At 72.6% G+C, this 56330-nt stretch carries 52 protein-coding genes (2 of these 52 running past the window's edge); 25 read left to right on the top strand and 27 right to left on the bottom strand.

Going from position 1 to position 56330, the window contains the following annotated elements:
- The 3 genes from ACZ6TD_RS07675 to ACZ6TD_RS07665 form a co-directional block, all read left to right on the top strand.
- Nucleotides 1-23, top strand: partial view of a hydroxyacid dehydrogenase gene (locus tag ACZ6TD_RS07675; protein WP_471357541.1) — the end only. Its footprint begins 958 nt before the window's first position; only the last 23 of its 981 coding nucleotides appear in the window; its start codon lies beyond the left edge, outside the window; the stop codon is at nt 21-23.
- Between the two features lie 63 nt (nt 24-86).
- A complete protein-coding gene (locus ACZ6TD_RS07670) occupies nt 87-2030 on the top strand; it encodes a DUF2264 domain-containing protein (RefSeq protein WP_471351818.1) in 1944 nt (647 codons plus the stop codon).
- Nucleotides 2027-2803 (top strand): sugar phosphate isomerase/epimerase family protein, encoded by a 777-nt coding sequence (locus ACZ6TD_RS07665; protein ID WP_471351817.1) that lies wholly within the window; start codon nt 2027-2029, stop codon nt 2801-2803. Before ACZ6TD_RS07670 ends, ACZ6TD_RS07665 begins: the two co-directional genes overlap by 4 nt.
- 104 nt (nt 2804-2907) lie before the next feature.
- On the opposite strand, the gene ACZ6TD_RS07660 is transcribed toward ACZ6TD_RS07665, so the two are convergent.
- Nucleotides 2908-3435: a hypothetical protein gene (locus ACZ6TD_RS07660; protein ID WP_471351816.1), complete on the bottom strand. Its 528-nt coding sequence runs from the start codon at nt 3433-3435 to the stop codon at nt 2908-2910.
- A gap of 237 nt (nt 3436-3672) precedes the next feature.
- On the opposite strand from ACZ6TD_RS07660, the gene paaK reads away from it, so the two are divergent.
- Nucleotides 3673-4995, top strand: a complete 1323-nt coding sequence (gene paaK, locus ACZ6TD_RS07655; protein ID WP_471351814.1) for a phenylacetate--CoA ligase PaaK — start codon at nt 3673-3675, stop codon at nt 4993-4995.
- Between the two features lie 48 nt (nt 4996-5043).
- Here paaK and ACZ6TD_RS07650 read toward each other — a convergent pair whose 3' ends face one another.
- The 5 genes from ACZ6TD_RS07650 to ACZ6TD_RS07630 form a co-directional block, all read right to left on the bottom strand.
- Complete coding sequence (locus ACZ6TD_RS07650; protein ID WP_471351813.1) at nt 5044-5925, bottom strand: lysophospholipid acyltransferase family protein; 882 nt, start codon at nt 5923-5925, stop codon at nt 5044-5046.
- Nucleotides 5922-6677, bottom strand: coding sequence for a GNAT family N-acetyltransferase (locus ACZ6TD_RS07645; protein ID WP_471351812.1), 756 nt, complete (start codon nt 6675-6677; stop codon nt 5922-5924). The genes ACZ6TD_RS07650 and ACZ6TD_RS07645 overlap by 4 nt, the downstream gene beginning before the upstream one ends.
- Before the next feature lie 220 nt (nt 6678-6897).
- Nucleotides 6898-7581: a peptide deformylase gene (locus ACZ6TD_RS07640; protein ID WP_471351811.1), complete on the bottom strand. Its 684-nt coding sequence runs from the start codon at nt 7579-7581 to the stop codon at nt 6898-6900.
- A 1042-nt stretch (nt 7582-8623) separates the two neighbouring features.
- Nucleotides 8624-9070 carry a DUF2267 domain-containing protein gene (locus ACZ6TD_RS07635; protein ID WP_471351810.1) on the bottom strand — a complete coding sequence of 149 codons (447 nt, stop codon included), beginning with the start codon at nt 9068-9070 and terminating at the stop codon, nt 8624-8626.
- Nucleotides 9071-9130: 60 nt separating this feature from the next.
- A complete protein-coding gene (locus ACZ6TD_RS07630) occupies nt 9131-9706 on the bottom strand; it encodes a winged helix-turn-helix transcriptional regulator (protein WP_471351809.1) in 576 nt (191 codons plus the stop codon).
- A gap of 140 nt (nt 9707-9846) precedes the next feature.
- Between ACZ6TD_RS07630 and ACZ6TD_RS07625 the strand changes: the two genes are divergently transcribed.
- Nucleotides 9847-10617 carry a methyltransferase domain-containing protein gene (locus ACZ6TD_RS07625; RefSeq protein ID WP_471351807.1) on the top strand — a complete coding sequence of 257 codons (771 nt, stop codon included), beginning with the start codon at nt 9847-9849 and terminating at the stop codon, nt 10615-10617.
- Between the two features lie 172 nt (nt 10618-10789).
- The gene (locus ACZ6TD_RS07620) at nt 10790-11260 is read left to right on the top strand and encodes an NUDIX hydrolase (RefSeq protein WP_471351806.1); all 471 of its coding nucleotides are present in this window, start codon (nt 10790-10792) and stop codon (nt 11258-11260) included.
- 70 nt (nt 11261-11330) lie between these two features.
- Here the strand turns inward: ACZ6TD_RS07620 and ACZ6TD_RS07615 are convergent, their stop codons facing one another.
- Complete coding sequence (locus ACZ6TD_RS07615) at nt 11331-15938, bottom strand: glycoside hydrolase family 2 TIM barrel-domain containing protein (RefSeq protein ID WP_471351805.1); 4608 nt, start codon at nt 15936-15938, stop codon at nt 11331-11333.
- A 193-nt stretch (nt 15939-16131) separates the two neighbouring features.
- On the opposite strand from ACZ6TD_RS07615, the gene ACZ6TD_RS07610 reads away from it, so the two are divergent.
- Nucleotides 16132-17844 (top strand): GAF domain-containing sensor histidine kinase, encoded by a 1713-nt coding sequence (locus ACZ6TD_RS07610; RefSeq protein ID WP_471351804.1) that lies wholly within the window; start codon nt 16132-16134, stop codon nt 17842-17844.
- Between the two features lie 163 nt (nt 17845-18007).
- Here ACZ6TD_RS07610 and ACZ6TD_RS07605 read toward each other — a convergent pair whose 3' ends face one another.
- The gene (locus ACZ6TD_RS07605) at nt 18008-19009 is read right to left on the bottom strand and encodes an Acg family FMN-binding oxidoreductase (protein WP_471351802.1); all 1002 of its coding nucleotides are present in this window, start codon (nt 19007-19009) and stop codon (nt 18008-18010) included.
- 82 nt (nt 19010-19091) lie between these two features.
- Nucleotides 19092-19796, bottom strand: a complete 705-nt coding sequence (locus tag ACZ6TD_RS07600) for a response regulator (RefSeq protein WP_471351801.1) — start codon at nt 19794-19796, stop codon at nt 19092-19094.
- 147 nt (nt 19797-19943) lie between these two features.
- Between ACZ6TD_RS07600 and ACZ6TD_RS07595 the strand changes: the two genes are divergently transcribed.
- Complete coding sequence (locus ACZ6TD_RS07595) at nt 19944-20525, top strand: Rv1733c family protein (RefSeq protein WP_471351799.1); 582 nt, start codon at nt 19944-19946, stop codon at nt 20523-20525.
- 508 nt (nt 20526-21033) lie between these two features.
- On the opposite strand, the gene ACZ6TD_RS07590 is transcribed toward ACZ6TD_RS07595, so the two are convergent.
- From ACZ6TD_RS07590 to ACZ6TD_RS07560, 7 genes are all read right to left on the bottom strand, one after another.
- Nucleotides 21034-21699, bottom strand: coding sequence for a CBS domain-containing protein (locus ACZ6TD_RS07590; RefSeq protein WP_471351798.1), 666 nt, complete (start codon nt 21697-21699; stop codon nt 21034-21036).
- A gap of 14 nt (nt 21700-21713) precedes the next feature.
- On the bottom strand, nt 21714-23072 hold the full coding sequence (locus ACZ6TD_RS07585; protein ID WP_471351797.1) for a nicotinate phosphoribosyltransferase: 1359 nt from the start codon (nt 23070-23072) through the stop codon (nt 21714-21716).
- Between the two features lie 66 nt (nt 23073-23138).
- Nucleotides 23139-23972, bottom strand: a complete 834-nt coding sequence (locus ACZ6TD_RS07580) for a universal stress protein (RefSeq protein WP_471351796.1) — start codon at nt 23970-23972, stop codon at nt 23139-23141.
- Between the two features lie 17 nt (nt 23973-23989).
- Nucleotides 23990-25057, bottom strand: a complete 1068-nt coding sequence (locus ACZ6TD_RS07575) for an alcohol dehydrogenase catalytic domain-containing protein (protein ID WP_471351795.1) — start codon at nt 25055-25057, stop codon at nt 23990-23992.
- A 101-nt stretch (nt 25058-25158) separates the two neighbouring features.
- Nucleotides 25159-26013 carry a universal stress protein gene (locus ACZ6TD_RS07570; protein ID WP_471351794.1) on the bottom strand — a complete coding sequence of 285 codons (855 nt, stop codon included), beginning with the start codon at nt 26011-26013 and terminating at the stop codon, nt 25159-25161.
- 388 nt (nt 26014-26401) lie between these two features.
- The gene (locus ACZ6TD_RS07565) at nt 26402-27307 is read right to left on the bottom strand and encodes a universal stress protein (RefSeq protein ID WP_471351792.1); all 906 of its coding nucleotides are present in this window, start codon (nt 27305-27307) and stop codon (nt 26402-26404) included.
- Entirely contained in the window at nt 27304-27906 is a 603-nt protein-coding gene (locus tag ACZ6TD_RS07560; protein ID WP_470013248.1) for a CBS domain-containing protein, read from the bottom strand. Before ACZ6TD_RS07560 ends, ACZ6TD_RS07565 begins: the two co-directional genes overlap by 4 nt.
- A gap of 213 nt (nt 27907-28119) precedes the next feature.
- Between ACZ6TD_RS07560 and ACZ6TD_RS07555 the strand changes: the two genes are divergently transcribed.
- Both ACZ6TD_RS07555 and ACZ6TD_RS07550 read left to right on the top strand, forming a co-directional pair.
- Nucleotides 28120-29007 (top strand): universal stress protein, encoded by an 888-nt coding sequence (locus tag ACZ6TD_RS07555; RefSeq protein WP_471351791.1) that lies wholly within the window; start codon nt 28120-28122, stop codon nt 29005-29007.
- A 77-nt stretch (nt 29008-29084) separates the two neighbouring features.
- Entirely contained in the window at nt 29085-31478 is a 2394-nt protein-coding gene (locus ACZ6TD_RS07550) for a phosphoketolase family protein (RefSeq protein ID WP_471351789.1), read from the top strand.
- A 24-nt stretch (nt 31479-31502) separates the two neighbouring features.
- On the opposite strand, the gene ACZ6TD_RS07545 is transcribed toward ACZ6TD_RS07550, so the two are convergent.
- Nucleotides 31503-32774, bottom strand: coding sequence for an FAD-binding protein (locus ACZ6TD_RS07545; protein ID WP_471351788.1), 1272 nt, complete (start codon nt 32772-32774; stop codon nt 31503-31505).
- Nucleotides 32775-32932: 158 nt separating this feature from the next.
- On the opposite strand from ACZ6TD_RS07545, the gene ACZ6TD_RS07540 reads away from it, so the two are divergent.
- The 14 genes from ACZ6TD_RS07540 (at nt 32933) to ACZ6TD_RS07475 (ending at nt 43244) form a co-directional block, all read left to right on the top strand.
- Complete coding sequence (locus tag ACZ6TD_RS07540) at nt 32933-33775, top strand: MIP/aquaporin family protein (protein ID WP_471351787.1); 843 nt, start codon at nt 32933-32935, stop codon at nt 33773-33775.
- 38 nt (nt 33776-33813) lie between these two features.
- Nucleotides 33814-35331, top strand: coding sequence for a glycerol kinase GlpK (gene glpK, locus ACZ6TD_RS07535; RefSeq protein ID WP_471351786.1), 1518 nt, complete (start codon nt 33814-33816; stop codon nt 35329-35331).
- A 177-nt stretch (nt 35332-35508) separates the two neighbouring features.
- Nucleotides 35509-36654 (top strand): glutathione-independent formaldehyde dehydrogenase, encoded by a 1146-nt coding sequence (locus tag ACZ6TD_RS07530; protein WP_471357538.1) that lies wholly within the window; start codon nt 35509-35511, stop codon nt 36652-36654.
- A 144-nt stretch (nt 36655-36798) separates the two neighbouring features.
- Nucleotides 36799-37302, top strand: coding sequence for a TraB/TrbI/VirB10 family type IV secretion system protein (locus ACZ6TD_RS07525; protein WP_471351785.1), 504 nt, complete (start codon nt 36799-36801; stop codon nt 37300-37302).
- A gap of 5 nt (nt 37303-37307) precedes the next feature.
- Complete coding sequence (locus tag ACZ6TD_RS07520; RefSeq protein ID WP_471351783.1) at nt 37308-38363, top strand: SRPBCC family protein; 1056 nt, start codon at nt 37308-37310, stop codon at nt 38361-38363.
- 30 nt (nt 38364-38393) lie between these two features.
- The gene (gene gvpJ / locus ACZ6TD_RS07515) at nt 38394-38837 is read left to right on the top strand and encodes a gas vesicle protein GvpJ (protein WP_471351782.1); all 444 of its coding nucleotides are present in this window, start codon (nt 38394-38396) and stop codon (nt 38835-38837) included.
- Nucleotides 38837-39622 (top strand): GvpL/GvpF family gas vesicle protein, encoded by a 786-nt coding sequence (locus ACZ6TD_RS07510; protein WP_471351780.1) that lies wholly within the window; start codon nt 38837-38839, stop codon nt 39620-39622. The genes gvpJ and ACZ6TD_RS07510 overlap by 1 nt, the downstream gene beginning before the upstream one ends.
- Nucleotides 39623-39624: 2 nt before the next feature.
- Nucleotides 39625-39876, top strand: a complete 252-nt coding sequence (locus ACZ6TD_RS07505; RefSeq protein ID WP_471351779.1) for a gas vesicle protein GvpG — start codon at nt 39625-39627, stop codon at nt 39874-39876.
- A 3-nt stretch (nt 39877-39879) separates the two neighbouring features.
- On the top strand, nt 39880-40314 hold the full coding sequence (locus tag ACZ6TD_RS07500) for a gas vesicle protein GvpO (protein ID WP_471351778.1): 435 nt from the start codon (nt 39880-39882) through the stop codon (nt 40312-40314).
- Nucleotides 40311-40694, top strand: coding sequence for a gas vesicle protein (locus ACZ6TD_RS07495; protein ID WP_471351777.1), 384 nt, complete (start codon nt 40311-40313; stop codon nt 40692-40694). Before ACZ6TD_RS07500 ends, ACZ6TD_RS07495 begins: the two co-directional genes overlap by 4 nt.
- Nucleotides 40691-41500: a GvpL/GvpF family gas vesicle protein gene (locus tag ACZ6TD_RS07490; RefSeq protein ID WP_471351775.1), complete on the top strand. Its 810-nt coding sequence runs from the start codon at nt 40691-40693 to the stop codon at nt 41498-41500. The genes ACZ6TD_RS07495 and ACZ6TD_RS07490 overlap by 4 nt, the downstream gene beginning before the upstream one ends.
- Nucleotides 41497-41715, top strand: coding sequence for a gas vesicle protein (locus ACZ6TD_RS07485; protein WP_471351773.1), 219 nt, complete (start codon nt 41497-41499; stop codon nt 41713-41715). Before ACZ6TD_RS07490 ends, ACZ6TD_RS07485 begins: the two co-directional genes overlap by 4 nt.
- Entirely contained in the window at nt 41712-42017 is a 306-nt protein-coding gene (locus tag ACZ6TD_RS07480) for a gas vesicle protein K (RefSeq protein ID WP_470013269.1), read from the top strand. The genes ACZ6TD_RS07485 and ACZ6TD_RS07480 overlap by 4 nt, the downstream gene beginning before the upstream one ends.
- 135 nt (nt 42018-42152) lie before the next feature.
- Nucleotides 42153-43244 carry a DUF5937 family protein gene (locus tag ACZ6TD_RS07475; protein ID WP_471351772.1) on the top strand — a complete coding sequence of 364 codons (1092 nt, stop codon included), beginning with the start codon at nt 42153-42155 and terminating at the stop codon, nt 43242-43244.
- A 21-nt stretch (nt 43245-43265) separates the two neighbouring features.
- Here ACZ6TD_RS07475 and ACZ6TD_RS07470 read toward each other — a convergent pair whose 3' ends face one another.
- The 9 genes from ACZ6TD_RS07470 to ACZ6TD_RS07430 all read right to left on the bottom strand — a co-directional run bounded on the left by ACZ6TD_RS07470 (nt 43266) and on the right by ACZ6TD_RS07430 (nt 53041).
- Nucleotides 43266-45167: a CocE/NonD family hydrolase gene (locus tag ACZ6TD_RS07470; protein WP_471351770.1), complete on the bottom strand. Its 1902-nt coding sequence runs from the start codon at nt 45165-45167 to the stop codon at nt 43266-43268.
- Nucleotides 45168-45175: 8 nt separating this feature from the next.
- Nucleotides 45176-46120, bottom strand: coding sequence for a transporter substrate-binding domain-containing protein (locus ACZ6TD_RS07465; protein ID WP_471351769.1), 945 nt, complete (start codon nt 46118-46120; stop codon nt 45176-45178).
- Nucleotides 46121-46173: 53 nt separating this feature from the next.
- Nucleotides 46174-47427: a dipeptidase gene (locus ACZ6TD_RS07460; RefSeq protein ID WP_471351767.1), complete on the bottom strand. Its 1254-nt coding sequence runs from the start codon at nt 47425-47427 to the stop codon at nt 46174-46176.
- Nucleotides 47424-48212, bottom strand: a complete 789-nt coding sequence (locus tag ACZ6TD_RS07455; RefSeq protein ID WP_471351765.1) for an amino acid ABC transporter ATP-binding protein — start codon at nt 48210-48212, stop codon at nt 47424-47426. The genes ACZ6TD_RS07460 and ACZ6TD_RS07455 overlap by 4 nt, the downstream gene beginning before the upstream one ends.
- Entirely contained in the window at nt 48209-49117 is a 909-nt protein-coding gene (locus ACZ6TD_RS07450; RefSeq protein WP_471351764.1) for an amino acid ABC transporter permease, read from the bottom strand. Before ACZ6TD_RS07450 ends, ACZ6TD_RS07455 begins: the two co-directional genes overlap by 4 nt.
- Before the next feature lie 178 nt (nt 49118-49295).
- Nucleotides 49296-49784, bottom strand: a complete 489-nt coding sequence (locus tag ACZ6TD_RS07445; protein WP_471351763.1) for a GNAT family N-acetyltransferase — start codon at nt 49782-49784, stop codon at nt 49296-49298.
- Complete coding sequence (locus ACZ6TD_RS07440; protein WP_471351761.1) at nt 49784-50917, bottom strand: LLM class flavin-dependent oxidoreductase; 1134 nt, start codon at nt 50915-50917, stop codon at nt 49784-49786. The genes ACZ6TD_RS07445 and ACZ6TD_RS07440 overlap by 1 nt, the downstream gene beginning before the upstream one ends.
- A gap of 434 nt (nt 50918-51351) precedes the next feature.
- Complete coding sequence (locus ACZ6TD_RS07435) at nt 51352-52794, bottom strand: MFS transporter (protein WP_471357535.1); 1443 nt, start codon at nt 52792-52794, stop codon at nt 51352-51354.
- 118 nt (nt 52795-52912) lie between these two features.
- Nucleotides 52913-53041: a hypothetical protein gene (locus tag ACZ6TD_RS07430; protein WP_471351760.1), complete on the bottom strand. Its 129-nt coding sequence runs from the start codon at nt 53039-53041 to the stop codon at nt 52913-52915.
- Nucleotides 53042-53153: 112 nt separating this feature from the next.
- Between ACZ6TD_RS07430 and ACZ6TD_RS07425 the strand changes: the two genes are divergently transcribed.
- The gene (locus ACZ6TD_RS07425) at nt 53154-53819 is read left to right on the top strand and encodes a TetR/AcrR family transcriptional regulator (RefSeq protein WP_471351758.1); all 666 of its coding nucleotides are present in this window, start codon (nt 53154-53156) and stop codon (nt 53817-53819) included.
- Nucleotides 53820-53876: 57 nt separating this feature from the next.
- Here the strand turns inward: ACZ6TD_RS07425 and ACZ6TD_RS07420 are convergent, their stop codons facing one another.
- Nucleotides 53877-56330, bottom strand: the 3' portion of a protein-coding gene (locus ACZ6TD_RS07420) for a PA14 domain-containing protein (protein WP_471351757.1). The gene runs 210 nt beyond the window's last position; 2454 of the gene's 2664 nt are visible here — the last part of the coding sequence; its start codon lies off the right edge, out of view; the stop codon is at nt 53877-53879.

Raw genomic sequence — 56330 nt, 5'->3', positions numbered from 1 at the left:
AGATCCTCGACCGCTCGGCATAAGAGGGCGCGCGGCTCTCCGCGCGCCCTCTCACGTCCCGCGACCCCCAGGAGGCCCACCCCACCATGCCCGAGCTCCCCTTCCTCCTCCCCGCCGACGACCGCACCCTCAGCCCCCACACCGGCTACACCCGCGCCCACTGGGAGGCCGCCGCGGACGGCATGCTGCACGCCGCCCTCCGCTACGCCACCCCCGGCCAGGCCCTGATCGACCTGCCCGGCCCGCCGTCCAGGTCCGGGGTGCGCTCCGACGGGCTCGAAGGGTTCGCCCGCACCTTCCTCCTGGCCGCCTTCCGCGCCGCCGGAGCCTCGGGCAAGGACCAGCACGGCTTCCTGGAGCGCTACACCGCCGGGATCGCCCGCGGCACCCTCACCCCCGGGCGCCAGGACGCCGAGTCCTGGCCGGTGATCGGCCATCACGGGGCCCAGGGCCAGCCCATGGTGGAGTCCGCGTCCGTGGCCCTGGGCCTGCGGCTCACCGCGCCGTGGACCTGGGAGGCCCTGCCGTCCGACGCCCAGGACCGCACCGAGGAGTGGCTGCGCGGGGCGCTGCGCCACCAGCCCGCCCCCAACAACTGGTACCTCTTCCCCCTCACCGTCGCAGGTTTCCTCGAGGCCGTCGGACGCGGCGACGCCGAGACGGCCCGCGCCATCGAGCGGGGGCTCGGCCTGCTGGAGGGCTGGTACCAGGGCCAGGGCTGGTACTCCGACGGCGACGGGCGGTCGTTCGACCACTACAACGGCTGGGCGCTGCACATGTACCCGCTGCTCCACGCCCATCTCGCCGCCGACGGGGAGCTCCTGGACCGGCTCGGCCCCCGGCTGCGCACCTTCCTCGAAGGCTTCTCGCTGCTCTTCGACGCCGACGGCGCCCCCATCCACCACGGCCGCTCCCTCACCTACCGCTTCGCCGCCGGCGCCTCGGTGGCCCTCGGCGCCCTCACCGGCCACACCCCCCTCGCCCCCGGCGCCACCCGCCGCCTCCTCAGCGGAGCGCTGCGCCACTTCCTGGACCGCGGGGCGCTGACCGAGGACGGGGTGCTGAGCCTGGGCTGGTACGGGCCGCACGCCGCGACCCTCCAGCGCTACTCCGGGCCCGGCTCGCCCTACTGGGCCTCCAAGGGGTTCCTCGCCCTGCTGCTCCCGCCGGACCACCCGGTGTGGACCGCGACCGAGGAGGCCGCGCCCGCCGAGGGTCCTGACCGGGCGCTGGCGCTGCCCGCGGCCGGATTCCTCGTCCAGACCACGGGCCGGGACGGGCTGGTGCGGCTGCACAACCACGGCAGTTACAAGCTCCGCCCCTGGGAGGCCGAGCACGCGCCCGCCGACCCGCTCTACGCCCGGCTCGCCTACTCCACCCGCACCGGCCCCACCAGCGCGGAGAACACCCCCGACAACCACATCGCCCTCGAAGAGCGCGGCGTGCGCACCGCCCGGCTGCGCATCCACCCCCTGGCCGCGGGCCCCGACTGGCTCGCCTCCTCGCACACCCCCGCCTTCCCCGACGGCGGGCCCAAGGTGCCCTCGATCCGCATCGACAGCCTGACCCTCGTCCGCGGCCGCCTCGAAGTGCGCGTCCACCGCACCGTGGGCGTCCCCGCCGGGACCCGGATCCACCACAGCGGCTGGGCTGTCGCCCTGCCCCCGGGCACCCCCGCGGAGACCGAGGAGGGCGCCGAGATACGGCTGGACGGGGGAGAGGTGACCGGTCAGCTCCTCGGACTGCACGGCTGGGAGACCGCCACCGCGGTCCGGGCACCGCAGGGCACCGCGTACGGGCCGTGGGCCCTGGTCCCCGAACTCACCGGCACCGTCGGCGAGGACCCCTCCGGCACCCTCTTCGTCGCCCTGGCCTCGCTCACCGGGGAGCGCGACCCGGCCCCGCTCGCCGATCTCGCCACCGCCGAGGTGGACGGGCTCGCGGTCACCGTGCGGCCGGCGGACGGCGGAGCCTTCGTGGTGGACTTCGGCGCGGGCGACGCGCCCACCGTCACGGAGGTGGGGGCGTGACGCGGCTCGGCATCTGCTCGGTGACCCTGCGCCGGCTCGCCCCGGACCGGGTGATCGCCGCCGTGGCCGGAGCGGGCCTGGAGTGCGTGGAATGGGGCGGTGACGTCCATGTGCCGCCCGGCGACGAGGACACCGCCCGGCGGGTCCGCGACGCCACCGTGGACGCCGGGCTCGCCGTCGCCTCGTACGGCTCCTACTACCGTGCGGGGCACAGCGACCCGGAGGAGTTCGACGGGGTGCTCCGCTCCGCCGTGGCGCTCGGCGCACCGCGCATCCGGATCTGGGCGGGTGCCACGGGCACGGGGGAGACCCCGCCCGAGGGGCGCCGCGCGGTGGTTGAGGACACCCGGCGCGCCGCCGCGCTCGCCGCGGAAGCGGGGCTGGAACTCGCCTACGAGTTCCACCGCAACACCCTGACCGACGGCGCGGACCACACCCTCCGGCTGCTGGAGGAGGTGGACCGCGCCGACGTCGCCACCTACTGGCAGCCGCCCGTCGACATGCCCGACGCCGAGGCGCTGAAGGGGCTGGACGCGCTGGGGGACCGGATCGCCGCGGTGCACGCCTTCTCCTGGTGGCCCGGGACCACCCGGCTGCCGCTGACCGCCCGCGCCCCGCTGTGGCGCAGCGCCTTCGAGCGGCTGCTCGCGCACCGCGTCGCCGCGTCCGCCGACGGCCCGCCGCTGGATGTCCTGCTGGAGTTCGTACCGGACGACGACGAGCGGCTGCTGCCCCGGGAGGCGGCCACGCTGCGGGCACTCGCCGACGTATAGGGGGTCCGGCGGTACGCGTACGCCTTCGGCGAGCTGCTCCCTCCCCGCCCCTTCCCACGGCGTCGATATGCGGCAGCTGACGTAGCGACGTTTAGGGGAAGGGGTCACTGGGGGGCGCCGGAGGCGCCCCCGTAGGAGGTGCCCTCCTCGATGGAGCCGCCGAACTTCTCCCGGAACTCCTCCATGTTCTTCCGGGGCGAGGACGACAGCACCCAGCGGTTGCCGACCAGATAGACCCCGCCGTACATCTGCGCGGTCTCCAGCCAGTCGCGCTGGTTCTTGGCGGTGACGAAGTCGAGGAAGAGGAACTTTCCCTTGGAGTTCTTGCAGACGGCCTGGCGGTAGTCGTCCACCTTGGTGGTGAACTCGGGGTTGCAGCCGGCGGCCGAGGCGAGCTGCTCCACCCGCGCGGCCTTGGGCGTGGGAGTGGCGCTCGCACTCGGCCGGGCGGCGTTTCGTCCGGTCTCCGCCTTGGCGTCCGCCTTACCGTCCCCGCCGCCGCATCCCGCGATGGCGAGCAGCGCGCCCACGGCAGCCGCGACCGCCATCGGGCGCGGGCCGTGGCGGCGCGGGGCGCGGTCGGCGGTCCGGACCGGGTGCGGAGCGTCGGCGTCGGCGGCGGCGTCGTACATGAAAGGCCCTCTCGCATCGTCGGATCCGGGGTGCGGCTGCGTCCCTCGCGCGTACGGATACGGATGGAGGGCCCCGAGCGTTCACCGCCCTCGCGCCGTACCGCGCCGTACCGCGCCGGGCCGACGCGCGTACGGGGATGTCCCGACCCTTGACAGCCAGGTCGGATGCTGGATTACTGGACCGCGCCCGAACGGTAACCGAATGGTCGGTCGGCATCCGGAGGTGGTGGACGGCCCATGGTGGAATCGCTGAGCGCGGCTCCGCTCGACGACGCCGAGCGGATGAGCCCCGAGGAGCTGAGGGCGCTTCAGCTCACCCGGCTGCGCGCCACCTTGCGCCATGCGTACGACCACGTCGAGCTGTACCGCAAGAAGTTCCGCGAGGCCGGGGTCGGCCCCGAGGACTGCCGCACCCTGGAGGACCTGGCCCGGTTCCCCTTCACCACCAAGGCCGATCTGCGCGACAGCTACCCCTTCGGGATGTTCGCCGTCGAGCAGAGCGAGGTGCGGCGGCTCCACGCCTCCAGCGGCACCACCGGACGCCCCACCCTCGTCGGCTACACCGAGCACGACCTGGCGGTCTGGGCGGAGGTGATCGCCCGCTCGATCCGCGCGGCCGGCGGCCGCCCCGGCCACAAGGTGCACATCTCCTACGGCTACGGCCTGTTCACCGGCGGCCTCGGCGCCCACTACGGCGCCGAGCGGCTCGGCTGCACCGTCATCCCCGCCTCCGGGGGGATGACCGCCCGGCAGGTGCGGCTCATCCTGGACCTCAGGCCCGAGATCATCATGATCACGCCCTCCTATCTGCTGACGCTCCTGGACGAGTTCGAGCGGCAGGGCGTCGATCCCCGCTCCACCTCCCTCCAGGTCGGCATCTTCGGCGCCGAGCCCTGGACGGAGGAGATGCGCCGGGAGATAGAGGAGCGCATGGACATCCACGCGGTGGACATCTACGGGCTCTCGGAGGTGATCGGCCCGGGGGTGGCCCAGGAGTGCGTGGAGACCAAGGACGGGCTGCACGTCTGGGAGGACCACTTCTACCCCGAGATCGTGGATCCGCTCACCGATGAGGTGCTGCCCGGCGGCGAGGAGGGGGAGCTGACCCTCACCACCCTCACCAAGGAGGCGCTCCCCGTCATCCGCTACCGCACCCGGGATCTCACCCGGCTGCTGCCCGGCACCGCCCGCCCCGCCTTCCGGCGCATCCAGAAGATCACCGGCCGCTGTGACGACATGCTCATCGTGCGCGGGGTCAATGTCTTCCCCAGCCAGATCGAGGAGATCGTGCTGCGGGTCCCGTCGGTGGCCCCGCACTTCCAGCTCGAGCTGACCCGGCGCGGCCGGATGGACCATATGGCGGTGCGGATCGAGGCGCGCCCCGGGGTCGGCCCCGAGCGGCGCGCCGACGCCGCCACGGCGATCGCGCGGGGAGTCAAGGACGGGGTGGGGCTCACGGTCGAGGTGGAGGTCGTGGACCCGGAGACGCTGGAGCGCTCCGTGGGCAAGATCCGCCGGGTCAAGGACCTGCGGACGGAGGTTGAGCGGACACAGGGCTGAGTCGCCCCGGGCGCCGTCCCCGCACGGGACGGGACCCGGGGCATGGGCTCACCGTGCCGGTCCGAGGGCTTCTCGGCGGGCCGGCCCGAGGGCGGCGACCTCCTGGTGGAGGGGCAGCCGCGCCCCGCAGACGGTCGCCTGGGCCCGCGCCGCGACCCGGCGCCGGTCGTCGACGTCCCGCATCGGCCGCAGCGGCCGGTGCACCTTCACCCGCACCGTGAGCCCGTCGGCGCGGATCACCCGGCGCAGTGAGTGGCCGAAGTCGTCCTCGCCGACGAAGGCGGCCACCGTGGTCGGGACGCCGTGCTGGACGTAGTCCAGGGTCACCGGGCGCACCGGCGCGCCCGCGTCCAGCGCGGCCTGGAAGGTGGCCCGGCGGAAGCTGCCGCCGGTGCCCGCACACCAGGTGATGCCCTGCGGGAAGGCCATCACCGACTGGCCGTCACGCAGCCGGGCCGCCATCTCCCGTACGGTCGCGGGGAGTTCGCGCAGCGAGCTGCGGTCGATGTACAGCGTTCCCGCGCGGGTGACCATCGGGCCGATCAGCGGCCAGCCCGCGATCTCCCGTTTGGCCAGCATGACCACGGGCTCCATCGACAGCAGCGCGATGACGTCCAGCCAGGAGATGTGGTTCGCCACGACCAGCGTGCCGGTGGCCCCCGGGACGCTGAGCGTGCTGTCGCCCGCCACCTCCAGCCGGATGCCGAGGGAGTCCAGCAGCGTCGCCGCACGCGCCCGCAGCGTCTCGGGCTCGGCGATCCGCCGACCGGACACCAGCGCGCCCAGCACCGCCCGGCCGAAGACCGCGGCCCGCCGGGCGACCCGGGTGGCCGGGACGCGGTCGGCGGCGTGGGCGACACAGCCGGTGGTGCACGGCGACCAGGCCGCCCAGGCGTGTGCGGGCAGGCTCATCGCGGGCGGGACGGTCACTGGGATTCACCCAGGAAGTAGCGGCGGTAGCGGTCGTTCATCCGCTCGGTGTCCAGCAGCACGAAGAAGTCGGCGTCGTTGAAGGCCCGGTCGTGCTGCGGGGATCCGCACATCCAGGCGCCGACCCGCAGATATCCGCGCAGCAGCGGCGGCAGATCGGCGTAGCTTGGCTCGCCGTCCAGCGGCCGCGAGGGTATCCACGGGTCGAGGGGGTGGACCCGCATCTCCGGCGGGGCGGCGTGCTTGGTGGTGCCGAGCAGCCAGGCGTTGGCGGCGGCCTGCTCGCCCTCGGCCAGCGGCACCGAGGCGCAGCCCGCGAGATAGCGGTGGCCGGACAGCAGTACATAGCGGGCCAGACCGGCCCACATCAGGTTGATGACGGCCCCCGAGCGGTGGTCGGCGTGCACACAGGCGCGGCCGGCCTCGACCATGGACGAGCGGACCTCGGCCGGAAGTCCGTGCAGATTGAACTCGGTGTCCGAGTAGAGCCGCTCACTGCGCCCCGGGGGAAGCAGCCGGTAGGTGCCGACCACGGTGTCCGTCGCCGTGTCCGTGACGATCAGGTGGTCCATGACGTCGTCGAACTCGTCCACGTCGCGGCCGTCGACCGCCGCGTCCAGCCGGCCGCCCCTCTCCTCGCCGAACACCTGGTAGCGCAGCCGCTGCGCGGCGTGGATCTGCTCCTGGGTGTGGGCGATCGAGGTGACGTAGGAGCTGGTGGGCGCCGTCGTGGACGTCGTGAGCACGGGCATTCCTGTTCTCCGTTCGAGGGAAGTCAGGAGCGGTGGGGACTGGGGAAGAGCGGGAGAAACGCGCGGAAGAAACGCCTCACTCGCCGTGCGGTACGCGGAGGCGGCGCGTACCGGGGCGTCCACCAGTCTTGCCGTGGCGACGTACGTCACAGTGTCCGTGCGGTGATTCGGCGACTGCCAGTCGATGACGAGAACATGCCGCTGGTCGGCCGGGCCGTGGTTACGGAGCGGTGGCGCCGGTGCCGCCGCTGTCATCGGCGGCGCCGGTGGCGCTCGGGAGCGGGAAGCCCAGCGCATGGGCCGCGGTGGCGGGGGTGGGCTGGGACCAGAAGTCGCTTACCGCCTCGGCCGAGGACAGGGAGCGGGTTTCGGCCAGATCCAGATAGAGAACGCCGTCGAGGTGGTCGGTCTCGTGCTGGACGATCCGCGCGGGCCAGCCGGTGAACTCCTCGTCCAGCTCCCGCCCCGTCTCGTCCTGTCCGCGCAGCCGGATCCGGTCCGGGCGGCCGACCACGGCCTGCCAGCCGGGGATGCTCAGGCATCCCTCGAAGAACGCCGCCCGGCCGTCGCCGACCGGTTCGTAGGTGGGGTTGACCAGCACCCGGTACGGCTGCGGCACCCGGCCGCGCGCCTCGCGCACCTCGGCCGTCACCTCCGCCGGGTCCTCGATCACCGCCAGCCGCAGCGGCACACCGATCTGCGGGGCCGCGAGCCCCACCCCGGGCGCGGAGTGCATGGCTTCCCGCATCGCCGTCAGCAGCCGGTCCAGCTGGTCCGCGGCCAGTTGGCCCTCGTACGGCAGGGCGGGCCGCCGGAGCACGGGGACGCCCGCGGAGAGGATCGGCAGCGGGCGGGTCCCGGAGAGCAGTTCGTCGACGAGCTCGGACAGGGTGGTGGTCGGCATGGGGACAGCCTGGCAAGACGATCACGCCACGGCAATTCGCGGGCCGGGGCCGGAATTCGGGGCCGGGGTTCGGGCGCCCTCGGGTACGGGTGCTCACCATCGGACAAAAGATGAACAGGGCACCGATGGGGTCCGTAGACGCTGATGAGCCGCCGGGGAACATCCCACGCCCCCGCGGCTCGGCCGAGTCTCCCGGCTCGGCCGCTGCCGCTCCGCGGTGCTCTCCCCGTTGCGCACGCGGGGCGGCAGCCTTCCCGGCCGTGGGGACGTCCGAGGGAGCTTGGCGCCTGCGGCGGGCTGCTCCCCTCCCCGCCCCTTCCCGAAACTGGTGCTCCGCCCCAGACCCCGAACCGGGGCTCCGCCCCAGACCCCGAACCGGGGCTCCGCCCCAGGCCCCGAACCGGGGCTTCGCCCCAGGCCCCGAACCGGGGCTTCGCCCCAGGCCCCGGATCGGGGCTTCGCCCCAGGCCCCGGACGGGGCTTCGCCCCAGGCCCCGGATTGGGGCTGCGTTCGAGGCCCAGGGTCTGGGCTTCGCTCTAGACGCCGGGTCGGGGCCTCGCTCCAGACGCCGGGCTGGGGCTTGGCCTCAGATTCCGGGCCGGTGCTTTGCCTCAGGCCCCGAACCGGGGCTTCGCCCCAGGCCCCGGATCGGGGCTGCGTTCGAGGCCCAGGGCTGGGGCTTCGCTCCAGACGTCGGGTCGGGCTGCGCCTCAGATCCCGGATCGGGGCTTCGCCCCAGGCCCCGGATCGGGGCTGCGCCCCAGATTCCGGATTGGGGCTGCGTTCGAGGCCCAGGTCGGGGCTCCGCCCCAGACCCCGACCGGGGCTTCGCGCCTTCCCGCGGCATCGATATGCGGCTTCGCCGCGTGGTGGGGCTCGGGGCTGCGCCCCAGACCCGGGGTCCAGGGGCGGAGCCCCTGGTTACGGGAAGGGGCGGGGAGGGGAAAGATCCACCGGCCCCGCCGTCCTGGCGTGCCAGTGCGCTGGGGTGTACGGGGCTGCGCGCCAGGCCCCGGGGTCCAGGGGGGCCGGCCGTAAGCCCTACTCGGTCGGCGCGTTCTGCTCGGCCCGTGACTCCGGCAGCAGCTCCCGGATGTCGTTCGGCAGCACGCCGTACAGCTTCTCCATCAGCTCCGGGTCCACGGCCGAGTCCAGCACCTCGAAAAAGGCGGCCGCCTCGCGCAGCGCCTCCTCCTCGGTGTGCTCGGTGCGCCACGCGATCCGGCCCGCGAAACCGGTGAGGTCGAACCGCTCGCCGTGGTCCCGTCGGTACGCCCGCTCCTCGGGTGAGCCCTCATGGGAGGCGGCGACGCGCCGCAGCGGCTCCGCCGCCTCCTGCGGCAGCTGGGCCGCCATATGGTCCGCCAGCCCGTCCGGGATGCGCTCGGCGAGCGTTTCGAGCGTCGCCCGTACCGCACGCTCGGCGGACTGCCGGTCGGGGAGCTGGGCCCGGGCCTGGACCAGGCCCGTCATTTCTTCGTAGCGCATGGTCGGCGCTCCTCGTGGTCGGGTGCCCGGCTGCTGTGCCGAGTGCCCCGTGCCGGTCGCTCAAACCGCCGCCGGGCGCCCGGTCTCCGGGGTGTCCTCCCGCCCGTCCCGCCCGTCCTCCCGCCCGTCCCGCCCGTCCTCCCGCGCGGCGAGCAACGGCCCCAGCACCCGGGTGCCGGGGCCGGTGCGCCCGCCGGGGCCCGGGAGCTGGGTGGTGTTGCCGACCGTCAGGGGCTCCCCGCAGTGGGCGCACGCGGACACCGGCGTGGTGTCCCGCCCGCAGCCGAGATGGCGGATCCGGGCCGGGGGCCCGGCGGGGCCCGCGTACCAGCGGTCGCCCCACTCCATCAGGGCCAGCAGCACCGGATAGAGCTCCTCGCCCTTGGGAGTGGCGCGATAGTGCTCACGCGGTGGCCGCTCCTGGTACCGCTCCCGGACCAGCACCCCCTCGTCGACCAGCCGGGACAGCCGGGCGGCCAGGACCTTACGCGATATGCCCAGGTCATGGGCGAGATCGTCGAAGCGGGTGACCCCGGTGAGCACATCCCGCATGATCAGCGCCGTCCAGGCGTCGCCGAACAGATCGGTGGCGCGGGCGATCGAACAGGCCACATCGGCGAGCGGAGTACGGGTCATGACCCGACCCTATCCGAGTTCCCTGAGGGAACTTAAGGATGTTAGGTTTCCTCGGGGAACCCGCTGAGCCCGTCCGGGCCGCCCCAGGCACCGGTGAATCCGCGAATCCGCGAATCCGCGCACCCGTGAGGGAGAAGACGATGGCCGCCGCCCCGCACATCGAACTGGACTCACGGTCGCCGGAGGCCGTCGACGGCCGTCAGATCAGGGCCGTCACCTTCCAGGACAGCCGTCTAGAGTACGTCCGCACCACCCTCAAGAGCGTGGACCTCTCCGCGTCCGGAAGCCGCGCCGTGGTCGTGGGCAGCGGCCGCGGGCTGCTGGCCCGCGGGCTGGCCGGTCTCGGCTTCGACGTCGTCGCCGTCGACCCCTCCGCCACCGCGACCGAGATGGCGCGCGAGGCGGGCGAGCGCGAGCACCCCGGGATCGACTACCGCACCGCGCCCGCCGAGCGACTCGGCCTCGCCGACGGCGCGTTCGACCTCGCCTACTACGCGGACACCTTCGAGATCACCCCGGATCTCGACCGGGTGCTGGCGGAGGCCGCCCGGGTGCTGCGGCCCGGCGGGGTGCTGATCTACGACACCGTCAACCGCACCCTGCTCTCCCGGCTGATCTACCTCGGCGCCTTCCAGCGCGTTCCGGTGACCCGGATCATGCCCGCCGGCCGCTACACGGCGGCCCGGCTGCGCACCCCCGCCGAGCTGACCGCCGCCCTGGAGCGGCAGGGGTTGCGCAACGAGGACATCTGCGACTTCAAGCCCAAGGATCCGCGCAGCCTGGTCAAGGCCACCATGGCGCGCCGCCGGGGGCGGATCACCGATGAGCAGATCCCGCCGATCGTCGACTTCGTCCTCGCCCCGGACGCCCGGCCGCTGGTCACCTACCTCGGCTACGCCCGCAAGGGCTGATACCTCGGCTGCGCCCGTAAGGGCTGATACCTCGGCTGCGCCCGTAAGGGCTGATACCTCGGCTGCGCCCGTAAGAGCGGATACCTCGGACGCGCCCCCTCGGCCGCGCCCGTAAGGACCGAGCGGCGAGCCCGGCACCGCGCCCCGGCCGCCTGAGCGCACACTGGGCACCGTGACTCGCAAGCGCAGCGCCGGACTCCTGCTCCACCGGGGCGCGGGCCCGGCCGTCGAGGTTCTGCTCGCCCATATGGGAGGCCCGTTCTGGGCCACCAAGGACGAGGGCGCCTGGACGGTGCCCAAGGGGGAGTACGACGAGGACGAGACCCCGGAGGCCGCCGCGCGCCGGGAGTTCCAGGAGGAGCTCGGCCTGGCCCCGCCCGGCGGTGAGCCGATTCCGCTCGGCTCCGTGACCCAGACCGGGGGCAAGCTGGTCATCGCCTGGGCACTGGAGGGCGATCTCGACCCGGCGGGCATCACTCCCGGCACCTTCGCCATGGAGTGGCCGAAGGGCTCCGGCCGGATGCGGGAGTTCCCCGAGATCGACCGGGTCGCCTGGTTCGGCCTGGACGAGGCCCGCCGGAAGATGGTGGCGAAGCAGCGGGTCTTCCTGGAGCGGTTGGAGGAGCTGCTCGAGGGCGGGTAGGGCGCGGAGGGCGGGGAGGGCGTGGGCCCCGGCAGCGAATGACCGGGGCCCGCGCCCTTCCGCCGTCATCTCACCGCTTACCTCCCGTTCCGCACCGCACCGTGGCCGCTCCCCAGTCGGCGTGGTCATGCGCGTTGCCGTCGCCGCTGTCGGTGACCCGCAGCCGGAGCCGCTGCGCGCCCTCGACCCGCGCCTCCACCGGTACGGCCGCGTCCGAGCCGCGCACCGTCTCGCCCCGGTACACCCGCTCGCCGTCGGCGTAGACCTCGAAGACGACGCTGCCGTCGGCCCCCACCTCGTCGTCCACACCCGTCCGCGCGGTGAACGTCGAGCAGTTGCCGCCCAGGAAGACCTCGACCGTGGAGTCGGCGTGGGTGCCGAGGCCCCGCTCGTAGGCCGTGCCGTCGATGGTGAGGGTCTTTCCGTCGCCCGGCGCGGACTCGCCGTTGCTGCGGTCGCGTTCGACCGGGCCCCAGCCGTTGTCCGCGGTGATGAAGTCGAGCGTGGACACCGCCACCTCGCCGCGCGGCGGGGGAGGCGTGCCGTCGAGTTCGGCCGACGCCGAGCCGCTCACCCGCGCACCACCGGCCGAGGTCGCGCGGACGTCGGCCACGGCGGGCCGCAGACCGTCCGGGCTGCCCTCACCACGGCTGATCGTGGTCCGTACGGTCGCGGTCCGGCCCGCCGCGAGGTCGCCGAGGTCGACGGTGCCGGGCTCGGCGGTCCACCCCTCGGCCAGGCCGAAGGCGGCGGTGACGTCGCGCAGCGGGGTGTCGCACGGGTTGGTGACGGTCAGCTCGGCCGAGGTGGAGCCGCCCGCCGGAACCGTGGTGTCGGCGGCGGTGAGCTTCGCCTCGGGGGCGCAGACCACCGGGCCGCGCGGGGTGCCGGTACGGGCCTCGGCGCCCGTCAGCGGGCGCAGCCGCAGGGTGTAGGCGTACTCCTTGGCGGGCCGCACCTGGTACTCGGGCAGTACGGTGTGGAACGTCTCGCTCATCCCGCTCACCGCGTGGTCCAGGTGCAGGGTGTTGCCTCCCGGGTCCTTACGGAGGGCGAACGGGTAGGCGGCGCGGTCGATCCCGGTGTAGGGGGTCACCCCGGCCGAGAAGTCCCCGGACACCAGGAGCCCGCCGTTGCCGTCGGACAGCGAGGCCCAGCGGACGTCCTCGTGGTTCCCGTAGTCCTGCGGCTTGGTGTACCCGGCGAACTGCTCGGCCACGTCCGTGGAGTACACCCCCACGGGGGCGCCGTCCTCACGGTCGTTGTAGTTCTCCTGCGGCCCGCGCCCGTACCAGGTGAACCGGTCGTAGCGGTCGGGTATGCGCAGCGAGAGCCCGATACGGGGCAGATACGGCACCTTGCGCGCCGCGCCCCGGGCCTCCACGCGGTGGTCCAGGCGCAGCTCCCCGGAGCCGCTGACGGTATAGCGCAGGGTCTGGGCGAACGAGGAGTCCTTGACGCCGGGCGCGGCGGCGGAGGAGGGCACGGTGACGACGACCTCGCCGTTCCGCTCGTCCACCGTGACCTTGCCCGGCTCCGTGCGCAGCCGGTCCAGGCCCGCCTCGCGCCAGGGCCCCTCCTCGGAGCCGATCTCATTGCTGACCGGGGCGCGCCAGGCGTCCAGTTCGGGGCCGGAGCCGAGCAGCTCCCGGCCACCGGACTTCATGGAGACCAGCTCGCCACCGGCCCGGTCGAAGCCGTAACTGAAGCCGTCGCCGGTGACCGTAAGGCGGTCGCCGGAGGTGGTGGCCTTCACCTTCCCCGGTGCCCGCGCGGGTGTCGTGCCCGCGAGCTGCCGGCCGCCGATGTCGAACTGCTCGACCGCCACCCGGTGTCCGGCCTTCGCCCAGGCCGTGTCCGCCGCCTGCACCGCCTCCACGGTCAGCTGCCGGTCGGCGTCCCGAGGATTGGCGGGCGGCTTCGGCAGTTGGAGGGTGCTCCGCTCACCGGGGGCGAGGTCGAGGCCGCGGCTGCCCTGGGCGAGGGTGCGGGCGCCCTCGGTGACGCGCCAGCGCAGCCGGAGGTCGCCGGTGCCGGTGAAGGACCGCTCGTTGCGCACCTCGACCCGGCCCGCGCGGGCCTCGTCGCCCGCGATCCGGATCGGGGCGTGGACGGCCGCCATGGTGCGGGCCTCGGGCTGGACGGTGCGGTCGGAGGAGACCACCCCGTCGACCCCGCCGGTCCCGGCGCCGTAGGACAGGAAGTCCCCCTTACGGTCGAGCCGGTCGAAGTCGAGGGCCAGCACCGCGTCCCCGCTGGGGTCGGCGGCGAGCTGGTCGGGGCTCAGCGCCTCGTGGTAGACGCGGACCTGGTCGACGGTGCCGTGTGCCATCCGGGTGCGGATGTTCTCCTGGTCGGTCTCCGGGTTGCGGCCGATGTTCACCGGCTGCGCGGAGTAGCCGACGGAGCCGGTCCAGTCGGCCGACGCGGTCTGCTTCCCGTCGATGAGCAGCCGGAGCGTCCGGCCGTCGAAGGTGGCGGAGACGCGATGCCATGAGCCGTACCAGCCGGCGGGGACATCGGCCGCGACGGTGTGCCAGTCCCCGTCGCCGTAGACGAAGAACTCCAGGGTGTCCTTGTCGCGCATCTTCAGCGCATAGCTGTGGTCGCCCTTGGCGATCACGGTGAAGGAGCCGGTCCAGTCGGCGGGCTTCACCCAGGCGTCCAGGGTGAGCGCGTCCGACACCGCGTCCAGCTTCGGATCGCGGTAGACCTCCACGAAGTCGTCAAGACCGGACAGCTCCAGCGCCTTGCCGCGGTGGCCGGCCACCAGACCGGGCTTTCCGGAGACGTACGACAGGATGTCGTTGCCCGAGGTGTCGGGGGTGGTGAGCAGTGGCTGGGTGATGTTCTGCTCCGCCCAGTCCCAGATGTAGCCGCCCTGGACCTGCGGGTACTTCCGCACCACGTCCCAGAACTCGCGGAAGTTGCCGAGCGAGTTGCCCATGGCGTGGGCGTACTCACCCATGATGATCGGCTTGGTGGTGGCCTTCGCCTTCTCCTCGAGGCCCGAGGGGGAGGGGTAGCGCGGGCCCCAGACATCGGCGAACGGGGCGTCGCCGTCCGGGCTGTTGGGCTGGTGGTAGACCGGCCGGGCCGGGTCCTCGCGGTCCAGGAAGTCGGCCATCGCGTAGTGGGCCTTGCCCAGTCCGGCCTCGTTGCCGGTGTCCCACATCAGCACGCTGGGATGGTTCTTGTCCCGCTCGTACATCGCGGTGAGGCGGTCCATGAACGCCGCCTGCCACTCGGGCCGCTCGGCCAGGCAGTCGTCCGGGCAGGCGTCGTGGTGGTGGGTCTCGATGTCCACCTCGTCGTCGATCCACAGGCCGCGGGCGTCGGCCAGCTCGTAGAGGTACGGATCCGAGGGGTAGTGGGAGGTGCGCACGGAGTTGATGTTGAGCTGCTTCATCAGCGAGACGTCCGAGGCGGTGCGCTCCCGGCCGGCGTGCCGGCCGGTTTTGGGGTCGGTCTCGGAGCGGTTGACGCCCTTGACGAGGATGCGCTCGCCGTTGACGAGGAGCTTTCTGTCCCTGATCTCGATCTCGCGGAAGCCCACGGGCTGGGCGGTGGTGTGGGTGACCGAGCCGTCGGCGCCGGTGAGCCGGACGACGAGGGTGTAGAGGTGGGGCGTCTCATCGGTCCACTTGGCCGGGTTGGCCACATCGGCGGTGAGGGTGGTGGAGCCACCGCCGCCGCCCACCGTTCCCGACATCGTTGTCACCTTGCGGCCGCGCGCGTCGTAGAGGGTGCCGAGGACCTTGCGGTCGGCCCCCGAGCGCTCCGGGCCCTTGGCGGCCACCTCGACCTCGGCGGTCAGCCGGGCGTCGCGGTACCGGCTGTCCAGATCGGTCTTGACGGTGATGTCCCGCAGATATTCGGCCGGGGTGGAGTACAGCCCGACCGAGCGGAAGATGCCCGAGAACCGCCACTGGTCGTAGTCCTCCAGATGCGACCCCGAACCCCAGCGGTGGACCTGCACCGCGATGGTGTTGCGGCCCGGGTGCAGCCGGTCGCTGATGTCGAACTCGGCGGGGGTGTAGCCGCCCTGGTCGTAGCCCGCGTAGGAGCCGTTCACCCACACCGGATAGCCGCTGGTGACGCCCTCGAAGCGGAGGAACGTCCGGCGCTTCTCCCAGCTCTTGGGCAGCTCGAAGGTCTTGACGTAGGCACCGGTCGGATTGACGTCGTGCGGGACCTTCGGGGGGTCGTCCGGATACATCTCGGTGGGGATGTTCCGGAACACCGGATGGTCCAGGCCGTCCGTCTGCCAGGTGTGCGGCACGTTCACGCTGCGCCAGCCGCCCTTGGAGGTGTCGTAGCCCTCGGTGAAGAAGTCCTTCGGCACCTCCTCGGGGCGGTCGGACATATGGAGCTTCCAGGTGCCGTCGAGGGAGGCGGTCCAGCGGCTCTTGGTGCCGCCTTCGAGGGCCTCGGCGGTGTCGGCGTACGGGGTCAGCCGGGCGTGGGCGGGCTCCTGTCCGACCGCGGTGACCTCGGGGTCCTCCAGCAGCTTGTACACATCCGCGGGGAGTTCGGGGGTGTCCGCCGCTGCCGCCGGCGAGGCGGGGGCGGCGAGCGCGAGGGCCAGGGCGACGGCGGCGAGCCGGGGGAGTCGGGAGAGCCGGGAGAGCGAGGGGAATCGGGGGAGGGGGAGGCGACGTCGGGGGCGTCGGGGCATCTGGTGGTCCACCCTTCTGTGGGGTGTGGAAACGCTCCAGAATGAACAGGCCCGAACATTAGCCAACGCACCCCCTCCCGCCAAGATGTCCCGCAGCACTCACCGTCGGCCCGGCGCGGCTACCGTGAAAGGAGTGAGGGCGGTGCGGAACACCGTGCCGTGCGCGGTGGGGCCGACGGAGGCACCCGTGGGTATGGAGAGCACGAGGAGTACGGAGTACCTGCCCCGGCTGCGGCTGGACGAGCTGCTGGAAGAGCTGCAGGTGCGCATCGACGGGGTGCGTGGCACCCAGGACCGGGTGCACAGCCTGCTGGAAGCGGTCCTCTCGGTCGGCCGGGAGCTGGATCTGTCGCATGTGCTGCGGAGGATCGTCGAGGCCGCGGTGGTGCTGGTGGACGCCGAATACGGGGCGCTGGGCGTGATCGGCGAGGACCAGCGGCTGGCCGAGTTCCTCCCGGTGGGCGTCGGCGAGGAGCGGGCCGAGGCGATCGGGCGGCTGCCGTCGGGCCACGGGTTGCTGGGCGAGCTGATCCGCCACCCCCAGCCGCTGCGGCCGGCCGAGCTCTCGGAGCACCCGGCCTCCTACGGCTTTCCGCCGAACCACCCGCCGATGGGTTCCTTCCTCGGGGTGCCCATCCGGGTGCGCGACGAGGTCTTCGGCAACCTCTACCTCACCGAGAAGCGCGGCGGCAAGGAGTTCGACGGCGAGGACGAGACGGTGCTGTCCACCCTCGCCGTGGCCGCCGGGGTGGCCATCGAGAACGCCCGGCTCTACGAGGAGGCCCGGCACCGCCAGCGCTGGCTGGAGGCGAACGCCGAGGTCACCCACAGCCTGCTGTCCGGAGTGGACGAGACCAGGGTCCTGGAGCTGATCGTCGAGCACGCCCGCCGGATCCTCTCCGCCGACCTCGGCGTGCTGATGCTGCCGGTGGCCGACACCGACGAGCTGCAGGTCGCGCTGGCGGCGGGCACCGACGCCGAGGCCCACCGCGGTCTGGTGCTGCCCCGCCGGGGCACCTTCGGCGGCGCGGCCTTCACCGCCTCCGAGCCGGTCACCAGCACCGATGTCCAGAACGACCCGCGGATCACGGTCGGCCCGCAGCGCTGGGAGGGGCTCGGCCCGGCCGTCGCGGTGCCGATGCGGACGAGCGACGGGGTGGGCGGGGTGCTCTCGCTGGCCCGGGTGGCGGACAGCCCCGCCTTCACCCAGATCGAGACCGACACCCTGCTGGGCTTCGCGGGCCAGGCGGCGATCGCGATGAAACTGGCCGAGCGGCGGCGCGACGCCGAGCAGCTCGCCCTGCTCGAGGACCGCGACCGGATCGCCCGCGATCTGCATGACCTGGCCATCCAGCGGCTCTTCGCCGCCGGGATGACGCTGCAGTCCACCCTGCGGTTCGTCCAGCACCCGGAGGGCTCCGAACGGCTGCTGCGGGTGGTGGACGACCTGGACGACACCATCAAGATCATCCGCTCGACGATCTTCGGGCTGCGCTCGCACGAGGCGGGCCCCGCGGTCCAGGGGCTGCGGGTCCGTACCGCCAAGACCATCGAGGAGGCCGTGCCCGCGCTCGGCTTCACCCCCTCGCTGCGCACCGAGGGCCTGGTCGACACCGATGTGCCGCGCTCGGTCGCGGACGACATGGTCGCCGTGCTGGCCGAGGCGCTGTCGAACGTCGCCCGGCACGCACGGGCCGACGCCGCCGAGATCTCCCTGATCGTGGCGTCCGGGCGGCTGACCCTGACGGTCACGGACGACGGGGTGGGCATCCCCGAGGGCTGCCGTCGCAGCGGACTGCGGAACATGGCCGAGCGCGCCGAGAAGCTCGGCGGTGAGCTGGAACTCGGCGAGCCGCCGGGCGGCGGCACCCGCCTGGTGTGGGGCGTACCGCTGCCGGAGCGGTAGGCGGTGGCCGGGCCGCGGTGAGGGGGTGGCAGGGCTGCGGCGACAGGTGGTGGCCCGTGGTGCGGCGGTCGGCGGTGGCCGTGGCGCGGTGGCGCGGCGGTCGGCGGTGGCGCGGCGGTCGGCGGTGGCCGTGGCGCGGCGACAAGCGTCGGCCCGTGGCGCGTCAGCGGCGCCTGTCCAGGGCCTCGGCCGCCGCGTTGCGCGGCGTGTCCGGGCCCACCGGCCCGTAACCCAGCCGGATCAGCATCTGCACATGGCCGGGCGTCCGGTGGGCGTCGCTCAGCGACCACCGCAGGTCCGGCCACTCCAGCGCCTGGTGCAGCAGGGACGCCCGGACCGCGTGCGAGGTCGCCAGCAGCAGGACGTGTTCCAGCGCCTGCCCGGCCCGCAGCCAGTCGGTGCGCCGGTCCTGGTCCGTGGTCAGCACGGCGATGGTCGGATGGGGCTCGAACGGGGCGGTGGGCCGATCGTCGCCCCGGCGGCCGTCCGGCACCGGCCCGAGGTAGTCCCGCATCGGCAGCCACCCCGTGGCGTCCCGTGGGCCGAGGGCGGCCGGGGAAATTCCGTACGGCCCGGTGTCGCGGATCCAGGTGCGGCTCTCGGCGAGTCGGCGCGGGTTCCCGGAGATGCGCCGCTCCGCCTCGGCGGTCAGCCGCAGCAGCCATGCGGTCTCCTCGGGGCCCGCCGGCCACAGCGTGGCCCCGTTGGCGCGCGCCGCCTCCGTCAGGTCGCACAGCACCCGTGCGGGCAGTCGGCGCGCGGAGTAGGGGGAGCGGCTGCTGTGCCGCCGCCAGATGACGTCGTACAGGTCGTCGTGCCCGTTGTCGTGGCGCCCGGCGCGGTCGGCGGGCGGCGCGGCCAGGCGCACCGTGGCCAGCAGGTCGGGCTGCGACCGGTACGGCAGCAGCCGGACCACCGGGTCCCAGCCGAAGTGGGCCACGGCGACCCGCAGATTGAACACGGCGGCCCCGGCGGAGACGCTCAGCGCCCGGCCCATCGGATCGGCGTACCGCAGCGCCCGCTCGGGGGCGGCCCGGACCTCCAGGGTGACGGTGTCGGGGTTCAGCCGGTAGCGCCAGGGCTGGGTGTTGTGGATCGAGGGAGCGGCCACGGCCGCGGAGATGAGCTTCTCCAGGATCGCCGCGTCGAGCATTGCGGGCTGCATCGGGGTCCTCTCCTCGCCGGTGGGCCGTCAGTGGTTGATGCGTCAGGGGTACGGGCGGGGCCATATGGCCCCAGGTCCCCGGTCATCCCGGATGCTCGTCGGCGGGGCGCGGGGCCGAGTGGGTCGCCAGCACCGCCGCCTGGATGCGGCGCTCCACGCCCAGCTTGGCCAGCAGCCGGGAGATGTGGTTCTTGACCGTCTTCTCGGACAGGAAGAGCCGCTTGCCGATCTGCCGGTTGGTGAGCCCGTCCCCGATTAGCACCAGGATCTCCCGCTCGCGCGGGGACAGCCCGGCCAGCACCTCGTCCCTGGGCTCCTGCGGGGCGGTGTCGCCGCGCAGGGTGCTCATCAGCCGGGCGGTGGTGGCCGGGTCCAGCATCGACTGGCCGGAGGCCACGGTGCGCACCGCCGAGACCAGGTCCGACCCCTTGATCTGCTTGAGCACGTAGCCCGCCGCCCCGGCCATGATCGCGTCCAGCAGGGCATCGTCGTCGTCGAACGAGGTCAGCATCAGACAGGCCAGACCCGGCATACGGGAGCGCAGCTCACGGCAGACCGTGATGCCGTCCCCGTCCGGCAGCCGGACGTCCAGGATGGCCACGTCGGGCCGCAGCGCCGGGCCCCGGGCCATCGCGTGGTCCACGGTCCCGGCGTCGCCGACCACCTCGATGTCCGGTTCGGCGTCCAGCAGATCGTGCAGTCCGCGCCGGACGACCTCGTGGTCGTCGAGGACGAACACCCTGATGGGCGTCGCCGGTGTCGCTCGTGTCGCCTCGGTCTCGGTCATGGGCCCTCGCACCGTTCGTCCGCCGTCCGCCCGGCCCCCGGTGGGAATCCTGGCGCAGCAGGTCAGCGCGGTACCAGGGCCGAACGGGCCCCCAAGGGGGCTGCCCGGCCCTCGTCCCGGGCTCCCCGCGCGTGCGACGGTCGCGGCATGGGCACGGAAGTGCGGGGGCGGCGGTTGTGGCGGTGGCGGCGCAATCCGCTCAGACGCCGCTCGGACGTGATCGAGGCGTGGGTCGTGCTCGTGACCGGCCTGGTGATGGCGGTCGGCGGCCCGGCGGCCGGGGTGGCCGCGGGCACCGCCGTGGACGCGTCACTGCGGCAGGAGCGGGCGGACCGGCACCGGGTGCCCGCGGTGCTCAAGGAGGACGCGCCCGTCGTACAGCCCGCCGCCGACGGTTCCACCACCGGCCAGGTGCGTGCGATCGTCCGCTGGACCGGCCCGGACGGCGCCGTCCACACCGGCACGGCACGGGTCCACGAGGGGAGCAAGGCGGGCACCGCCACCGAGATCTGGACCGACGGCCGGGGCCGCCTGGTCCAGCGGCCGCCCACCCCCGAGCAGATCGCCACCCGCGCGGTGCTCGCCGGGACGTCGGCCGCGGCGGGCGTGGGCGTGGTGTCGCTGGCCGGACGCGGTGTGGTGCGCTGGCGCCTGGACCGCGCCCGCAGCCAGGCGTGGGGCCGCGCTTGGGCCGAGGTCGGCCCCCGCTGGAGCCGCCACATCCGATGACGCGTGGCCGTATCCGGCCGGGCCGCGCGCCCGTGGCCCCGGCGGCTGACGCGCCGGGCCGCGCGTTCGTTGCCGGGGGCCTCTCCCGGCGGGAGATCGCTCGGCGGTGCGCCGCCCCGCGGATCGCCGCCGTGGTGCGCGCGGCGGCGCGGCGCGTGTTCGTCGTTTTCGTGCCGGTCTTCCTCGTACGGTTTCCTCGTACGGTCTCGACCACGCGCCCCGGGGCGTCTCGACCACGCGGCCGGGGGACGTTTCGGCCCCCGCCGGGGCCTCCCGGCGGGGGCCGGGATCCGGGCCCGCTGCCGGCGCCCGAGCTGCTTCACCCCCGAGAAGGTGCCGCTCGGGCTGCCGGTGCCGTTCCGGGAGACGGTCCGTTCCCGGAGACGGTGGGTCCCGGCGCGGCGGTGCCGGGCGTCCCGCCCGAGAGCCGGCTGCGGCGGGTGATCGAGCAGGCCCGACGTGCCGGGCCAGGGCGGCGTGGTCCGGTAGGGGCTGCCGGACGGCGCTCCTACCGCCGCTGGGTCGTGTGGGGCGCGGCCGTGAGCTGGTTGTCGAAGTCGACCACGCCCTCGATCGCGCGGATGAGGCGGGCCGCCGCCGGGATGAGGACGGCCTCCTTGACCCGTCCGGTCAGGGTGACCACGCCCTCGTTCACGCTCACCCGGACGGTTTCCCCCTGGGCCGGGAAGAGGTGGGCCACCACCTCACGGCGCACCTCGTCCTCGATGTCGTCGTCCGGCCGCAGGAACACCTTCAGCAGGTCGGCGCGGCTGACGATGCCCTCGAGGCGGCCCTCCTCGTCCACCACCGGGAGCCGCTTGACCCGCTTGTGGGTCATGATCCGCGCGGCCTCGGCGAGCGTGGCGCCCGCGTGCACGGTGATGGCGGGGGTCGTCATCAGCTCATCGGCCGTCACCGCGCCCGCCTTGGCGACACCGGGGAGGTCGCGCAGTTGCGCCACCCGCGCGGGATCGCTGTCGCGGAACTCCTCCTTGGGCAGCAGGTCCGCCTCGGAGACCACGCCGATGACCCGGCCCTCGCCCTCCAGCACCGGCAGGGCGCTCACCCTCCACTGCTCCAGGGTTCTGACGATCTCCTTGAACGGCGCTTCGCGGCCGACGGCGACGACGGTATGGGTCATCACATCGCTCACGATGTGCGCACTCCGGGGCACGGCATCCTCCTTGGTCACGCTGCCTGTCTTCCGCCCGCCTCGCCGCCGGCCGCCAGCCGGACCTCGATCCGGCGGCGCACCTGCCCCGCGAGCCGGGCCAGCCCGGCCGAGGTGGAGGGCCGGGGCGGGGCCGGGTGGCGGATCCGCCGGGCGTGCGGCGGCAGCCCCGCGAGATCGGTGTCGAACCGCCGCCGGGCGCGGTCGAGGGTGTCGGGGGCTCCGGTCCGTCTGCCCTCCCGCATCACGGTCTCCAGCAGGGGCGCGCCACCGTGGGGCGGAAGTTCGTCGCACTCGCCGATCACATCGGCGTAGCCCGAGCGCCGCCACACCTGCTTGGTCCCGGGGGCCGTGGCCTTGGCCGAGGACAGTTTCATCACCGGGCGCCCGTCGTAGGCGACCAGCTTGTACGCGGTGTCGAGAGAGGCGGCGTCGGCGGACACGCCCATCCGGGTGCCCACGGCGTAGACGTCGATCGGCGCGCCCGAGTGGATCAGCTCCTCGATGGCGTACTCGTCGAGCCCGCCGCTCGCGACGATCCGTACCTCCGGCAACCCGGCCGCGTCGAGGATCTCCCGGGCCCGTGCCGCCTCTTCACCCAGGTCGCCGCTGTCCAGCCGGATCGAGCCGAGGGGCCCGGAGTCCAGCTCGCGCAGCACCCGCGCCGCGGTGGCCACGCCGGTCGCCGTGTCATAGGTGTCCACCAGGAAGGTGACCGGGCCGGGATGGGTACGGGCGAACGCGCGGAACGCGGTCTCCTCGTCCGGGAACGCCTCGACGTACGCATGCGCCATCGTTCCGGTGGCCTCGATCCCGTAGGCCGCGGCCGCCGCCACATTGCTGGTCGCCGTGAACCCGGTCATCGCGCCCAGCCTCGCCGACTGCAGCCCGGACCAGGGGCCGTGGGTGCGGCGCAGCGAGAAGTCCACCACCGGACGCCCCTCCGCGGCGACCACACACCGGGCCGCCTTGGAGGCGATGGTGGTCTGATGGCTCAGCTGCGCCAGCAGATACGTCTCGACGAGCTGGGCCTGCGGCAGCGGCGCGGTCAGCTCCAGCAGCGGCTCCCCGGCGAGGACGATCCGCCCCTCGGGCACCGCCCGCACCTCGCCGTCGAAGCCGAGTCCCAGCAGCGGCTCGAGGTCCTCGTACGGACGGCGCGTCGCCGCGGCGTACGCCGCCACGTCCTCGGGCTCCACGCGGAAGCCGGACAGGAAGTCCAGCGCCGGCTCCAGGCCCGCGGCGACCAGGAAGCCCCGCTCGGGCGGCAGGTCGCGGACGTAGAGGTCGAAGGTGGCCGGGGCGGTCATCCCCTCGCGCACATACGACAGGGCCATCGTCACCTCGTAGAGGTCGGTGGTCATCGCCTCCGACACGTCACTCCCGCCTCCCTCCGGACATCGCTCCCTTCCCTCCGCGCATCACCCGTCTCCCTCCGGACATCAGCCGCGCGGGACGACCGCCACCGGGCACGGCGCGTGGTGCACCGCCGCCTGGATCACCGAGCCCAGATGAGGGACGGGGCCCGGCTCCGTCTCGTCGCGGCCGAGCACGAGCAGCCCCGAGCCCGGCGCGGTGTGCACCACGCCGAGCGCCGGGCGCTCCGCGATGAAAGCCTCCGCCACCGGCACCCCGGGGTACTTCTCCCGCCAGGGGCGCAGCGCCGCGTCCAGCGCGTCCTTCGCCTCCGGGTCCTCCTCGTCCCCCGCCGCCTCCTCGTCCCCCGGCCTGTTCGCGCCCGCGTGCACGGCCCGCAGCACACCGCCGCGCCGGGCGGCGGCGTCGAAGGCGAACCGCAGTGCCTCCTCGTTCGGCCGCCGCAGGGACACCCCGACGGTGACATCGGCGGTCAGCGGCTTGTCGTCGGCGTGCACCATGATCACCGGGTGTTCCCCGTGCGCGAGGACCTGGCGGCCGGTCGATCCGAGGAGGAAGCCGCCAGGGGTGCCGCGGCCGCGCGAGCCGAGCACCAGCATCTCGGCGTCCCGGGCCGCGTCCAGCAGGGCGGGCACGGTCTCGCGCGGCACCAGCTCGGCCGAGACCCGCAGCCCCGGGTGGGCGTCGCGCAACTCGCCCACCAGGTCGGTCAGCAGCCGCTGCGACCAGTAGCTCTGGTCGTCCTCGTGGGGGAGGGCCGGGGCCGGGGGCGACGGCGGGTTCCAGGCGTGGACCAGACGCAGCCGCAGATCGCGCAGCAGCGCCTCGCGCGCCGCCCAGTGCGCGGCCGGCGGGCTCTCGGCGTAACCGTCGATCCCGACGGCGATGGGTGCTCCCATGCGTATCGCCTCCCCGCTCACGTCCCCCGGGCCACCAGCGGACGGGCGGCCTCGCCGAGCGCGATCTTGATCGCGCCGGTGTCGGCGGCGCGGGCGAAGACGTCGTACGCCTCCTCCATCTGGTCCAGCTCCAACAGGTGGGTGATCAGCGTGGACGTGGGCAGCCGCCCTGCGCACAGCAGGGAGAGCAGGGTGGCGGTCGAGTAGGTGTCGACCAGTCCGGTGGTGATCGTCACGTTCTTGATCCACAGCTCTTCGAGATGCAGTGTCGCGGGCCGGGTGTGCACACCCACGTTGGCGATCCGGCCGCCCGGCCGCACCATCCGGGTGCAGGTCTCGAAGGACCGCGGGCTCCCCACGGCCTCGATCACCACATCGGCGCCGAGCCCCTCGGTGAGATCGTCGACCAGCCGCTCCGGGTCCTCGGCGGAGTCCGCCACCGCGTCGGCGCCGATCCGCTTGGCGGCGTCCAGCCGGGCCGCGTCCGGGTCGACGGCGATGATCCGGCCGGGGGCGAAGAACTGCGCCGTGGCGATGGCGGCCAGCCCGACGGGCCCGGCGCCCACCACCGCGACCGTATCGCCCGGCCCCACCCGGCCGTTGAGGACGCCCACCTCGTACGCGGTGGGGAAGACATCCGCCAGCAGCACGGCGTCATGGCCCTCTGCCGACCCCGTCAGCGGATGCGTGGACAGATCGGCGAACGGCACCCGCACATACTCGGCCTGGGTGCCGTCGACCGTGCGCCCCAGGATCCAGCCCCCGCCGCCACGGCACTGCCCGTAGCCGCGCTCCCGGCAGAAGCGGCAGTGGCCGCAGGGCGAGACGCAGGAGATCAGCACCCGGTCGCCGGGACGGATCCCGCGGACGTCGGCACCGGTCTCGACGACCTCGCCGACCCCCTCGTGACCGAGCACCCGGCCGGGCTCGACGTCCGGCACCTCGCCGCGGAGGATGTGCAGATCGGTGCCGCAGATGGTCGTGGTGCCGATCCGGACGATCGCGTCGGTGGCGGCCTCGAGTTCGGGGTCGGGGACCTCCTGCCAGGAGGACCGCTCCGGCCCGTGGAAGACGAGTGCTTTCATGGCCGTTTCCCTTTCCTCTCCTCTTCCTCCGGTCTCCTCCGATTGCCTTGGGTTGCCTTCGGCCTGCGCCGCTTCTCCGTCGCCTCGTCACGAGGCGGGGCTCATCGCTGGGGCACGACCGCCACCGGGCAGGCGGCGTGGTGCGCCACGGCCTGGGTGACCGGCCCGAGCCGGGGGCCGAACCCCACACGCCGCGGACCGCGGCCCACGACCATCAGCGCCGTGCCCGCCGCCGCGGCCACCAGCCGCCGGGCCGGGCTGTCCGACGCGACCTCCTCGAAGACCCGCACCTCGGGGAACGTCTCCCGCCACGGCGCCAGCACCTCGCCCAGCGCGTGCTCCGCTTCCTTGTGCGCGTCGCTCAGCCCCACGTCCACCACCCAGGGGGCGTCGCCCCGGATGGCGGGAACCCGGTTGGCGTGGACGGCCCGCAGTACACCGTCGCGACGGGCCGCGGCGTCGAAGGCGAACTCCAGGATGTCGTCGCACGGCTCGTGGGGCTCCACGCCGACCACCACATCGCCGTGCCGCTCCTCGTGCCCGTCCGCCCGCACCAGGACCACGGGGGTCATGGAGCGCGCGGCGAGCTCCAGGCCGACGGAACCGAGGAAGAAGCCCGCGACCGCGCCGATCGAACGGGACCCCACCACCAGCAGTTGGGCCCGCTCCGCCTCGGCCAGCAGGACGGGCGCGGGCAGGCCGGAGATCTGGGTGGTGAGGATCGTCGTCTCCGGGTGGTCGACGTCCAGCTCGGCACGCGCCGAACTCAGCGCGCGCTCGGACCAGTACTGCCAGGCCGCCTCCCGGCCCGGTGTCAGGTCCTTCTGCTCGGGCCCCGGCCACGCGTTCACCAGCCGCAGTGGCGCGCCGCGCGAACGGGCCTCATGGGCCCCCCAGCCGGCGGCGGCCAGACTCTCGTCGGAACCGTCCAGTCCGACGGTGACGGGGCGCGCCATCGCTGTCTCCTTCCCGGCAGGCCCACTCGGCACCTCGGTTCGCCGCCGGGGCGTGCGCACGGCGTCGCGCCGGCCCGCGGGGAGGTGCCCGGCCCGAGGCGCGGCGCCGGGGGCGCCCACTTCTCGCGGGCCCTGATTGCGCGGTGCGCGGTAGTGGGACGTCCGCTTCTCCGCGTCTGCCGGTTGCCCCCGGTGCCATCTCCAGCGGACCATGACCGGGCCCCCGCCGACAGGGCCGACCGGTCCCGGGGAGGTCCCGGGGACCAGGTCTTACGGCCCCTTTCCGCTGCCCGGAGCCGGCCCCGGGACACGAAGCGCGCCGAAGGCGCGATAAGGAAACCCGCACCCGACAGCCGGTCGGTGCGCATGGCGCCTGTTCCACTGGCGCCTACTCCACCGGCACCAGCACCACCGGGCAGTGCGCGTGGTGCAGTGCCGCATGGGTGACCGGGCCGAGCTGCATGCCGAGCCGGGGTGTCCGCCGGTGGACGGCCAGCACCAGGACGTCCGCCGCCCGGGACGCCTCCACCAGCGCATGTGCGGGGGCGCTGTGGGTGGTGTGCTCCCGCACCCGGATCTGCCCGAACTCCTCGCGCAGCCCGGCCACCATCCCGTACGCCACCGTCTGCTCCCGCTCGGCGCGCAGCGCCACCACCTCCCGTGCGGGCAGTGCGTGATCGCCCGCGAAGACCCGCGGCTTCGGCCAGGCGTAGAGCACCCGCAGCCGGGCCCGGCGCCGGGCCGCCTCCTCGAAGGCGAAGCGGGCCGCCGCCGCGTCCGCGCCGCTCTCCACCCCGACCAGCACCTTGCCGTGGCCCTCGGGCCCGTACGCCACCGAGGACCCGCCGCGCACCACCAGCAGCGGGCGCCGGGTGTGGGCGGCCAGCCGCAGCCCGACCGAACCGAGCAGCAGCCCGGTGAAACCGCCGAGCCCCCGGGTGCCGATGACGATCAGCGAGGCGTCCCCGCCGATCCGCAGCAGCTCGGGCACCGCGTCCTGGGCCGTTAGGGTGGGCACGATCCGCAGCTGCGGATCCTGCTCCTGGGCCCGCGACATGGCCAGCCGCAGCACGGTCCTGGCGATCTCCACCGCGGGCCGCCGCGGTTCGCTGTCCGGGTCGAAGGCGAGCGGGTCGGTCCGGGCCCACGGCCAGGCGTGCACGATCTCCAGCGTGGCGTCACGGCGCCGCGCCTCGGCGACCGCCCGGTCCAGCGCGGCCCAGGCGCTGTCGGAGCCGTCCAGGCCCACCACCACCCGGCTGTTCCGCACGGGCTTGCCGGCCGGGTGGGTCATCGCCGCGCACCTCCCCGGCCGGCGGAGTCGTCGACCCGGTAGCTGAGCCGGTCGACCACGGCCACCACGCCGTCCACCTGCCCGGTCATCCGGATCGCGATGGGGATCTCGCTGTGCCGGTCCAGCTGCCCCTCCAGCCGTACGACCCCGTCGGTCACGGTGACCGCGACGGACTGCGGGCCGAGCCACAGCGAGCGGACCAGCACCTCGTCGATCACCTCGGCGCGGATCTCGTCGTCCGGGCGGAGGAAGACCCGCAGCAGATCCCGGCGGGTGACGATGCCGATCAATCGGTCCTCCTCGTCGACGACGGGCAGCCGCTCGACGCGATGGCGGTCCATCGCGCGGGCCGCGTCCACGATGCTGTCCTGGGGGCGCACGGTGACCGCGGGGCGCGACATCAGCTCGCCGGCCGTCGGGGCGGGCTCGCTGAGATCGGTCCCGGTGATCATGCCGATCACCTTGTCGTCCTCGTCCACCACGGGCAGCCCGTTGAAGCGGTGCCGGGAGAGCAGCGCACCGACCTCGTCGAACGACGTCTTGGAGCTCACCCGGACGACGTCGTCGGTCATCACATTGCCGATCTTGCGGTGCTTCATCCGTGCCTCCCCGGTCCGCTCCCAGCGTGGGACGGCGCTCCGGCCCCGTTCTTGGGCTGCCCGGGGTGCGCTCGGGACCGTTCGGCCCGCATGGGTGCCCTGGGCCGAACGACCCCTGGCGGGGCCGAAACGCCCCTCGCGCGCTATCCCGCACGGGCGCGAGGGTGAAGGCGTCGGGACGGGGGCGAAGGCGTGCGGAAGGTGGTGGGAACGGTGGAGCTCCCCCTCGTGGTGGGCGTGGACGGCTCGCACCACAGCCTTCAGGCGGTGGACTGGGCGGTGGACGCGGCGGCCCGGCACGCGGTGCCGCTGCGGCTGGTCCACGCCTCGCTGTGGGAGCGGTACGAGGGCATCGCGCCCGCCGCCGACCCCGAGCGCCCCTGGGAGCGGATCAGGGACGAGGAGATCGCCGCGTCCGCCGCCGAGCGCGCCCGCCGCCGCGGCCCCGATGTGAAGGTCGCCGCCGAGGTCCTGCCGGAGGACCCGGTGCGCGCGCTGCTGCGCGCCGGGCGGGGCGCCTCGGGCCTGGTCGTCGGCTCGCGCGGCCGCGGTGAACTCGCCGGGCTGCTGCTCGGCTCGGTCGGTCTCGCGGTCGCCGCCCGCGCCACCTGCCCGGTGACCGTCGTACGCGGCGGCGAGCCCAACCGGGGCGGCGCCTTCGGCCGGATCGTGCTCGGCGTGGGCGAGCCCGGCGAGACGGGCGGTCCTTCGGCCGCGGCCCGGTTCGCCTTCCACGAGGCCGAGGTGGGCGGCCGCACGCTGGAGGCCGTACGGGCCTGGCGCGCGCCCGCCGGTGAGGTGACGGATGATCTGCTGCTGGAGGGGGACCCGGTGCGTGCCCACTGGGCACGGGCGGAGCGGACGCTGGAGGACGCCCTGCGGGCCCCCCGACGGGACCACCCCGAGGTCACCGTGGACCGCGCGACGGTCGAGGGCACGGCCCGCAAGGCGCTGCTCCACGCGGCCGCCACCGCCGATCTGCTGGTCCTCGGCGCCCGCCGCGGCCACGGGCACACCGCCGGGCTGCAGCTCGGCCGCATCGCCCACGCGGCCCTGCACCACGCGCCCTGCCCGGTGGTGATCGTGCCGGAGCGGGACTGAACGGCGGGCGGATGCACAACTTCACACCACGAGCGGGAGACGGGCACGTCACCGGAGACCACGAGGGAGAGAGGTCCATGCCAGACGCACCGACCACGACGGGCTCGCCGGGCGGCGGGCTCGCCGACGACCGGATCCGCGCCCTGGACGCCCACTGGCGCGCCGCCAACTACCTCGCGGCGGGCCAGATCTATCTGCTGGCCAACCCACTGCTGACCGAGCCGCTGCGCCCGGACCACATCAAGCCCCGGCTGCTGGGCCACTGGGGCACCTCACCCGGACTCAATCTCGTCCACACCCATCTGAACCGCGTCATCAAGGACCGCGACCTGGACGCCATCTGCGTCTGGGGCCCCGGCCACGGCGGCCCCGCGGTGCTCGCCGGCTCCTGGCTGGACGGCAGCTACTCCGACGTCTACCCGGACGTGAGCCGGGACGCGGCGGGCATGGCCCGGCTCTTCCGGCAGTTCTCCTTCCCCGGCGGAGTGCCCAGCCATGTGGCCCCCGAGACCCCCGGCTCGATCCACGAGGGCGGTGAGCTGGGCTACTCCCTCGCCCACGCCTACGGGGCCGCGCTGGACAACCCCGGGCTGCTGGTCGCCTGCGTCATCGGCGACGGCGAGGCCGAGACCGGCCCGCTGGCCGGCTCCTGGCACGCCAACAAGTTCCTGGACCCGGTCCACGACGGCGCCGTGCTGCCGATCCTCCACCTCAACGGTTACAAGATCGCCAACCCCACGGTGCTCGCCCGGCTGCCCGAGCCCGAACTCGACGACCTGCTGCGGGGGTACGGCCACGAGCCGATCCACGTCGCCGGGGACCAACCGCTCGAGGTGCACCGGTCCATGGCGCACGCCCTGGACGAGGCGCTGGACCGGATCGCCCTGCTCCAGCGCACCGCCCGCGAGGAGGGCATCGCCGAGCGGCCGCGCTGGCCGGTCATCGTGCTCCGTACGCCCAAGGGCTGGACCGGGCCCCAGGAGGTCGACGGGCTTCCTGTGGCGGGCACCTGGCGCGCCCACCAGGTCCCCCTGCCGGGCGTCCGGGAGAACCCGGAGCATCTGCGGCAGCTCGAGCGCTGGCTGCGTTCGTACCGCCCCGAAGAGCTCTTCGACGCCGACGGGCGGCCCCGGCCGCACCTCCTGGCCGAGGTCCCGGAGGGCGACCGCCGCCTGGGCGCCAATCCGCACGCCAACGGCGGACTGCTGCTGCGCTCGCTGCCCGTGCCCGCCCTGGAGCGGTACGCGGTCCCCGTGGACAAGCCCGGCGCGACCCTGCACGAGCCGACCCGGGTCCTCGGCGGGCTGCTGGAGAAGGTCATGGAGGACACCGCCGACCGCCGCGACTTCAGGGTGGTCGGCCCCGACGAGACCGCCTCCAACCGGCTGGATGGCCTCTACCGCGCCACCGGCAAGGCGTGGCAGGAGTCCATCGTGCCCACCGATGAGCACCTCAGCCGGAACGGCCGGGTCATGGAGATCCTGTCCGAGCACCTCTGCCAGGGCTGGCTGGAGGGCTATCTGCTGACCGGGCGGCACGGCCTCTTCTCCTGCTACGAGGCGTTCGTGCACATCGTGGACTCCATGGTCAACCAGCACATCAAATGGCTGAAGGTGTCCCGCTCACTGCCCTGGCGGCGCCCCGTGGCCTCCCTCAACTACCTGCTGACCTCCCATGTGTGGCGCCAGGACCACAACGGTTTCTCGCACCAGGACCCCGGCTTCGTCGACCACGTGCTCAACAAGAGCCCACAGGTGGTGCGCGTCTATCTGCCGCCGGACGCCAACACCCTGCTCAGCGTGGCCGACCACGTCCTGCGCAGCCGCGACTACGTGAATGTGGTCGTCGCGGGCAAACAGCCCTGCTTCGACTGGCTCGATCTCGACCAGGCGCGCGCCCACTGCGCCCGCGGCGCCGGAACCTGGGACTGGGCCGGTACCGAGAACGGCGCGGGGGAGCCGGACGTGGTGCTGGCCGCCGCGGGCGATGTGCCCACCCAGGAGGTCATCGCGGCCGCCGGGATCCTCCGCCGCCATCTGCCCGATGTGGCCGTGCGGGTGGTCAACGTCGTCGACATGACCCGGCTGCTGCCGAAGGAGGAGCATCCGCACGGGATGACGGACCACGAGTTCGACGCCCTGTTCACCCGCGACCGGCCGGTCGTCTTCGCCTACCACGGCTATCCGTGGCTGGTGCACCGGCTGTCCTACCGCCGGGCCGTCCACCCCAACCTCCACGTGCGCGGCTACAAGGAGATGGGCACCACGACCACGCCGTTCGACATGGTGGTCCGCAACGACCTGGACCGCTACCGGCTGGTGATGGACGTCATCGACCGGACCCCCGGGCTCGCGGTGCGCGCCACGGCCGTACGGCAGCGGATGCAGGACGCCCGCACCCGCCACCATGCCTGGATCCGCGACCACGGCACCGATATGCCCGAGGTCGCCGAATGGTCCTGGACCGGCTGAACACGGCCGGTGCCGCTGCCGCTCTCACCCGGTGGGGAAGTAGCCCTCCAGATAGGCGTTGCGGAACTTCCCCGCCGGGTCGTGCTCGGCCAGCAGCCGCGCGAAGTCGCCGGCCCGGTCGTAGGAGGAGAGGATCCGCTCCGGCGCGGCCGTCGTCAGCTTGCCCCAGTGCGGCCGCGCCCCCAGCGGCAGCAGCGCCTCCTCCATCGCGGCCACCACCTCGATCACCGCGTCGTGGTCGGGGACCCAGGTGAAGTGGAAGGCCACGCTGTCCCGGCCGTACGCGGGGCTCAGCCACAGCTCGTCCGCCGCGACCGTACGGACCTCGGACACCTGCACCACGGGCGCGATCCGGTCACCGAGGCCGCGCAGCGCGGCGAACGCCGCCGAGGCCGCCTCGCGCGGCAGCAGCAGCTCCGACTGGAGCTCGTCGCCGTTGCTCGGGGTGAAGTCCGGGCGGAAGTGCGGCAGCCGCTCATGCCACGGCCCCGGCGCGCCCAACTGCTCGGTGCAGTGCAGCGGCGGCATCGCGGGCACCGGGTGGTGGTGGCGGTTGGCCGGGCGGGCCCCCAGCCACGGCTCCCCGGGCTCCGGGGGACCGGGCAGGTCGGTGCGGCACTTCAGCCACACCACGCCCTCGCCCGAGCGCCAGTCGGTGAAGACGCTGACGCTGTAGGCGGCGCCGAAGATCTCCTCGAAGCTGTCGTCCAGCCGGTCCAGCGGCAGCCCGGTCCACACCCACTGGGCCACGTCGAAGGTGGGCTCGATGTCCAGCGTCATCGCGGTGACCACGCCAAGACCGCCGAGCCCGACCACGGCCCCGTTGAGCCGGTCCGGGTCCTCGTCCCGGCCGATGTGGGTCACCTCGCCGCCGGGGCCGACGATCTCAAGACCCGCGACCGCCGCCGCCAGACAGCGCTGGTCGATCCCCGAGCCGTGGGTGGCGGTGGCACAGGCCCCCGCGACCGTGATGTGCGGCAGCGAGGCGAGGTTGGCCAGCGCGAAGCCCTCCGCGTGCAGGGCCTGGGCCACATGGGCGTAAGCCATGCCCGCCGCGATGGTCGCGGTGCGCTTCCCGGGGGCTATCTCCACCCGGTGCGGCAGCCGGTCCAGCTTCACCAGATCGCCCTCGGTGTCGGCGATGCGGTTGAAGGAGTGGCCCGTGCCCAGTACCCGTACCCGGTCGGCGGAGCTGACGATCCGCCGTAGCTCGTCGACGCTGTCCGGGTGGTGCAGCCGGGCGGCGGAGAAGGTGATGTTCCCGGCCCAGTTCGTCGGGGCTTGGGTGGTCGGCATCCGTGTCGTCCTGTTTCGGCTGGAGGGCGATGGGTGATGTTGTCAGCACCTTCGTACAGGTCCGCACCCTGATCCGTACAGACCCGGTTTCGCCGTCCATGACCCGGACGGCCCAGCAGGACGGGCCACCGTGCCGCGGCGCTGCCCACGATGGGCGCATGACTGCCCCGAAGCCACAGCGTCCGAGGTCGGTACTGCTCGGTGAGCTCTGTGCGGAGTTCGCGGGCACCATGGTGCTGATCCTCTTCGGCTGTGGTGTGGTGGCGCAGGTCGTGGCGGGCGGCGACCTCACCAAGCCCCCGGGCGCGCTCGGCGATCACGACTCCATCGCCTGGGCCTGGGGTCTGGGCGTCACCTTCGGCGTGTATGTGGCGGCGCGGCTCAGCGGGGCCCATATCAACCCGGCGGTCACCCTCTCCCTGGCGGCCTTCAAGGGCTTCCCCTGGATCAAGGTCGTGCCGTACACCGTGGCCCAGACGGTCGGCGCGTTCGTCGGGGCCCTGCTGGTGCGCTGGAACTACACCGAGGCGCTGGGCCACGCCGACCCTGGGCACACCGTCAAGACCCAGTTCGTCTTCTCCACCCTCCCCGGCAACGGAGTCCTGCCGGTGAGCGAATGGGGCGCGCTGCGCGACCAGATCATCGGCACCGCGATCCTGGTGCTGCTCATCTTCGCCGTCACCGATGTGCTGAACTCGGCCCCGAAGGCCAATCTGGGACCCTTCGTCATCGGGCTGATCGTGGTCGCGATCGGCATGGCCTGGGGCGCCGACGCGGGGTACGCCATCAACCCGGCCCGTGACTTCGGCCCCCGGCTGGCCAGCTACCTCACCGGCTACCGCGGCGCGTGGCGGGACCAGTACGGGGAGCTGTACTTCTGGGTGCCGATCGTGGGCCCGCTGATCGGCGGGCTCATCGGCGCCGCCCTTTACCAGCTCCTGATCAGCCGCTTCCTCCCGGCGGCCGAAACGGAGGTGGGCCGCACCCCGACCCCCGAGTAGCCGATCCGGGCCGTACCCCACCCACGAGAGGCGGCAGCATGCCGGAATTCATCGGTGCGGTGGACCAGGGGACCACCAGCACCCGCTTCATGATCTTCAACCACGATGGTGACGAGGTGGCGCGGTACCAGCTGGAGCACCGCCAGGTCCTGCCGCGCGCGGGGTGGGTCGAGCACGACCCGGTGGAGATCTACGAGCGCACCAACTCGGTGATGCAGAACGCCCTCCGCGCGGGTGGGCTCTCCCCCGCCGACCTGGCCGCGATCGGCATCACCAATCAGCGCGAGACCACGGTGATCTGGGATCCGCGCAACGGCCGCCCGTACTACAACGCCATCGTCTGGCAGGACACCCGCACCGACACCATCGCGGCCGCCCTCGAACGGAACGGCCAGGGCGAGGTCATCCGCCGCAAGGCGGGGCTGCCGCCCGCCACCTACTTCTCCGGCGGCAAGATCAAGTGGATTCTGGACAACGTCGAGGGTGTCCGCGAGGCCGCGGAAGCCGGCCACGCCCTCTTCGGCAACACCGACGCCTGGGTGCTGTGGAACCTCACGGGCGGCCCCGGCGCCGGTATCCACGCCACCGATGTCACCAACGCCAGCCGCACCATGCTGATGGACCTGGAGACGCTGGACTGGGACGACGAGTTGCTGGAGATCTTCGGCATTCCGCGGGCGATGCTGCCGACGATCAACCCCTCCTCCCACCCCGAGGCGTACGGCCAGGCCCGCACCTCCCGCCCGCTGCGCACCGCCACCCCCATCACCGGCGTCCTCGGCGACCAGCAGGCGGCCACGGTCGGCCAGGTCTGCTTCGCCCCCGGCGAGGCCAAGAACACCTACGGAACCGGCAACTTCCTGCTGCTCAACACCGGAGCGGAGCCGATCCGCTCGGCCAGCGGGCTGCTCACCACCGTGGCGTACCAGTTCGGCGACGGCCCTGCCGTCTACGCCCTGGAGGGCTCGATCGCCGTCACCGGCTCGGCCGTCCAGTGGCTGCGCGACCAGATGAAGATGATCGACGACGCCGCGGGCAGCGAGCGGCTCGCCCTCACCGTCGAGGACAACGGCGGGGTGTACTTCGTGCCCGCCTTCTCCGGGCTCTTCGCCCCGTACTGGCGCTCCGACGCCCGGGGCGCGATCGTCGGCCTCACCCGCTTCAACACCAATGGCCACATCGCCCGCGCCACCCTGGAGGCCATCTGCTACCAGAGCCGGGACGTGGTCGAGGCCATGGAGCGGGACGCCGGCATCCACATGGACGTCCTGCGGGTGGACGGCGGGGTCACCGACAACGATCTGTGTATGCAGATCCAGGCCGATGTGCTGGGCGTACCGGTCAGCCGCCCGGTCATCGCCGAGACCACCGCCCTGGGCGCCGCCTACGCGGCGGGGCTGGCCACCGGGTTCTGGCGGGACACCGATGAGCTGCGCTCCCACTGGAGCGAGTCCAGGCGGTGGGAGCCCCAGTGGGACGAGAAGACCAGGGAGGAGGGGTACACGGGCTGGAAGAAGGCCGTCCAGCGCACCCTGGACTGGGTCACGGTCGAGTAGGTCCGGCGGGGCCCGGGGCGGGACGGCCGCGCCGGATCCGGTTGCGCCGGACCCGGTTGCGCCGGGCGTCCCGCGGCGGTTCGCTGGAAGTACCCGGTGGTGGCCGAGACACCCTGGGGCCGCGCCGCGTCCGCCACCACCGCCGCTGAGTCAGCGATCGACGCGGAGGTGATCCAGGTGAAAGCCGTCGTCTATGAGAAGCCCTATTCGGTGGCGGTGAGGGACGTCGACGATCCTCGGATCGAGCATCCGAACGATGTGCTCGTGCGCGTCACCTCCAGCGCGATCTGCGGCTCCGATCTGCACATGTACGAGGGCCGGACGGCGGCCGAGCCCGGCATCGTCTTCGGACACGAGAACCTCGGCGTGGTCGAGGAGACCGGTTCCGGCGTCGTCTCGCTGTCCAAGGGCGACCGCGTGGTCATGCCGTTCAACGTGGCCTGCGGATTCTGCAAGAACTGCCTCGCGGGCGACACCGGCTTCTGTCTCACCGTCAACCCCGGCTTCGCGGGCGGCGCCTACGGCTATGTGGCGATGGGCCCGTACAAGGGCGGCCAGGCCGATCGGCTGCGGGTGCCCTTCGCCGACTTCAACTGCCTGAAGCTGCCCGAGGGCGATGAGCTCGAGACCGACTTCATCCTGCTCGCCGACATCTTCCCGACCGGCTACCACGGCTGTGAGCTGGCCGAGGTCTCCCCGGGCGAGAGCGTGGCGGTCTACGGCGCGGGTCCGGTGGGGCTGATGGCCGCCTACTCCGCGCTGCTGCGCGGCGCCGCCACGGTGTTCGTGGTGGACCGGGTCCCCGAGCGGCTGGAGAAGGCCAGGGAGATCGGCGCCGTCCCCATCGACTTCAGCAAGGGCGACCCGGTGCCGCAGATCATGGACCGCACCGGCGGCGAGGGCACGGACAAGGGCATCGACGCGGTGGGCTACCAGGCCCAGGCGCACGACGCCAGTCATGAGGAGCCCGCGTCGGTGCTCAACTCGCTGGTCGACACCGTGCGGCCGACCGGACGGCTCGGTGTGCCGGGGCTGTACGTCCCCTCCGACCCCGGCGGCCCCGATGAGCACGCCAAACGCGGTCAGCTGCTGGTCTCCATCGGCCGGATGTTCGAGAAGGGCCAGCGCATGGGGACGGGGCAGTGCAATGTCAAGCGCTACAACCGCCAGCTGCGCGACCTGATCATCGCCGGGCGCGCCCGGCCCAGCTTCGTGGTCTCCCATGAACTGCCGCTGGACCAGGCCCCGCAGGCGTACGAGAAGTTCGACAAGCGGGTCGAGGGCTACACCAAAGTGGTGCTGCATCCGGCGCTCGCCGCCTGACGGCCCCTCGGCGCTGTGACCTCCCCTTGTGATCTCCTACGGCCGCCTAGGTCCTAAAAAGTCACTGAAAAGGGTGATATGCACCATAATTGGTTCTGTGCACCCGAACGGCTATCTCGTTCAGCTCCGGGAGGAGGAGCGATCATGAAGAACTCCCGGGTGGCGCTGGCCTTCGTCAGCGGCTATCTCTACGGTCGCGGCCATAGGGGGATCCTGGTCCTCGGTCTCGCCGGTCTCGCCGCGGGCAAGCGCCTCAGCTCCGGTATCAGCCCACCGGGCGTCCAGCAGCTCAAGTCCTCCGAGCTCGGCAGGCTCGGTCAGGAGATCGGCGGCCGTCTGGTCTCCGCGGGCCGGGAGGCGGCCATGTCGGCGGCCAGTCACCGGATGGACGCCCTGAGCGACCGGTTGGAGCGGCGCGCCGAGACCCTGCGCACCGGCGGTGCGGGGGACCGGGTGCCGGAGACCGGGGAGCACGAGGAGCCGGAGGAGCACGAGGAGGGCGGCGAGCGCGAGCGAGGGAGCGCCGCACGGTCCCGCGAGGACGGGTCGCGTGAGCGCACCAGCAGACAGCGCAAACCGGCCGACCGTCCGGCGCAGACCAGGAAGCGGACCGGCTCCGAAGGGCCCGCGCGGCGAAGCCAGAGGTGAGGGCCATGGCTGAGGAAACCAAGGGGCGGACCGGCGGGCGCGGCGCGCTCGCGGAACTGCCCACCGACCGCCTGCTGAAGGAAGCCCAGGGCCTGCTGGCGGCGCTGGGCGAACGGGCCCTGGAATCGGTCACCCATCTGGGCAACCCACTGGGGAACCCCGGGACGGGCGCGCTGAAGGGCGGTCTGGAGCAGGTGAAGGACAAGGTCGTCGACACGGCCAAGGAGCAGATGAAGGACCAGGTCAAGGGGAAGGTCAAGGACCAGGTCAAGGAGAAGGTCGTCGACAAGGCGAAGAGCATCATCCCGGGCCTCGGCGGCGGCGGTGACTCCAGCAAGGGCGGCAAGAAGCTCAAGGTCACCAACATCGTGGAGCAGATGGACGTGGGCGCGCCCCTCTCCCTCACCTACAACCTCTGGACGGAGTGGGAGAACTTCCCCTCGTACATGAAGAAGGTCGAGAACGTCCAGAACGAGGACGAGGACGAGAACGAGGGCGGGATCGAATCCGAGTGGAAGGCCCAGGTCTTCTGGTCGCACCGCAAGTGGCGGGCCGAGGTCGTCGAGCAGATCCCCGACAAGCGCATCATCTGGACGTCGCGGGCCGACAAGGGCCATGTGGACGGCACGATCACCTTCCATGAGCTGGCCCCGGACCTCACCCGGATCCTGTTCGTCCTGGAGTACTGGCCGCAGGGCTTCATGGAGCGCACCGGCAACCTCTGGCGCGCCCAGGGCCGCCGGGTGCGCCTGGAGATGAAGCACTTCCGCCGCCACCTCATGCGCGAGGTGCTGCTCGAACCCGACGAGGTCGTGGGCTGGCGCGGCGTGGTGCGCGACGGCGAGATCGTGGAGGACGACGAGCGAGAGGGGCGGGAGCCCGAGGAGCGCGAGGAGCGCGAGGAAGGCAAGGAGCGCGAGGAGCCGGGGGACGAGTACGAGGACGAGGAGCCCGAGGAGTACGAGGACGAAGAGCCCAGGGACGAGGACGAAGAGCCCGGGGACGAATACGAGGAGGAGTACGAGGACGAGGAGCCCGCACGGCGCCGCGCGCGCCGCTGACGGACCCCGCCCCCGGAACGGGTGAGCGCGGTGACCGTAGCACGGCAGCAGCAGAGCCAGTATCTGGACCGGGCGAGTTCCAGCGCCCTGGTCGACGTGGTCGACCTCATCCTGGACAAGGGCCTGGTCATCGATGTGTATGTGCGGGTGTCCCTGGTGGGCATCGAGATCCTGACCATCGACGCCCGTATCGTCGTCGCCAGCGTGGACACGTATCTGCGGTTCGCGGAGGCGACCAACCGACTCGACATCGCCCGCAGCGGCACCGAGACCCACGGTCTGCCCGGCCTCATGGACCAGATCCAGGAGAGCGGCGGCAAGAAGAAGACCAAGGGCGCCCTGGAGGGCGTCAAGGAATCGGTCTCGGACCTGCTCCAGGGCGATGACGACGAGGCCCGGGAACCCGAGGCCGAGGAGCGGACGAGGCCCCGGCGTACCAGGGGTTCCACCAGTCACAGGGAGCGCGAGCGGTGATGGCCGAGGACGGACGTGCCTGCTATGTCTACGGGGTCGTCACGGGCGACCGACCCGATGAGGCGGTCAAGGACCTGCCCGCCGTCGGGGACCCCGAGGCCCCGGTGACCCTGGTCCGCCAGGGCGGCCAGGCCGCGGTGGTCAGCGAGGTGCCCGTCGACAAGCCACTGGGCACCCCCGAGGATCTGCGCACCCACGCCAGGGTGCTGGACCACCTGGCCGCGCAGGGCTCACCGGTGCTGCCGTTCCGCTTCGGCACCGTGGTGCGCGACACCGCGGCGGTGGCGGACGAGCTGCTGGCCGAGGGGCACGACGACTTCGCCCGGGGCCTCGACCGGCTCCGCGGCCGTACGCAGCTCACCGTGCGGGCCCGCTATGACGAGGACGCGGTGCTGCGCGAGGTGGTGACCGAACAGCCGGAGGCCAGACGGCTCCGCGACGAGTTGCGGGGGCTGCCCGAGGACGCGGGCTACGAGCAGCGGATCGAGCTCGGCCAGCTCGTCATGGACAGCATCGCCGCCAAGCGGAGCGTGGACGCGCTGGAGCTCGACCGGCGGCTGGCGCCGTACGCGCTGGCCTCGGTGTCGGAGGAGCCGGCGTCCCCCGAGGGGCTGGTCAACGCCTCGTTCCTGGTGGAGGACGGGAAACGGCAGGCGTTCGAGGAGGCGGCCGAGGAGCTCGCCGCGCACTGGCACGGCCGGGTCCGGATGCGTCTGCTCGGCCCGCTGGCGCCGTACGACTTCGTGGCCGACGCGACGCTCGAAGGGAAGGAAGGCGACGAGTAGCCATGGGACTGTTCACCGGCCTGGCCACGCTGCCGCTGGCCCCGGTGCGGGGCGTCGTCTGGATCGCCGGGCGGATCCATGACGAGGCCCACCGGCAGCTGTACGACCCCGAGGTGATCAAGCAGCGGCTGGAGGAGGTCGCGGAGGCCCGGGAGAGCGGGGAGCTCACCGAGGAGGAGGCGGCCCGGGAGGAGGACGAGCTGGTCCGCAGGCTGATGTCCCAGGGGCCGCCCGACGGGGGCCTGGAGGTATGAGCCGTGCCCCGCGAACGGCCCCGCGAGGAACGCCACCGCGAGGAGAGGCCACGTGCCCGGCCCCGTGAGGAACGGTCCCGTGAGGAACGGCCCCGAGAGGAACGGGACCGGCGCGAGGACGAGCCGGAACGGGACCGGCGCGAGGACGAGCCCGAGCGGCCCCGGCCCCGGCGTCCCGCCTTCGTGGCCCGCGACGCCGCGCGCAGCGCGGCCCGCCATGTGCAGGGGCTGACCGGGCGGACCCCGGAGGGCATCACCTCGCTGGAGCACACGGAGGACGGCTGGACCATCGGCATCGAGGTGGTCGAGACCCACCGGATCCCGGACTCCACCGACATCCTCGCCGAGTACCAGGTCGAACTGGACGACCGCGGCGAGCTCGTCTCCTACCGCCGCGCCGATCGCTACTACCGGGGCAGGGCGGAGAACCGGACATGAACCAGAGCTCCGACTGGAACCCGCCGGTCCGGCGCACCGGCACCGCAAGCGAACCCGCCCGCCGGGGCGCCGAGCCGTCCAGCCTGGCCGACATCCTGGAGCGGGTGCTCGACAAGGGCATCGTCATCGCGGGCGATATCCAGATCAATCTGCTGGACATCGAACTGCTGACGATCAAGATCAGGCTGCTGGTCGCCTCCGTGGACCGGGCCAAGGAGATGGGCATCGACTGGTGGGAGCACGACCCCTCGCTCTCCTCCGGCGCCCGGGACGTCCTGGAGGAGAACGAGCGGCTGCGGCGGCGCGTCGGCGAGCTGGAGGACGGCCGCGGCGCGCGCCGGGAGGCCGACCACGACACCGGGCGGGAGGACGAACGGTGAACGGTTCCCTCGCCGTCTGGCTGTACGCGGTGACGGCCGCCCCCGGGGACGGCGCCCCGCCGCGGGGGCTCACCGGTGTGGCGGACGAGCCGGTGCGCCTGGTGGAGAGCGCGGGGCTGGCCGCCGTCGTGGGCTCCGTACCGCTCGGGGACTTCGGCGAGGACGCGCTGCGCGACCATCTGGAGGACCTGGAGTGGCTGGAGCGCACCGCCCGCGCCCACCACCGGGTGATCAACGGCGCGGCCCGCCACGGCCAGGTCATCCCGCTGCGCTTCGCCACGCTCTACCACGACGACGACCGGGTCCGGGCGATGCTCCAGGAGCGCCGGGACGACTTCACGGCCACGCTGCGGCGGGTGGCGGGCCGCACCGAGTGGGGCGTCAAGGCGTATGTGGACCCCAGGTCCTTCCTGCCCGACCCGGACGAGCCCACCGGCGGCGAGGAGAGCCCCGGAACCGCCTATCTGATGCGGCGGCGGGCCCAGCGGCAGGACCAGGAGACCGCGCATCTGCGCGCGACCGAACGGGCGGAGGAGATCCACGCCTCCCTCGCCGCGCTGGCGGTGGCCACGGCCGCCCATCCACCGCAGGACACCGCGCTGGCCGCGTACGAGGGGTGGATGGTGCTGAACAACTCCTATCTGGTGCCCGACGCCCTCGGCGAGGAGTTCACCGCCCTGGTGACCGACCTGGGGGCGCGCTACCCCGCCGTCACCCTGGAGGTCAGCGGCCCCTGGCCGCCGTACTCCTTCACCGCCCCGCCGAAGCGGGCGGAGGACGCCCAGCCGGAGGAGACGCCGTCGTGACCCGTGCGATCGAACGGCGGGAGGTGGCCCTGGTCGACCTGCTCGACCGGGTGCTCGCCGGAGGCGTGGTGATCGCGGGGGAGATCACCCTGAGCATCGCCGACATCGACCTGGTGCGGATCTCGCTGCGCGCCCTGATCGCCTCCGTACGGGTGGAGAACGACGAGGGATGGGAGGGGGATCGCCGTGATCGCCGTGAAGGGGGGCCGCCATGACGGATGACCGCGCTCCCCGGCGGCCCGGCCGGCGGATCGAGGTGGACGAGGAGTCGGTCCGCAAGAGCCTGGCCGGTCTGGTGCTCACCATCGTCGAGCTGCTGCGGCAGCTCATGGAGCGGCAGGCGCTGCGCCGCGTCGAGCAGGGCGGCATCAGCGATGAGCAGATCGAGGAGCTCGGGCTGACGCTGATGGCCCTGGAGCGGAACATGGCCGAGCTGCGGGAGCACTTCGGGCTGACCGAGGACGACCTCAACCTGGACCTGGGCCCGCTGGGCCCCCTGCTGCCCCGCGACCGCTGACCGGCCCCCTTAACCCCCGGCCAGTCCCGGACACAGCCCCCGACTCCGCCCCCGACCTGCCGCTGACCAGGCAGTCCGGCGCCGATTCGCGAGACACCCGGGCCGGGTCCGGCGGCCGCCGAGTAATGTGCGGGTGTGGGGATCACGCTCAACCTCCAGCGCGCCCAACCGGCCGACGTGCACGTCGGCCGGTCACCGCTGGCCGAGCTCATGTCGGTGCTGCACATCATGGCCGAGCCCGATCACCACCCCGAGGCCCAGCGCTGGACCCGGCGGCTCGGCACGGCGCTCGCCCCCTCCCTCGCCCATGAGATGAGCGCCCTGTCCCCGCTGTGGGCCCGGCTCCGCTGCCGACTGCTGTTCCCGCTGGAGCTCCCGCTGGACCAGCCCTTCGAGGACGAGCTGCGCCATCTGGAGAAGCTGCCGCTCGAGGAGTTCGTGGGGCTGTGCTCCCAAGGGGTGCTCGGCTTCCGGGAGGCCGTGCCCCCGGCCGGCAGCCTGCTCACCGACCCGGGGGCCGCCGAGCGCTATGTGGAGCAGTGCGAGCGGCGCTCCTTCCGGCGGGGCGAGCTGGCCCACGACCTGGTGGCCTCGCCCGAGGGGCTGCGCGACCGGCTCCTGTGCTTCCTGGACGCCTGCGCCGAGGCGTTCTTCGCCTCCGAGTGGCGCACGGTCCGCGACCGGCTGGAGTCGGCCGCCGCCCGGGTCCGTACCGACATCCGGCGGCGCGGTCTGGCCGAGGTGCTGGCCGGGCTCAGCCCCACCGCGGTGGTCTCCCGGGGCGGCTCGCGGGTGCGCTACGACAAGCTGGCCGTCGCCGAGATCGAGATCGGCCCGCGCCCGCTCTTCCTGCTCCCCTCCGTCCATGTCTGGCCGCATCTGACCGTCAAGGACGAGGAGTGCCACCCGGTGGTGCTCCAGTTCGCCGCCCAGGAGGGCGGCACGGCCGATCAGCTCACCCAGGCCGAGCTGCGGGCCCGGATGTCCGCGCTGGCGTCCCTGGGCCGGATGGAGCTGTGCCGCCATCTGCTGGGCGAGCCCATCACCACCTCCGAACTGGCCCAGCGGCTGGGCCTCGCCGATACGCAGGTCTCCCGCACCCTGCGCCAGCTCAGGGACGCCGGGCTCATCGAGTCCGAGCGCGAGGGCAAGTACGTCTACCACCGGCTGGCCACCAGCACCCTGCTCCGGCTGGGGCAGGACGTGCTGGCGACCATCATGCGGTGACGGCCGTACGCCGACCGCCGGTCAGCCCGGCTGGGTCCACAGCAGCACCGCCGAGGGGTGGTCCGCGTCCATGTGGACGCGGTTGGTCGCCACCACCTTGCGGCGGCTGACCGCCTCCGGCACCCCCGTATTGGAGTTGACGTCGAACCGGGGGAAGTCGCTCGAGGAGATGTCCACCCGCAGCCGGTGCCCGGCCTCGAAGCGGTTGGCCGTGTCCGGCGCCGGGATCTCGATCTCGTAGACCTCGCCCGGCTCCAGCGGCTCCGGGCGCTCGAAGGACTTGTGGAAGCGGCAGCGGAAGATGCCCTCGGTGAGGTTCATCGCGAAGCCGTGCGGATAGTCCTCGTTCGGCGGATGCACATCGACCAGCTTCACCGTGAAGTCGGTGTCCGGCGCGGACGAGGAGATGAACAGCCGCGCGGTGACCGGACCGGCCACCACCAGCGGCTCCTCCAGCGGCGGGGTGGCCAGCGAGATCACATCGGGCCGGGAGTTCAGCGGCAGATACGGCGGGCGGGCGCCGTAGAACCGCTCGTCCGGCACCTGGTCGAAGGCGCCGCCGACCATCACCGGCTCACCCGAGGTGACCTGGCCGCCGAGCGTGGGCACCGGGTCGTTCGGGTCGAAGTCGTACTCCACCCAGGCCCGTGTCGCCGTCGGCCGCTCCCGGCTCAGCTCGCCCGAGGTGTGGCAGTAGAACGCGGTCTCCCGGGTCCCGGCCGGGGGCCACTGGGTGTCGGTCTGCCAGCGGCCGCCGTGCCGCATCCGTCCGGCCTCGTCCCGCCGGCCGTCCCCGCCGCCCATCAGGAAGTACCGCACCCGCGGGATCGACTCCGGGTCGCCGCCCCCCAGCACCGCGTCGAACCACCGCTGGCGGAAGGACAGATACGAGGTGTCCACATTGCCGCTGAGGGTCGCGGCGGGCCCGAAGTCCACGTCGCCGGCGAAGGTGACACAGCGCAGCCCGTGTTTCCACGGCCCCATCACCAGATACGCCGGGGACCGCTTGAGCCGGCCCATGGCGGTGAAGTTCTCGATGGTGGAGCGGACATACGGGTCGTACCAGCTCGACATGTGCAGCGTCGGCACATCCGGGAAGCGGTCGTAGTGGCCGCGCCCGTAGATGGCCGGCTGGCGCCAGTACGCCCCGAAGGCGTCGTGCCGCCACTGGTCGAGCAGATAGCGCTCGTAACTGTCCACCTGGGCGAGCGGTGAGACGCCGGTCCGCCACGGCAGCACGGTGAACCAGTCGCGCAGATCCGTCCCCGCGAACGCCTTGCGCACCAGCGGGTCCCGCTCCGCCTCCGGGCTCTCCTCACCGTGCCGGAAGGCCCAGGTGATCTGCTTGAGCTCGAAGGCGCCGCCCATCCGCATCCCGGCCTCGTAGGCGCTGGCGAAGCCGCCGGAGTCCATGAACATCGCGGACAGCCCGGCGGGGGACTCGGCCGCGGCGGCCGTCTGGGCGTGGGCCGAGTAGGACACGCCCATCATGGCCACCCGGCCGTCGCACCAGGGCTGGGCGGCGATCCAGTCGATGGTGTCCGCCCCGTCCGGCCCCTCGCCGAGGTACTTCACGAAGGTGCCCTCGGAGTCGCCGCGGCCCCGGCAGTCCTGCCGCACCACGTGATATCCGGCGCGGACGAAGAACGCCGAGGTCTCCTCCGGTGTGGGCACCGGCTCGTCGTGGCGGCTGCGGTCGGAGTCGCGCATCTGCCGGCGGCCGTACGGGGTCCGCTCCAGGATGACCGGGCGGGGCCCCGGCCGCTCCTGGTCGGTGAAGAGATCGGCGGCCAGGACGATCCCGTCCCGTACGGGGACGCGCAGGGTGCGTCGCCACACCCGCTCGTCCAGCAGACGGGCGGGCTCCTCCCAGGCCGCCCGCCCTCTGTCGCCGGTCGTTTCGGTCTGACTGGTTCGTGCCATGGAAGATCTCACTGGGTCTGGGATTGCTTGGAGCCGTTGAGGGCGATCTGGTCCCGGGTGACGGTGGACAGCGGCAGCCCCCACTGGCCGAAGAGCTTGGCGTAGGTGCCCGACTCGTACAGCTTCCGCAGCCCCTTGACGATCACGGGCGCGAGCCCGGCGTCCTTCTTGGCCTGGATGCCGTAGATGGCCGTCGCGGCGGGCAGGTCCAGCATGTCCTTCAGCTCGAGCGTCTCGAAGCGGTCGTGCGAGTTCTGGCTCACCGAGGTGTTGGAGGCGCTGGGCGCGGCCACCGCCTCCACGCGCTTGCTCTGGAGCGCCAGCGAGGCGGCGGGCAGATCGGTGTAGAGCTTCGCGTCCACCGACGGCTTGCCCTTGGCGGCACACCGCTTGTTCTGCGCCGCGAGCACGTTCTGCGTTCCGGCGCCCTTCTCGACGCCGACCTTGTGGCCGCAGACCTCGAGGCCGTTCTTGGGGCGGAAGGAGCCGTCCTTGAGTACCATCAGCGTCACACTGCTCTGCGCGAAGTCGGCGAAGTCGACCTCCTTCTGGCGCTCGATGAAGTCACCGGAGGGCGCGCTGAGGTCGATCCGTCCGGACTTCAGCCCCGGGATGACCGCGTCGAAATTGGTCCGCTCCACCTTGATCTTGATGTCCAGCAACGAGGAGAGCTGCGCGGCCAGTTCGGGGACCAGCCCGGTGATCTTCCCGTCGGACTCGAAGGTGACATACGGCGCGTACTCGCTGACGCCCATGATCAGCGTCTTCTTGGTGTAGGCATGGGGCACCTCGGCGGCCAGCGCGCTGTCCTTGGGCTCGGGGGCGAGCGTGACCGCCGGACGGCTCTTGTTGTCCTTGCCCCCCTCGGGGGTGTCGTCCACCGAACAGGCCGACAGGCCGAGCGTCAGACAGGCCAGCAGGGCGCATGCGGCGACATGGGGACGGTTGCGCATGGGTGCTCCATTCCGGGAGGTGGGGGGTGGCGGATGCGGAAGTGCGGGACCGGTCAGCGGCCCCAGACGGTCTCGGCGACGCGCCGTACGTTGCCCCCGGCCAGCTTGGCCACGTCCGCTTCGGAGTAGCCGCGGTCGAACAGCCACCGGATCATGTTGCCGACGGCCTCCGCGGGGTTCTCACAGCCCCGTACGTACGCGACCTCCTCGTGCGGCGGCAGTTCGGGGGCCTTGCCGTCGTGCGCGTCGTCCTTGCCGAAGAGCGGGGCGAACGTCCGGTGCCAGGCCGTGTGATCGCCGAAGTTGGTGTCCGGGCCGAAGGCCACGTGGTCGATGCCGACCAGATCGATACAGCGCTCGATGTGCTCCATCACCGAGTCCAGATCGTGCCGGGGGTGCCGGGCGGTGATGGTCGTGTGCGGCGCCGCCTCGACGCCGATGAAGCCGCCGGACCCGGCGCAGGCCCGGATCACGTCGTCGGGCTTCATCCGCGGGGTCGGCCACAGCGCCCGGGACCCGGCATGGGTGATCACCACGGGGGCCGTGGAGCGGCGCACGGCGTCCAGGGCCGTCGCGTCCCCGCTGTGCGAGACATCGACGATGATCCCGAGGTCGTTCATCCGGCGCAGCGCCCGGCGGCCGAGCAGGGTCAGACCGGTGTCCCCGGCGTCGGCGAGCCCCGAGCCCAGCTGGTTGCTCTCGCTGTAGACCAGGCCGAGCAGCCGTACGCCCAGGCCGTAGAGCAGATCGAGCCGGTCGATGTCATTGCCGATGGGGGAGGCGGACTCCAGGGTCAGCACCACCCCCACCTGGTGGCCGGCCCGCGCCCGGTCGGCGTCCTCGAGGGTGCGGACGGGGACCACCAGCCGCTGATGGTCGAGGTCCGCCTGGCGCATGGCCAGGTCGCTGACCGCGTCGTCCCAGTCCCAGGGGGCATGGGAGCGGATCATGCTCACCGCGGCCGGGCCGCCGTCGAAGAACAGGTCCACCCCCGAGTGGGCGATGCCCTCGTAGGGGATCGACTCCCGGCCCTGGCGGCGGTACGCGGCGAAGTCCCCGGGATCGGCGGGGCGCAGCGAGAGGTGGTCATGGGCGGAGATCACCAGATGGCGCTCCTCGAAGTCCCGCGCGCGGACCTCGACGTCCTCGCTCCACTCCAGCGCGGCCCCGGGGACCCGGCCGAGCGCGGGCGCCAGCTCGAAGGCGCGGTAGTCCTCCCCGGCCTCCAGGTACTGGTACGAGCGGTAGGAGTCCCACAGCTTCAGGCGCCGGGCGGTCTTGGCGGGCAGGGGGAGTTCGGTGCTCATGGGCTGACCTTCGACAGGAACATGCGGGTGCGGTCGTGTGAGGGAGCGCGCAGCAGCGCGTCCGGGGTGCCCTCCTCGACGATCCGGCCGTCGTCCATGAAGACGATCCGGTCGGCCACATCGGCGGCGAAGCGCATCTCATGGGTGACGACGACCAGCGTCATGCCGTCGCGGGCCAGGTCCTTGATGACGCTGAGCACCTCCTGCACCATCTCGGGGTCCAGGGCGGAGGTCGGCTCGTCGAAGAGCATCACCTTGGGCCGCATCGCCAGGGCGCGGGCGATGGCCACCCGCTGCTGCTGGCCGCCGGAGAGCTTGTCCGGATAGCTGTCCAGCTTGTGGGCGAGTCCCACCCGGGTCATCAGCTCCACGGCCCGCGCGTCGGCCGCGGCCTTGGAGAGCCCGAGCACCCGGCGCGGGGCCTCCACGATGTTCTCGCGGGCGGTGAGGTGCGGGAACAGATTGAAGCTCTGGAACACCATGCCCATCGCCGAGCGCTGGGCGGCCAGCTCCCGGGCACCCAGCTCATGCAGGGTGCGCCCGCGCAGCTGATAGCCGATCACGCTGCCGTCGACCATCACCACGCCCTGGTCGGGCACTTCGAGGTGGTTGACACAGCGCAGCAGTGTGCTCTTTCCGGATCCGGAGGGACCGATCAGGCAGACCGTCTCACCTCGGTGGATATCCAGGGAGATGCCGTGCAGTACCTCGGTGCCGCGGAACGACTTGCGGATCCCGCGCAGGGAGACGATGGCCTGCGATTCCATTTGCGATGCCGCGGTCATACCGAGTGCTCGATCCTCTTCACTTTCCCGGCCTTGTCGGCCGAAATCAGGGTGTGTCGTCCCAGACGTCGCTCCAGGCGCTGCTGAAGAAGGGTAATGGCGCCAGTGATGATCATGTACCAAATGGCGGCCACGATCAACAGTGGAACGGTCTGGAAGTTCTTGGCGTAAATCAGCTGGACCGAGTAGAGCAGGTCGGCCAGGGTGATCACGCTGACCAGGGAGGTGGCCTTGAGGAGAGATATCAGCTCATTTCCCATCGGGGGGACGATCACCCGCAGCGCCTGGGGGAGGGTGACGCGGAAGAAGATCTGAGTCGGTGTCAACCCCAGCGCGGACGCCGCCTGGCGCTGTCCATCGGGCACGGCCAGCAGCCCGGACCGGATCAACTCCGCGATGTAGGCGGTCTCGTGGAGGGTCAGACCGATGATCGCGGCGGTCAGCGGGCCGATGACGCTGTTCGAATCGAAGGTGACGAAACGCGGCCCCCAGGGAATGCCGAGGGACAGCGTCGGAAAGAGGGCCGCGAGGTTGTACCAGAAAAGCAGCTGCACCAGCATCGGAATGCTGCGGAAAACCCAGATGAAGGCGGCCGCGACCGTGGACATGAGGCGGGAGTCGCCCATGCGCATCAGCGCGACCATGGTGCCGCACACCAAAGAGAGTGCCATGGTCACCGCGGTCATTCCAATGCTGACCCCGATGCCCTTCATCACCCGGATCTCGAAGAAGTATTTGCCGACGGTTTCCCACTCGAAACGCGGGTTGGTGAATATCGTGGTCACCGCCATCGCGGCCAGTACCAGCACGATCGCATTGGCCACCAGAAGTCCGGGACGCCGTCGCTTCGCGCGTTTGAGCACGGACGGCTCGGGTAGTGCATCGACGTTCAGGACTTTGGTCATGGCGTGCCTTCGGACGGTCGGGTCGCGGCAGAATTACCGCATCCTAAAACCGCACCCACGGGCACCCGGCAACAGTTGACACAGAACGGTCAACCGTAAACGGGGGGAATGCGTCCGTCCGCCCGGAGCGGCCGGGCGGACGGACGGACACGCGTTGGCGGAGGGCGCTCCGCCGGGCCTACAGCCCCTTTTCGAACGGGAGCGGGCCGATGGTCTCCGGGTCGGCCGAGACATCGAACAGCGGGGTGTAGCCGGTGGCCAGATACAGCCCGCGCGCCTCCGGCTGGCGGGGGCCGGTGGTGAGGTGGATCCGGCGGTAGCCGCGCCCGGCGGCCGACCGCTCCAGCTCCGCCACCACCCGGCGGGCCAGCCCGCGCCGCCGATGCCCCGAGTGCGTCCAGATCCGCTTGAGCTCCGCCGTCCGCTCGTCGTACCGCCGGTACGCGCCCCCGGCGACCGGCTCACCGCCCTCCAGCAGCAGAAGCAGCTCCCCGTGCGGCGGGGCGAACTCCTCGGCCGGATAGCGGTTCAGCTCACCGTCGGCCGCCCTGCCGTAGCGGGTGGAGTACTCATGCGCCAGCTCGCGCAGCAGCGGCTCGACCCGTGGGTCGTCCACGGTCACCCGGACCACCGTCAGCTGTGGCTGGGGTTCGGCCACGGAGGTCATCAGCGCACCGCCGCGAGGGTCTGCGGGCCCCGGGCCGCGCGCTCGGCGTCCCGCTTGGCGACCTCTTCGCGGACGATCGGGATGACGTACCGGCCGAAGTCGATCGCGTCGCCCAGCAGGTCGTAGCCGCGCGCGGAGAGGATGTCCACGCCCAGGTCGTAGTAGTCCAGCAGCGCCTGCGCCACCGTCTCCGGCGTGCCCACCAGCGCGTTGGAGTTGCCTGCGCCACCGGTGGCGGCGGCGGTCGGGGTCCACAGCGCCCGGTCGTAGCGCTCGCCCGCCTCGGCGATGGAGATCAGCCGCTGTGAGCCGGTGTTCTCCGGGGCGCCCCTGCGGTGGTGGCGCACGGTCGTCGCCTCGCCCCGCTCCTTGCGGGCGCGGATGGCGTCCACCGTGCGGTGTGCCTTCTCCCAGGCCAGCTCCTCGGTCGGGGCGATGATCGGCCGGAACGCCACCTGGATCCTCGGCACATCGCTCCGCCCGGCCGCCGCGGCGGCCGCTTTCACCGCCGCGATCTGCTCGGCGGTCCGCTCCAGCGGCTCGCCCCACAGGCAGTAGATGTCGGCCTCGGCCCCGCCCGCCGCGTAGGCCGCGGGGGAGGAGCCGCCGAAGGAGACGCCCGGGCGCGGCTGCTGGACCGGGAAGACATCGCTGACGAAGTCGTGGAAGCGGTAGTGCTCGCCCTCGTGGTCGAAGGGCTCATGGGTGGTCCAGATCTTCTTGACGATCCGTATGTACTCACGGGTGCGCGCGTAGCGCTCGTCCTTGGTGAGGGTGTCGCCCTCACGCCGCTGCTCGTGGTCGTTGCCGCCGGTGATGAAGTGCACCGTCAGCCGGCCGTCGCTGATCTGGTCGAGCGTGGCGAACGTCTTGGCGGCGTACGTCGGATAGGAGACGTTGGGCCGGTGGGCCAGCAGGATCCGGAGCCGGTCCAGCCTGGCGGCGATGTAGGCGGCGGCGGGCGCGGGATCGGGCGAGCCGGAGCCGTAGGCGAACAGCACCCGGTCCCAGCCGTGGTCCTCATGGGCCCGGGCGAGCCGCAGGGTGTACTCCTTGTCGAAGGCCGCGCCGGAGCGCGGCCCGGTCTCGGAGCCGTCGTTGGTGGCGGCGATGCCGAGGAACTCCACGGGCATGGGGCGACCCTTTCGGAAGGCGGAGAAGGCGAAGAAGGCGAAGAAGGCGAGGAGAACGCGACGCCGGAGACACGCCGGACCCGGACATCGGCATTGGCCCACCAGGGGTGATGGCGCGTCAGGCGCGGGAAAGCGACGGGCGAGGGGCCCGGGATCAGAGGAGGGCGGCCGGTCGGACGGCCCGCTGCCGGGTCAGCCGGAACAGGAGGCGGACCACACCCGACCGAAGTCGATGTGGTCGCGGGTGACCAGGGGCAGCTCAGTCCTCACTCGCAACATTCAGCACCGCGGTGGCCCGTTCCGTCAACCACTGTCCACATGATGGCCCGTATACGCCCTGTCATGACAAAGCCGCCCGTATCCCCCTCGCCGCCGCGTGGGCGGGCGGGGGATACGGGCGGCTGCGAAAGTGACCTCGGCCGTTCCGCTGTCGGTCAGCGGCCCGCCACCGGCTCCGGTGTGCCGGGCCGCTCCGAGGTGGCCGTGAGCCGGTCCGGACCGCGCCCCGGCAGCAGCGAGGCGACCGCGAGCGCCACCAGCGCGGCGCCGCCGCCGATCGCGAAGGCGGTGCGGAAGCCGCCCAGGGACGGGAGCTCGACGGGCCCGAACGCGGTGGTCATATGGGCGAGGACGACGCCCACCACCGCACTGGCGGTCGAGGTGCCGATGGACCGCATCAGGGTGTTGAGCCCGTTGGCCGCGCCGGTCTCGGACACCGGCACCGCCGACATGATCAGCGCGGGCATGGCGGAGTACGCGAGGCCGATCCCGGCACCGATCACACACGAGATGACCACGATCTGCCACACGGCGTCCATCAGGAAGATGCCCATGCCGTAGCCGACGGCGATCACCCCGGCACCGAGCATCAGCGATGTCTTGGGGCCCCAGGTGGCCGTGATCCGTGCGGACAGCGGGGAGATCGCCATCATCACCAGACCGGACGGGCCCAGGCACAGACCGGCGGTCATCATCGACTGGCCCAGCCCGTACCCCGTGGCCTCGGGCATCTGGAGCAGCTGCGGCAGCACCAGCGACATCCCGAACATCGCGAAGCCGATGACGATGGAGGCCAGATTGGTGAGCAGCACCTGACGGCGCACGGTGGTGCGCAGATCCACCAGCGGCCCGCTCACCCGCAGCTCCCACCGGCTCCACAGCAGCAGCACGACCACCGTCGCGGCGAACAGCCCGGTGGTGACACCGCTGGCCCAGCCCCAGTCGGCGCCCTTGGAGATGGCCAGCAGCAGACAGAGCAGCCCGGCCGACAGCCCGACGGCGCCCACCAGGTCGAACCGCCCGCCGCCGCGCACCGGGGACTCCGGTACGACCGCCAGCACCAGTGCGATCACCACCGTGCCCAGGCTCGCCGAGACCCAGAACAGCACATGCCAGTCGGCGTGTTCGGCCAGCGCCGCGGCGCCGGGCAGGCCGAGGGCACCGCCGACGCCCAGCGAGGAGCTCATCAGGGCCATCGCCGAGCCGAGCCGTTCGGCGGGCAGTTCATCGCGCATGATGCTGATGCCCAGCGGGATCACGCCCGCGGAGAAGCCCTGGAGCGCACGGCCGACGATCATCGGCGCGAGCGTGTCGGAGAGCGCGCACACCACCGATCCGACCACCAGCATCGCCAGGCTGAGCAGCAGTGTCCGCCGCTTGCCGTACATGTCGCCGAGCCGGCCCAGCACCGGGGTGGCCACGGCACCGGCGAGCAGGGTGGCGGTGATCGCCCAGGAGGCGTCCGAGGCCGAGGTGTGCAGCAGCTCCGGAAGGTCCGGGACCAGGGGCACCACCAGGGTCTGCATCAGGGAGACGACGATCCCGCCGAACGCCAGGACGGCGACCACCGGGCCGGAGCGCGGCGGGTGGGCGGTCATCGCCGTTTCGGGGGCATCGGGGGCAGGAGGTGAGGAAGTCACGGTGGTCCTTCGTCGGGGCATGGCCGATTCACATCAGTGCCGCAGCAGTGTCGCACAATTTTGTGTAGCGGGTACGTCAAATATGGCCGCCCCGGTCGGCCCGCGGCTCATCGGCCATGTCGCGGCAGATCTCCCGCAGTTCACGCTCGAGGATCTTGCCGCTCGGATTCTTCGGCACGGGGGTCGGACGCGGACGGATCGTCATCCCGGCACGGCGTGGGAGGGCGTCCACGGCCGCGGACGGCCACGAGCGGGGCCCGAGCGACCTTGCGTAGCCTTGGGGCCTGGTACGACGGGGGCGAGCGAAAGGACACCGGATGGCCGGGACCGCGGAGGGGACCGTCCGCAGAGGACGTGGGCGCCCGCCCCGTCTGTCGCGCGAGCAGATCGTGCGGAGCGCCGCGGAGCTCGCGGTCCGCGAGCCGGAGACCGCGCTGACCGTCAAGAGGGTCGCCGAGGCGGTCGGCTCCGCCCCCATGGCGCTCTACCGCTACTTCCCCGACCGCGACGACCTCCTCCAGGCCGTGGCCGACCGCGTCCTGGCCGAGGCCCAGCACAGGGACCCGCCGGGGGACACCTGGCAGGAGCGGCTGCGCGCCTGGATGCACAACAGCCGCGACTATCTGCTGCCCTACCGCCAGCTGCTCCCCTATATGGCCGCCACCCAGCAGCCCGCCCGGATCTCCTCCCTGGTGGTCCTCACCCGGATGCTGCGCCCCCTGAAGCTGACCGAGGACGATCTCGCGCTGGCCGTGGCCCTCATCGGCTCCACCGTCATCGGCCACGCGGTCTACGAGACCCACCGCGGCCCGGTCTCCGCCCGGAAGCTGGACGCCCTGAGCGAGGCGCTGGCCCGCTACCCCCAGGACGAGCGGGAGGCGGTGGCCCCGCTGCTGGCGCGGCTGCCACGGGCGCACAGCAGGCTGTACGACGTGGTGGTGGACCGTACGGTGGCCGCCGTCGAGGCGCTGGCGGCGGAATGACCCGCCCCGGGGACGCGCGCCCCGGAGCGGGTCATCACCATGGGCCGAGCCGTGCGGCTAGCCGGTGCACTCCATGGACGCCGGGTCCGCCGCGTCGCGGATCAGCGCCTGATGGGCCTGGCGCAGCCGCTCCACATCGGGCTTGATCTCCTTGCGGTCATAGGTGAGCAGCCCGTTGAGCTCGCCCTCCACATCCGTGATCTGGGTGTAGACGGCCCCGCTGCTGCCGTTGCACGCGACCAGCCCGCGCACCTTGTCCAGCAGCTTCAGATACTCGTCGGTGTACTGGTCCTTGTCCACGCCGACATAGGTGTGCTGCACGGGCCAGGCGTGCCCCGGGACGGCCAGACCGAGACCGCCGTACTCGCCGGTGACCCCCGCCCGTGAGGCGTCCGGACGTGGATCGCCGGGGCCGGGGTAGGCGTGGATGTCGGCGAGGTCGCCGTTGCCGGTGTCGTTCCAGCCGCTGGCGCCGTTGATAAGCCGGCTGGGGTCCCAGCCCTTCGCGAGCGTCGGCACCTTCGGGCCGCCGTACTGGCCCCAGCCCTCGTTGAAGGTCACCCAGATGACGATCGACGGACTGCTGATGTGCTGGTCGATCATCCGCTTCATCTCGTGCTCGTACTGCGCCTGCGCCTTCTCGGACGGGGTGACCGTGTTCATGGCGGGCATGTCCTGCCACACCAGCAGGCCCAGCCGGTCGGCCCAGTAGTACCAGCGGTCGGGCTCGACCTTGATGTGCTTGCGCACCGAGTTGAAGCCCATGCTCTTGTGCATCTTCAGGTCGTACGCGAGGGCCTCGTCGGTCGGCGCGGTGTGCAGCCCGTCGGGCCAGAACCCCTGGTCGAGGGTGGCCATGGAGAAGATCGGCTTTCCGTTGAGCACGGTGCGCTTCTTGCCGTCCACCTCCTTGACGGCGATGCTCCGCATGCCGAAGTAGCTCTCCACCCGGTCCGCCGAGGCGCCCCGCCCGACCGTCACCTTCAGCCGGTACAGATGCGGATCGTCGGGGGACCACAGGTGCGGGGAGGGCACGGGGACGGTCAGCGGCTTTCCGGTGCGCCCGGTGGCGGTGCCGACCGCGCGCCGTCCGTCGTAGGCGGTCGCGGTGACCGGGACACCGTCCCGCACCCCGCGGACCTCGGTGGTGAGGGCCTTACCGGGGACGTCCGGGGTCAGCTTGAGGGTGTCCACGTGGTCGGTGGCGACCGGCTCCATCCAGACGGTCTGCCAGATCCCGGAGGAGGGGGTGTAGAAGATGCCGCTGGGGTCGAGGCGCTGCTTGCCCATCGGCGGGTTCTCGCCGTCGGCCGCGTCCGTCGGGTCGTAGACGCCGACGATCAGCTCCTGGGTGCGGCCCGGCCGCAGGGCGTCGGTGACATCGGCGCTGAACCGGTCGTAGCCGCCGCGGTGGTCGGCCACCCGGGTGCCGTTCACATACACCTCGGCCTGCCAGTCGACGGCGTCGAAGTTCAGCCGCAACCGCTTGTCCTGGCCGACCTTCCAATCGGCCGGGACGGTGAAGGTCCGCCGGTACCACATGCGGTCCTCATGGCGCTCCACACCGGAGAGCTTGGACTCCACCGGGTACGGCACCAGGATCCGCTCCTTGAGCTTCTGCCCGACCGGCGGCTTCTGCCCCTCCTTCGCGGCGGCGAACTGCCAGGTGCCATTGAGGTTGCGCCACTGGTCGCGGGTCAGCTGGGGGCGCGGGTACTCGGGGTGGGCGTTGTCAGGACCGACGTCCTTGGCCCAGGGGGTGCTCAGCTGATACGTCGACTTGTTGCCGCCGAAGGAGACGTACGGGTCGATGGCGCCGTCGCCGTCCTCGAGACCGCCCTTGCCGTCGTAAGCCACGACGGCCTCGCCGCCGCGGCCGACCACCGGCTCCTTCAGGGAGAGCAGCAGCCGGGACGGGTCGGCCGCGTCCAGCCGGGCGCGCCCGAGCGGCCAGGCCGCGCCGCCGATGACGGCGGACAGATGCGACGTCAGGTCGGCCGGGGGAGTGGTCAGGGGCTGGGCGAAGTCCAGCAGCAGCGTCCGGCCGTCGGGCTGGACGGCGCTGGCCACCGGGCCGTCGTAAGTGAAGTCGGCGGGCAGCCGGAAGGCGGACGCGGGCACGGGCGCCTTGGCCGCGCCCGGCGGGGTCCACGACAGGTGGAAGTTGGAGCCGCCGTAGTGCTCGAAGTACTCGACCTTGATGTCATACGCCTTGCCCGCGGTGAGCTCGACGGGCTGGGAGGTCTGCTCCTTGTCCCAGTCGTCCACCCAGTGGTCGATGACCGGTTTGCCGTCGATCCACAGCCGGAAGCCGTTGTCGGCGGTGATCGAGAAGGTGTGCGCACCGGAGCGCTCCGGTGTGATCTGGCCGGTCCAGCGGACGCTGACGTCGTCGGACCGTCCGGTGGTGGCCTGCAGCCGCGGCTCCAGATTGCCGAAGTCGAGGGCGGGGTCGAGGCTGGTGGCCTTCAGCTCGTGGAAGTCGAAGGCCCCCGGGGCGGACTGGAGGTA

It is taken from the genome of Streptomyces yongxingensis (genome assembly GCF_055597465.1).
Note: the sequence above shows the minus strand (reverse complement) of the source record. Positions and strands in the feature narration are given on the sequence as shown.

Coding starts and splice junctions, on each gene's coding strand:
- ACZ6TD_RS07540 (WP_471351787.1), top strand. CDS start 32,933: ATGACTGCCCCGAAGCCACAGCGTCCGAGGTCGGTACTGCTCGGTGAG.
- ACZ6TD_RS07625 (WP_471351807.1), top strand. CDS start 9,847: ATGGCCGCCGCCCCGCACATCGAACTGGACTCACGGTCGCCGGAGGCC.
- ACZ6TD_RS07435 (WP_471357535.1), bottom strand. CDS start 52,794: ATGACCGCCCACCCGCCGCGCTCCGGCCCGGTGGTCGCCGTCCTGGCG.
- ACZ6TD_RS07465 (WP_471351769.1), bottom strand. CDS start 46,120: ATGCGCAACCGTCCCCATGTCGCCGCATGCGCCCTGCTGGCCTGTCTG.
- ACZ6TD_RS07575 (WP_471351795.1), bottom strand. CDS start 25,057: ATGAAAGCACTCGTCTTCCACGGGCCGGAGCGGTCCTCCTGGCAGGAG.
- ACZ6TD_RS07495 (WP_471351777.1), top strand. CDS start 40,311: ATGAACCAGAGCTCCGACTGGAACCCGCCGGTCCGGCGCACCGGCACC.
- ACZ6TD_RS07520 (WP_471351783.1), top strand. CDS start 37,308: ATGGCTGAGGAAACCAAGGGGCGGACCGGCGGGCGCGGCGCGCTCGCG.
- ACZ6TD_RS07605 (WP_471351802.1), bottom strand. CDS start 19,009: ATGCAGCCCGCAATGCTCGACGCGGCGATCCTGGAGAAGCTCATCTCC.
- ACZ6TD_RS07570 (WP_471351794.1), bottom strand. CDS start 26,013: ATGGCGCGCCCCGTCACCGTCGGACTGGACGGTTCCGACGAGAGTCTG.
- ACZ6TD_RS07440 (WP_471351761.1), bottom strand. CDS start 50,917: ATGCCCGTGGAGTTCCTCGGCATCGCCGCCACCAACGACGGCTCCGAG.
- ACZ6TD_RS07630 (WP_471351809.1), bottom strand. CDS start 9,706: ATGACCCGTACTCCGCTCGCCGATGTGGCCTGTTCGATCGCCCGCGCC.
- ACZ6TD_RS07635 (WP_471351810.1), bottom strand. CDS start 9,070: ATGCGCTACGAAGAAATGACGGGCCTGGTCCAGGCCCGGGCCCAGCTC.
- ACZ6TD_RS07565 (WP_471351792.1), bottom strand. CDS start 27,307: ATGACCCACCCGGCCGGCAAGCCCGTGCGGAACAGCCGGGTGGTGGTG.
- ACZ6TD_RS07640 (WP_471351811.1), bottom strand. CDS start 7,581: ATGCCGACCACCACCCTGTCCGAGCTCGTCGACGAACTGCTCTCCGGG.
- ACZ6TD_RS07545 (WP_471351788.1), bottom strand. CDS start 32,774: ATGCCGACCACCCAAGCCCCGACGAACTGGGCCGGGAACATCACCTTC.
- ACZ6TD_RS07510 (WP_471351780.1), top strand. CDS start 38,837: ATGGCCGAGGACGGACGTGCCTGCTATGTCTACGGGGTCGTCACGGGC.
- ACZ6TD_RS07595 (WP_471351799.1), top strand. CDS start 19,944: ATGGGCACGGAAGTGCGGGGGCGGCGGTTGTGGCGGTGGCGGCGCAAT.
- ACZ6TD_RS07525 (WP_471351785.1), top strand. CDS start 36,799: ATGAAGAACTCCCGGGTGGCGCTGGCCTTCGTCAGCGGCTATCTCTAC.
- ACZ6TD_RS07505 (WP_471351779.1), top strand. CDS start 39,625: ATGGGACTGTTCACCGGCCTGGCCACGCTGCCGCTGGCCCCGGTGCGG.
- ACZ6TD_RS07470 (WP_471351770.1), bottom strand. CDS start 45,167: ATGGCACGAACCAGTCAGACCGAAACGACCGGCGACAGAGGGCGGGCG.
- ACZ6TD_RS07670 (WP_471351818.1), top strand. CDS start 87: ATGCCCGAGCTCCCCTTCCTCCTCCCCGCCGACGACCGCACCCTCAGC.
- ACZ6TD_RS07580 (WP_471351796.1), bottom strand. CDS start 23,972: ATGGGAGCACCCATCGCCGTCGGGATCGACGGTTACGCCGAGAGCCCG.
- ACZ6TD_RS07445 (WP_471351763.1), bottom strand. CDS start 49,784: ATGACCTCCGTGGCCGAACCCCAGCCACAGCTGACGGTGGTCCGGGTG.
- ACZ6TD_RS07550 (WP_471351789.1), top strand. CDS start 29,085: ATGCCAGACGCACCGACCACGACGGGCTCGCCGGGCGGCGGGCTCGCC.
- ACZ6TD_RS07660 (WP_471351816.1), bottom strand. CDS start 3,435: ATGTACGACGCCGCCGCCGACGCCGACGCTCCGCACCCGGTCCGGACC.
- ACZ6TD_RS07480 (WP_470013269.1), top strand. CDS start 41,712: ATGACGGATGACCGCGCTCCCCGGCGGCCCGGCCGGCGGATCGAGGTG.
- ACZ6TD_RS07615 (WP_471351805.1), bottom strand. CDS start 15,938: ATGCCCCGACGCCCCCGACGTCGCCTCCCCCTCCCCCGATTCCCCTCG.
- ACZ6TD_RS07450 (WP_471351764.1), bottom strand. CDS start 49,117: ATGACCAAAGTCCTGAACGTCGATGCACTACCCGAGCCGTCCGTGCTC.
- glpK (WP_471351786.1), top strand. CDS start 33,814: ATGCCGGAATTCATCGGTGCGGTGGACCAGGGGACCACCAGCACCCGC.
- paaK (WP_471351814.1), top strand. CDS start 3,673: ATGGTGGAATCGCTGAGCGCGGCTCCGCTCGACGACGCCGAGCGGATG.
- ACZ6TD_RS07425 (WP_471351758.1), top strand. CDS start 53,154: ATGGCCGGGACCGCGGAGGGGACCGTCCGCAGAGGACGTGGGCGCCCG.
- ACZ6TD_RS07645 (WP_471351812.1), bottom strand. CDS start 6,677: ATGCCCGTGCTCACGACGTCCACGACGGCGCCCACCAGCTCCTACGTC.
- ACZ6TD_RS07610 (WP_471351804.1), top strand. CDS start 16,132: ATGGAGAGCACGAGGAGTACGGAGTACCTGCCCCGGCTGCGGCTGGAC.
- ACZ6TD_RS07430 (WP_471351760.1), bottom strand. CDS start 53,041: ATGACGATCCGTCCGCGTCCGACCCCCGTGCCGAAGAATCCGAGCGGC.
- ACZ6TD_RS07460 (WP_471351767.1), bottom strand. CDS start 47,427: ATGAGCACCGAACTCCCCCTGCCCGCCAAGACCGCCCGGCGCCTGAAG.
- ACZ6TD_RS07600 (WP_471351801.1), bottom strand. CDS start 19,796: ATGACCGAGACCGAGGCGACACGAGCGACACCGGCGACGCCCATCAGG.
- ACZ6TD_RS07455 (WP_471351765.1), bottom strand. CDS start 48,212: ATGACCGCGGCATCGCAAATGGAATCGCAGGCCATCGTCTCCCTGCGC.
- ACZ6TD_RS07560 (WP_470013248.1), bottom strand. CDS start 27,906: ATGAAGCACCGCAAGATCGGCAATGTGATGACCGACGACGTCGTCCGG.